This window comes from Paraburkholderia sediminicola (genome assembly GCF_046026895.1).
Lineage (GTDB): Bacteria > Pseudomonadota > Gammaproteobacteria > Burkholderiales > Burkholderiaceae > Paraburkholderia > Paraburkholderia sediminicola_C.
The window spans coordinates 57,531-106,281 of record NZ_JAQQEU010000025.1 but is presented as its reverse complement, the minus strand read 5'-3'; the positions used below and the strand labels follow the sequence as shown (position 1 = coordinate 106,281).

General features: G+C 64.2%; 38 protein-coding genes (1 of these 38 running past the window's edge). 27 read left to right on the top strand and 11 right to left on the bottom strand.

Annotated features, from left to right (window positions below; genetic code table 11):
- Positions 1 to 91 precede the first annotated feature (91 nt).
- Together PQR02_RS19165 and PQR02_RS19160 are read right to left on the bottom strand one after the other, a co-directional pair.
- On the bottom strand, positions 92 to 1,105 hold the full coding sequence (locus PQR02_RS19165) for an HpcH/HpaI aldolase/citrate lyase family protein (RefSeq protein WP_408234170.1): 1,014 nt from the start codon (positions 1,103 to 1,105) through the stop codon (positions 92 to 94).
- A gap of 181 nt (positions 1,106 to 1,286) precedes the next feature.
- A complete protein-coding gene (locus PQR02_RS19160; protein ID WP_408234167.1) occupies positions 1,287 to 2,270 on the bottom strand; it encodes a malate dehydrogenase in 984 nt (327 codons plus the stop codon).
- Between the two features lie 580 nt (positions 2,271 to 2,850).
- On the opposite strand from PQR02_RS19160, the gene PQR02_RS19155 reads away from it, so the two are divergent.
- From PQR02_RS19155 to gltA, 7 genes are all read left to right on the top strand, one after another.
- A complete protein-coding gene (locus tag PQR02_RS19155; RefSeq protein WP_408234164.1) occupies positions 2,851 to 3,654 on the top strand; it encodes a GntR family transcriptional regulator in 804 nt (267 codons plus the stop codon).
- Positions 3,655 to 3,810: 156 nt separating this feature from the next.
- The gene (gene sdhC / locus PQR02_RS19150) at positions 3,811 to 4,227 is read left to right on the top strand and encodes a succinate dehydrogenase, cytochrome b556 subunit (protein WP_408234161.1); all 417 of its coding nucleotides are present in this window, start codon (positions 3,811 to 3,813) and stop codon (positions 4,225 to 4,227) included.
- Between the two features lie 3 nt (positions 4,228 to 4,230).
- The gene (gene sdhD / locus PQR02_RS19145; protein ID WP_408234158.1) at positions 4,231 to 4,599 is read left to right on the top strand and encodes a succinate dehydrogenase, hydrophobic membrane anchor protein; all 369 of its coding nucleotides are present in this window, start codon (positions 4,231 to 4,233) and stop codon (positions 4,597 to 4,599) included.
- 4 nt (positions 4,600 to 4,603) lie between these two features.
- Positions 4,604 to 6,379: a succinate dehydrogenase flavoprotein subunit gene (sdhA, locus tag PQR02_RS19140; RefSeq protein WP_408234155.1), complete on the top strand. Its 1,776-nt coding sequence runs from the start codon at positions 4,604 to 4,606 to the stop codon at positions 6,377 to 6,379.
- 24 nt (positions 6,380 to 6,403) lie between these two features.
- Positions 6,404 to 7,108: a succinate dehydrogenase iron-sulfur subunit gene (locus PQR02_RS19135; RefSeq protein WP_007178777.1), complete on the top strand. Its 705-nt coding sequence runs from the start codon at positions 6,404 to 6,406 to the stop codon at positions 7,106 to 7,108.
- A gap of 1 nt (position 7,109) precedes the next feature.
- Positions 7,110 to 7,382 (top strand): FAD assembly factor SdhE, encoded by a 273-nt coding sequence (locus PQR02_RS19130; RefSeq protein WP_042329019.1) that lies wholly within the window; start codon positions 7,110 to 7,112, stop codon positions 7,380 to 7,382.
- An 83-nt stretch (positions 7,383 to 7,465) separates the two neighbouring features.
- Complete coding sequence (gene gltA, locus PQR02_RS19125; RefSeq protein WP_408234150.1) at positions 7,466 to 8,767, top strand: citrate synthase; 1,302 nt, start codon at positions 7,466 to 7,468, stop codon at positions 8,765 to 8,767.
- A 149-nt stretch (positions 8,768 to 8,916) separates the two neighbouring features.
- On the opposite strand, the gene PQR02_RS19120 is transcribed toward gltA, so the two are convergent.
- Entirely contained in the window at positions 8,917 to 10,008 is a 1,092-nt protein-coding gene (locus tag PQR02_RS19120) for a helix-turn-helix domain-containing protein (RefSeq protein WP_408234147.1), read from the bottom strand.
- Between the two features lie 144 nt (positions 10,009 to 10,152).
- On the opposite strand from PQR02_RS19120, the gene PQR02_RS19115 reads away from it, so the two are divergent.
- From PQR02_RS19115 to PQR02_RS19030, 18 genes are all read left to right on the top strand, one after another.
- Positions 10,153 to 11,403, top strand: coding sequence for a DUF1479 domain-containing protein (locus PQR02_RS19115; RefSeq protein WP_408234144.1), 1,251 nt, complete (start codon positions 10,153 to 10,155; stop codon positions 11,401 to 11,403).
- A gap of 197 nt (positions 11,404 to 11,600) precedes the next feature.
- Positions 11,601 to 13,010: a 3-isopropylmalate dehydratase large subunit gene (leuC, locus tag PQR02_RS19110; RefSeq protein ID WP_408234141.1), complete on the top strand. Its 1,410-nt coding sequence runs from the start codon at positions 11,601 to 11,603 to the stop codon at positions 13,008 to 13,010.
- Between the two features lie 5 nt (positions 13,011 to 13,015).
- The gene (locus PQR02_RS19105) at positions 13,016 to 13,174 is read left to right on the top strand and encodes an entericidin A/B family lipoprotein (protein WP_006047595.1); all 159 of its coding nucleotides are present in this window, start codon (positions 13,016 to 13,018) and stop codon (positions 13,172 to 13,174) included.
- An 86-nt stretch (positions 13,175 to 13,260) separates the two neighbouring features.
- Positions 13,261 to 13,914, top strand: a complete 654-nt coding sequence (gene leuD, locus PQR02_RS19100; RefSeq protein ID WP_408234137.1) for a 3-isopropylmalate dehydratase small subunit — start codon at positions 13,261 to 13,263, stop codon at positions 13,912 to 13,914.
- Between the two features lie 72 nt (positions 13,915 to 13,986).
- A complete protein-coding gene (leuB, locus tag PQR02_RS19095) occupies positions 13,987 to 15,054 on the top strand; it encodes a 3-isopropylmalate dehydrogenase (protein WP_408234135.1) in 1,068 nt (355 codons plus the stop codon).
- A gap of 358 nt (positions 15,055 to 15,412) precedes the next feature.
- The gene (asd, locus tag PQR02_RS19090) at positions 15,413 to 16,534 is read left to right on the top strand and encodes an aspartate-semialdehyde dehydrogenase (RefSeq protein WP_408234132.1); all 1,122 of its coding nucleotides are present in this window, start codon (positions 15,413 to 15,415) and stop codon (positions 16,532 to 16,534) included.
- Between the two features lie 139 nt (positions 16,535 to 16,673).
- A complete protein-coding gene (locus PQR02_RS19085; protein ID WP_408234129.1) occupies positions 16,674 to 19,217 on the top strand; it encodes a FimV/HubP family polar landmark protein in 2,544 nt (847 codons plus the stop codon).
- Complete coding sequence (truA, locus tag PQR02_RS19080) at positions 19,214 to 20,026, top strand: tRNA pseudouridine(38-40) synthase TruA (RefSeq protein WP_408234126.1); 813 nt, start codon at positions 19,214 to 19,216, stop codon at positions 20,024 to 20,026. The genes PQR02_RS19085 and truA overlap by 4 nt, the downstream gene beginning before the upstream one ends.
- Positions 20,023 to 20,736 (top strand): phosphoribosylanthranilate isomerase, encoded by a 714-nt coding sequence (locus tag PQR02_RS19075; protein ID WP_408234176.1) that lies wholly within the window; start codon positions 20,023 to 20,025, stop codon positions 20,734 to 20,736. Before truA ends, PQR02_RS19075 begins: the two co-directional genes overlap by 4 nt.
- A gap of 58 nt (positions 20,737 to 20,794) precedes the next feature.
- Positions 20,795 to 21,988: a tryptophan synthase subunit beta gene (gene trpB / locus PQR02_RS19070; protein WP_408234123.1), complete on the top strand. Its 1,194-nt coding sequence runs from the start codon at positions 20,795 to 20,797 to the stop codon at positions 21,986 to 21,988.
- Between the two features lie 11 nt (positions 21,989 to 21,999).
- Positions 22,000 to 22,908 (top strand): DNA-methyltransferase, encoded by a 909-nt coding sequence (locus tag PQR02_RS19065; RefSeq protein WP_408234120.1) that lies wholly within the window; start codon positions 22,000 to 22,002, stop codon positions 22,906 to 22,908.
- Positions 22,909 to 22,954: 46 nt separating this feature from the next.
- The gene (gene trpA, locus PQR02_RS19060) at positions 22,955 to 23,767 is read left to right on the top strand and encodes a tryptophan synthase subunit alpha (protein ID WP_408234117.1); all 813 of its coding nucleotides are present in this window, start codon (positions 22,955 to 22,957) and stop codon (positions 23,765 to 23,767) included.
- A gap of 78 nt (positions 23,768 to 23,845) precedes the next feature.
- On the top strand, positions 23,846 to 24,718 hold the full coding sequence (accD, locus tag PQR02_RS19055; RefSeq protein ID WP_408234114.1) for an acetyl-CoA carboxylase, carboxyltransferase subunit beta: 873 nt from the start codon (positions 23,846 to 23,848) through the stop codon (positions 24,716 to 24,718).
- A 280-nt stretch (positions 24,719 to 24,998) separates the two neighbouring features.
- The gene (gene folC, locus PQR02_RS19050) at positions 24,999 to 26,309 is read left to right on the top strand and encodes a bifunctional tetrahydrofolate synthase/dihydrofolate synthase (RefSeq protein ID WP_408234111.1); all 1,311 of its coding nucleotides are present in this window, start codon (positions 24,999 to 25,001) and stop codon (positions 26,307 to 26,309) included.
- 29 nt (positions 26,310 to 26,338) lie between these two features.
- The gene (locus tag PQR02_RS19045) at positions 26,339 to 27,247 is read left to right on the top strand and encodes an SPOR domain-containing protein (protein WP_408234108.1); all 909 of its coding nucleotides are present in this window, start codon (positions 26,339 to 26,341) and stop codon (positions 27,245 to 27,247) included.
- Positions 27,248 to 27,254: 7 nt separating this feature from the next.
- Entirely contained in the window at positions 27,255 to 27,749 is a 495-nt protein-coding gene (locus tag PQR02_RS19040; RefSeq protein ID WP_408234105.1) for a CvpA family protein, read from the top strand.
- A 176-nt stretch (positions 27,750 to 27,925) separates the two neighbouring features.
- A complete protein-coding gene (purF, locus tag PQR02_RS19035) occupies positions 27,926 to 29,476 on the top strand; it encodes an amidophosphoribosyltransferase (RefSeq protein ID WP_408234102.1) in 1,551 nt (516 codons plus the stop codon).
- A gap of 296 nt (positions 29,477 to 29,772) precedes the next feature.
- Entirely contained in the window at positions 29,773 to 30,963 is a 1,191-nt protein-coding gene (locus PQR02_RS19030) for an O-succinylhomoserine sulfhydrylase (RefSeq protein ID WP_408234099.1), read from the top strand.
- 98 nt (positions 30,964 to 31,061) lie between these two features.
- Here the strand turns inward: PQR02_RS19030 and PQR02_RS19025 are convergent, their stop codons facing one another.
- Both PQR02_RS19025 and PQR02_RS19020 read right to left on the bottom strand, forming a co-directional pair.
- On the bottom strand, positions 31,062 to 31,841 hold the full coding sequence (locus PQR02_RS19025; protein ID WP_408234096.1) for an AraC family transcriptional regulator: 780 nt from the start codon (positions 31,839 to 31,841) through the stop codon (positions 31,062 to 31,064).
- Between the two features lie 45 nt (positions 31,842 to 31,886).
- The gene (locus PQR02_RS19020) at positions 31,887 to 32,228 is read right to left on the bottom strand and encodes an FKBP-type peptidyl-prolyl cis-trans isomerase (RefSeq protein WP_408234093.1); all 342 of its coding nucleotides are present in this window, start codon (positions 32,226 to 32,228) and stop codon (positions 31,887 to 31,889) included.
- Positions 32,229 to 32,414: 186 nt separating this feature from the next.
- Here PQR02_RS19020 and PQR02_RS19015 point away from each other — a divergent pair, with 186 nt between their 5' ends.
- Together PQR02_RS19015 and PQR02_RS19010 are read left to right on the top strand one after the other, a co-directional pair.
- Positions 32,415 to 33,221 carry a sensor histidine kinase gene (locus PQR02_RS19015; RefSeq protein WP_408234090.1) on the top strand — a complete coding sequence of 269 codons (807 nt, stop codon included), beginning with the start codon at positions 32,415 to 32,417 and terminating at the stop codon, positions 33,219 to 33,221.
- Positions 33,222 to 33,317: 96 nt separating this feature from the next.
- Positions 33,318 to 34,661, top strand: coding sequence for a hemolysin family protein (locus tag PQR02_RS19010; protein WP_408234087.1), 1,344 nt, complete (start codon positions 33,318 to 33,320; stop codon positions 34,659 to 34,661).
- 46 nt (positions 34,662 to 34,707) lie between these two features.
- Here the strand turns inward: PQR02_RS19010 and treY are convergent, their stop codons facing one another.
- The 6 genes from treY to treS all read right to left on the bottom strand — a co-directional run.
- A complete protein-coding gene (treY, locus tag PQR02_RS19005) occupies positions 34,708 to 37,569 on the bottom strand; it encodes a malto-oligosyltrehalose synthase (RefSeq protein ID WP_408234084.1) in 2,862 nt (953 codons plus the stop codon).
- The gene (gene malQ, locus PQR02_RS19000) at positions 37,566 to 39,779 is read right to left on the bottom strand and encodes a 4-alpha-glucanotransferase (RefSeq protein WP_408234081.1); all 2,214 of its coding nucleotides are present in this window, start codon (positions 39,777 to 39,779) and stop codon (positions 37,566 to 37,568) included. The genes treY and malQ overlap by 4 nt, the downstream gene beginning before the upstream one ends.
- Positions 39,776 to 41,698, bottom strand: coding sequence for a malto-oligosyltrehalose trehalohydrolase (treZ, locus tag PQR02_RS18995; protein WP_408234078.1), 1,923 nt, complete (start codon positions 41,696 to 41,698; stop codon positions 39,776 to 39,778). Before treZ ends, malQ begins: the two co-directional genes overlap by 4 nt.
- A gap of 193 nt (positions 41,699 to 41,891) precedes the next feature.
- Positions 41,892 to 44,111, bottom strand: a complete 2,220-nt coding sequence (gene glgX / locus PQR02_RS18990; RefSeq protein WP_408234075.1) for a glycogen debranching protein GlgX — start codon at positions 44,109 to 44,111, stop codon at positions 41,892 to 41,894.
- A 109-nt stretch (positions 44,112 to 44,220) separates the two neighbouring features.
- Complete coding sequence (gene glgB, locus PQR02_RS18985) at positions 44,221 to 46,431, bottom strand: 1,4-alpha-glucan branching protein GlgB (RefSeq protein WP_408234072.1); 2,211 nt, start codon at positions 46,429 to 46,431, stop codon at positions 44,221 to 44,223.
- On the bottom strand, positions 46,424 to 48,751 hold the 3' portion of the coding sequence (treS, locus tag PQR02_RS18980; protein WP_408234069.1) for a maltose alpha-D-glucosyltransferase. 1,146 nt of this gene lie beyond the right edge of the window; only the last 2,328 of its 3,474 coding nucleotides appear in the window; its start codon lies off the right edge, out of view; it ends in the stop codon at positions 46,424 to 46,426. The genes glgB and treS overlap by 8 nt, the downstream gene beginning before the upstream one ends.

The window sequence follows — 48,751 nt, the reverse complement described above, 5'->3', positions numbered from 1 at the left end:
GCCGCCTTCTGCACCTGCGGCTTGGGTCGTCTCGCTCATCTCCCGCCTTCTCCTGTGTGCCTGCTCATTGCTGCTGCGTGGACCGTCGCGCTCAAGATCCCGACTGTCCGTTAGCGCCCTCCGCGAACAGCGGCGCGGCCTCTTGGGGAACGGCGCGGCCGGTGGTTTGCGCGCGGCGCAGCACCGACCAGTAATAGCGGTAGCTCGCGCGGTCGTGCAATGTGTCGCGATGGCGCGTCGGTCCCCAGTGCGCGGACTGCGCAGCCAGCAGGATTTCGGTCGCCGTGGCGATTTCTTCGTCGCGCGGCGCGAACGCGGCGACGATCGCCTCGATCTGCGCCGGGTGAATGCTCCACATCCGCGTGTAGCCGAATTCGTTGCGGGCGCGCGCGGCGTCGTTCGCGACCACGCTCATGTCGCGCACTTCCGTGCTGACGTTGTGCGACGGCACTTTGCCGTGCGCGTGGCAGGCCGCCGAGATTTCCAGCTTCGCGCGCCGCACCAGCGGATGATCGAACTGGCCCGGCGAGCGCATCGCGGTATCGGGGATCGCGCCGTCGTGCGCGGAGACGAAATCCATCAGGCCGAAGCTCAGTGCTTCGACGCCCGGCAGCGCGGCCAGGTCGAACACGCGCGTGAGCGCGCCGTGAGTTTCGACCAGCAGTTGCACCGGCACCGGTTGCGCGATGCCCAGCTCGCGCCGCGTCGCCTCGATGAACGCGACCATTTTGGCGGCGTCGGGGACGTTGCGGATTTTCGGCAGTGTGATGTAAGCAGGTGCTCGCTTCGCGGCGCGCAGGATCAGGCGCACGTCATCACGCCAAAGCGCGTGGTCGAAGTCGTGAATGCGCACGCCGACGCGGCCAAAGCGGTCATGCTCGCTGCCGAGCAGCGACGCGACCAGCTCCGCATGTTCCGCCTCGCGGCCGACTTGCGCGCCGTCTTCGCAATCGAGCGTGATGTCGAATACCGGCCCCAGTTGCTGCTGCAACGCGAGCGATTTGAGCATCAGTTTTTCGCTGCCGGCGTAGTGATCGCAGGCAGGCAGCACAGCGGGCGGCACTTCGCCGTCAAACAGCACTTCGGCGGGTGTGAGGGCGCGCATCTTCGGCGTCAGGGACGTGGGTGATGATTAGAGAAAATCTGATTCGGTCGCGTTCTGTCCAGCCACCATCTGGTGGTCGCAAAACGCGTTGGGATCAGCTGCGAAACACCGCATTCGAACGAAAAAAACCGGAACCCGCCGCGGTGACGCTACGGAGTTCCGGTTCATCGGCATCTAGTGCTTAGCCGAGCAGGTGCTGAACGCCTTCGCGCTCTTCCAGCAATTCCTGCAGCGTGCCGTCCATCTTTTCGCGCGAGAACGCGTCGATTGGCAGACCTTCGACGCGCTTGTACTCGCCGTTTTCGCACGTGACCGGCACACCGTAGATGATGTCTTCCGGAATGCCATACGAGCCGTCCGACGGAATGCCCATCGTGACCCACTTGCCGTTCGTGCCGAGGACCCAGTCACGCACGTGGTCGATTGCAGCGTTAGCCGCCGACGCCGCCGACGACAGGCCGCGCGCTTCGATAATCGCCGCGCCGCGCTTACCGACGGTCGGGATGAACGTGTTGCGGTTCCATTCGTCGTCGTTGATCAACTTGGTCAGGTCCTGACCTTCTGCCGTCGCGAAACGGAAGTCCGGGTACATGGTCGGCGAATGGTTGCCCCACACAGCCAGCTTTTCGATCGACGCGACCGGCTTGCCCGACTTGGCCGCCAGTTGCGACAGCGCGCGGTTGTGGTCCAGGCGCAGCATCGCGGTGAAGTTCTTCTTCGGCAGATCCGGCGCCGACTTCATGGCGATGTAGGCGTTCGTGTTAGCCGGGTTGCCGACCACCAGCACCTTCACGTCACGGCTTGCGACTTCGTTCAGCGCCTTGCCCTGAACCGTGAAGATTTCAGCGTTGGCCGACAGCAGATCCTTACGCTCCATGCCTTTCGAACGCGGACGCGCGCCGACCAGCAGGGCCACGTCTGCATCCTTGAATGCGACCTTCGGGTCGTCGGTGATCACGACGCCCGACAGCAGCGGGAATGCGCAATCATCCAGTTCCATCACGACGCCTTTGACGGCGCCTTGCGCTTGCGGCAGGTCGAGCAGTTGCAGGATGACCGGTTGATCCTTGCCGAGCAGGTCGCCATTGGCGATGCGGAACAGCAGGGAATAAGCGATTTGACCTGCGGCGCCGGTGACGGCAACGCGCTTTGCGGGCTTAGCCATTGAGAAATCTCCAGGACGATGCGTTAGACGCTAAGGAAAACGCCATTCTATATGCGCGTTCAGCGAAGCGTGATGAAACACGGCGGAATTCACTTTTCGCGCGCGGACTCGCAATGTGCCGAGGCCGGGTGGCGCTGCGGCAAGACCGCCATGCCGGAACCTGTACTGCCGAGCGTCCTCGACCGGTGCTTCACGTCAGCCCCCGAGGGGACTTCCCGCGCAGCGGAAAACGCTGGGCGGCCCGGTGTTTTCGCGAGAGTACGGGGGCGGGACTCTGAAACGCCGGGTAGCCGCTGCACGGTGCGGGCTCCTGCAAACAGCGCGTTTCGGCAAGCGTCTGACCAACGGATGGCGGCGAATCGAAACCTGAACTGCGAGGGAACAGCATGGTGCAGAGTGGCTGCCGGCGCGTCGCGGCGCTGCATTGAACAGCCGCGCAAAAAACCCGCAAACCCTTGCTCGACAAGGAGTGTAGGAGTCGTCAGACACAAAGTCAACATTATCTTATGTCTTATATAAGACACATCTATTGCGGGGAAAACCCTAGACGCACCCCAGCCCTTTATGATGAAATGCGCGGATGAATTCGAACCCGGCGAACACCACCAACCCGAGCGGCCAAGGGGCTGCGGGAGAAGGTGTATCCACCTCTGCCGCTCCCGCTGCGTCACCTACTTTCAGCCCGTTGTACCAGCAGATCAAGGGGCTGATTACGCAGAGTCTGGAAGGCGGCGAATGGAAGCCGGGCGAGATCATTCCTAGTGAAGTCGAATTAGCGGCAAGATACAAGGTCAGCCAGGGCACGGTGCGCAAAGCGATCGATGAGCTTGCCGCGGACAACCTGCTGGTGCGCCGCCAAGGCAAAGGCACGTTTGTCGCAACGCACAACGAGGACCGCGCCCAGTTTCGTTTCCTGAGATTGCTGGCCGATGACGGCGCGGAACATCCGCACGTCAGCCGTCTGCTCGAATGCCGGCGTTTGCGCGCGTCAGCGGACATCGCCCGGCAACTCGATCTGAAGCCGGCCGATCCGGTCGTGCTGATCAAGCGCTTGCTGCAGTTCGACGGTGAAGTCACCGTGCTCGACGAAATCTGGCTGCCCGGCGCCGTGTTCCGCGGGCTCACGCTCGAGCGCCTGTCGGAGTACAAGGGTCCCCTCTACGCGATGTTCGAGACGGAATTCGGCACCCGCATGATCCGCGCCACGGAGAAGATCCGCGCGGTAGCGGCCGAGCCGTCCGTGGCCGACCTGCTGCGCGTGCCGGCGGGTTTTCCGCTGCTGTCGGTCGAGCGCGTGTCCTATACATACGGGGACCGGCCGGTTGAAGTCCGGCGCGGTTGGTATGTCACAACCGGGTATTACTATCAGAACGATCTGAGCTGAATCGGGCTGACACAAGGCGCGCATCCCACACGCGCGCCTGTTTGACGGCGCCTTTATCGCGCGCACTGTAACGGACCTCTAGTGGTTTTCGCTGCAGCGCGATATGAAAAAGCGCTAAAATCGCGGATTGGTGTGACTAACGAGTAGGGGTCTAGCATGGCTGAAGCCGTAAAAAAACCGAGGCCGGAATTCCGGAACATCGGTATTGGGCAAATATTGACGGCATACCGTCTCCCGCTAGCGGGGCGAGTGTCGATCCTGCACCGTCTCAGCGGCGGTCTGTTGTTTGTTTTTCTTCCGTTCCTGCTGTACCTCTTTGATCAGAGCCTGACTTCCGAATTGAGTTTCGAAGTCTTCAAAGGTTTCCTCTCCAACATCATCGTCAAGCTCATCACGCTCGTTCTCGCGTGGGCTTTCCTGTTTCACTTCTGCGCCGGTGTCCGCCACCTCGTGATGGATACCAACCACAACGCGGTGACGAAGGAAAAAGGCAAGCAGACCTCTATCGTGGTCATCGTCGTGTCGTCGCTGCTCACCATTGCATTCGCGGCAAAACTGTTCGGAGCATTCTAAAAAATGTCAGCTAATAACCGAATCGGTTCGAAGCGTCTCGTCGTCGGCGCGCATTACGGTCTGCGCGACTGGCTCGCACAGCGCATCACCGCCGCCGTGATGGCGGTCTACACGGTGATCCTGCTCGCGTGGTTCTTCGGCGCACACGATTTCTCGTACGAAGGCTGGGCGTCGATCTTCGCGACGCAATGGATGAAGCTCGCCACGTTTGTCACGCTGCTTTCGCTGTTCTATCACGCGTGGGTGGGTATCCGCGACATCTGGATGGACTATGTGAAGCCCGTTGGCGTGCGCCTGTTGCTTCAGGCGCTGACGATCGTCTGGCTGCTCGCCTGTGCGGGCTACGCTGCGCAGATTCTCTGGAGAGTGTAAAAGAATGGCTGCAATCAAGAATTCTCTGCCGCGTCGTAAGTTTGACGTGGTTATCGTCGGCGCAGGCGGCTCGGGGATGCGCGCTTCGCTGCAACTCGCGCGCGCCGGTCTGTCGGTCTGCGTGCTGTCCAAGGTGTTCCCGACGCGTTCACACACGGTCGCGGCTCAAGGCGGCATCGGTGCATCGCTCGGCAACATGAGCGAAGACAACTGGCACTATCACTTCTACGACACGATCAAGGGTTCCGACTGGCTCGGCGACCAGGACGCGATCGAGTTCATGTGCCGTGAAGCGCCGAATGCAGTCTACGAACTCGAGCACTTCGGCATGCCGTTCGACCGTAACGCGGACGGCACGATTTATCAGCGCCCGTTCGGCGGCCACACTGCGAACTACGGCGAAAAGCCGGTGCAACGCGCTTGCGCGGCGGCTGACCGTACCGGTCACGCGCTGCTGCATACGCTGTATCAGCAAAACGTCGCGGCCAAGACGCAATTCTTCGTCGAATGGATGGCGCTGGACCTGATCCGCGACGCCGACGGCGACGTGCTCGGCGTGACCGCGCTCGAAATGGAAACCGGCGACGTCTACATTCTCGAAGGCAAGACCACGCTGTTCGCTACGGGCGGCGCGGGCCGGATCTTCGCGGCATCGACCAACGCGTTCATCAATACCGGTGACGGCCTGGGCATGGCCGCGCGTTCGGGCATCGCGCTGCAAGACATGGAATTCTGGCAATTCCACCCCACCGGCGTGGCCGGCGCGGGCGTGCTGATTACCGAAGGCGTGCGTGGCGAAGGCGGCATTCTGCGCAACTCGAACGGCGAGCGTTTCATGGAACGCTACGCGCCGACGCTGAAGGATCTGGCGCCACGCGACTTCGTCTCGCGTTCGATGGACCAGGAAATCAAGGAAGGCCGCGGCGTGGGTCCGAACAAGGATCACGTGTTGCTCGACCTGTCGCACATCGGCGCCGAGACGATCATGAAGCGTCTGCCGTCGATCCGTGAAATCGCGATGAAGTTCGCGAACGTCGATTGCATTAAAGAACCGATCCCGGTCGTGCCGACCATCCACTATCAGATGGGTGGTATCCCGACGAACATCAACGGTCAGGTCGTCGGCACGGCGAAGGGCTACGAAGAGGTCGTCAACGGTTTCTACGCCGTGGGCGAATGCTCGTGCGTGTCGGTGCACGGCGCCAACCGCCTGGGCACGAACTCGCTGCTCGACCTGGTGGTGTTCGGCCGCGCGGCCGGCAATCACATCGTCAAGCACGTGAAGGACATGAAGGAGCACAAGCCGCTGCCGGCCGACGCCGCCGACTTCGCGCTGTCGCGTCTGGACAAGCTCGAGAAGTCGTCGTCGGGCGAGTATGCGCAGTCGGTCGCGAACGACATCCGCGGCACGATGCAGGCCCACGCCGGCGTGTTCCGCACGTCGAAGCTGCTGGCTGAAGGCGTCGAGCGCATCCGCGAAGTGGCTGAACGTGTCGACAACATCCATCTGAAGGACAAGTCGAAGGTCTTCAACACGGCCCGTATCGAAGCACTGGAAGTGGCGAACCTGATCGAAGTGGCACGCGCCACGATGGTCTCCGCCGAAGCGCGCAAGGAAAGCCGTGGCGCGCACGCGCAGAACGACTTCGAACATCGCGACGACGAAAACTGGCTGCGCCATACGCTGTGGTTCAGCGAAGGCGATCGCCTCGACTACAAGCCGGTTCACATGCAACCGCTGACCGTCGAATCGGTGCCGCCGAAAGCGCGTACCTTCTAAGGCACAAGTCAAAGGAATTCAGAAATGGCAAAGCGTACATTTGAAATTTACCGCTACGACCCGGACAAGGACGCAGCGCCGCGCATGCAAACGTATGAGATCGAAATCGACTCGCACGAACGCATGCTGCTCGACGCGCTGCTCAAGCTGAAGGCAGTGGACGAGACCCTGTCGTTCCGCCGTTCGTGCCGTGAAGGCGTGTGCGGTTCGGACGCGATGAACATCAACGGCAAGAACGGTCTGGCCTGCCTGCAGAACATGAACGACCTGCCGCAAAAGATCGTGTTGCGTCCGCTGCCGGGCCTGCCGGTCGTGCGCGACCTGATCTGTGACTTCACGCAGTTCTTCAACCAGTATCACTCGATCAAGCCGTACCTGATCAACGATACGCCGCCGCCGGAAAAGGAACGCCTGCAGTCGCCGGAAGAACGCGACGAGCTGGATGGCCTGTACGAATGTATTCTGTGCGCTAGCTGCTCGACCTCGTGCCCGAGCTTCTGGTGGAATCCGGATAAGTTCGTCGGCCCGGCTGGTCTGTTGCAAGCCTACCGTTTCATCGCGGACAGCCGCGACGAAGCGACGGGTGAACGCCTCGACAACCTGGAAGATCCGTACCGTCTGTTCCGTTGCCACACCATCATGAATTGCGTCGACGTTTGCCCGAAGGGCCTGAACCCGACCAAGGCGATTGGCAAGATCAAGGAATTGATGGTTCGCCGCGCTGTCTGAGATGGACGAAACATCGCATCAGTCCGACCCTCTCCGCCGCGCGCGCCTTCGCTGGCGTGCGCGGCGGGGCCTGCTGGAAAACGATCTGATCTTTGAACGTTTTTTCGGCCGATATGAGCATGACCTCAGCGATGCCGATGTGGGCGCACTCACGCGCCTGCTCGAACTGAGCGATAACGACCTGATGGACTTGCTGCTGGTGCGCAAGGAACCGGAAGGCGAGCTTGCCGACCCGGATGTGATCCGGGTGCTGGAGCTGCTGCGCAACGCTTGAGCGCCGCCAGTCCGCGGCCAGTTCGTTGTCCAGGCGTGCGATTATCGAAAACCTGTATTCCATACTTCGATTGAGGATGTGCTATGACCCCGTCAGATGTTAAAGCCACGCTATCGTTCAGCGACAATTCGCCGAGCGTTGAAATGCCGATTTACAAGGGCACGCTCGGCCCGGATGTGATCGACATTCGTAAACTTTACGGCCAGACCGGCAAGTTCACGTACGACCCGGGCTTCATGTCGACGGCGGCGTGCAATTCGGCGATCACCTACATTGACGGCGACAAGGGCGAGCTGCTGTATCGCGGCTACCCGATCGACAACCTCGCGGAAAACGCCGACTTCCTCGAAACCTGCTATCTGCTGCTGAAGGGCGAACTGCCCAACGCAAAGCAGAAAGACGAGTTCGTCAACACCGTCACGAAGCACACGATGGTGCACGAGCAGATGCAGTTCTTCTTCCGCGGCTTCCGTCGCGACGCGCACCCGATGGCGATTCTGGTCGCCGCAGTCGGCGCGCTGTCGGCGTTCTATCACGACTCGCTCGACATCAACAATCCGCGTCACCGCGAAGTGTCAGCGATCCGCATGATCGCGAAGCTGCCGACGCTGGTCGCCATGGCGTACAAGTACAGCATCGGCCAGCCGTTCGTTTATCCGAAGAACGACCTGTCGTACAGCGCGAACTTCATGCGCATGATGTTCTCGAACCCGTGCGAAGAATATCAAGTCAACGACGTGCTGGTGCGCGCGCTCGACCGGATCCTGATCCTGCATGCGGACCACGAGCAGAACGCGTCGACCTCGACGGTGCGTCTCGCGGGTTCGTCGGGTGCGAATCCGTTCGCGTGTATCGCAGCGGGTATCGCATGTCTGTGGGGCCCGGCGCACGGCGGCGCGAACGAAGCCGCGCTGAACATGCTGGAAGAAATCGGCTCGGTCGACAACATTGCTGAGTTCATCAAGCAGGTGAAGGACAAGAACTCGGGCGTGAAGCTGATGGGCTTCGGCCACCGCGTGTACAAGAACTACGATCCGCGTGCGAAGCTGATGCGCGAAACCTGCCACGAAGTGCTGGAAGAACTGGGCCTGCACGACGACCCGCTGTTCAAGCTGGCAATGGCATTGGAAAAGATCGCACTCGAAGACGAATACTTCGTGTCGCGCAAGCTGTACCCGAACGTCGACTTTTACTCGGGCATCGTGCAGCGCGCGCTGGGCATCCCGACGTCGATGTTCACGTGTATTTTCGCGATGGCGCGTACGGTCGGCTGGATTGCGCAGTGGAACGAAATGATCGCCGATCCTGAACAGAAGATTGGCCGTCCGCGTCAGCTGTTCATTGGCGAGACGCAACGTGAAGCGAAGCCGATCGCGCAACGTTGATTGGTTTTGAGTCTGCGCGGTTCGTAGCGGTTGGTTTGTTGCGAGCGAGTCCGCGCTGACCGGAAAACGCCTCAACGGATTTTACCGTTGGGGCGTTTTGTTTTTGCGACGCGACGGGTCATGTGTCGTGGCGATGCAGCGTCCACGCGTCAGCCCGGCGTGCGCGCCTGGCGCGTTCGCCGTCGCGGCCGTTCGAGCGAGGGCGGGCGCGTCTCCAGATTGGGCGGCGCGGCGGCCGCATCCTTCGGCGCGTGGCCGTGTGTTTCGAAAAAGCGCCGGTAGGCACTCGGCGTCATGCCACGCGCAGACAGGAACTGTCGATTGAAATTGGCGAGATTCGGAAAGCCGGCCTTCGTGGCGATCAGTGCGATGGGCCAGGCTGTGTCCGTCAATTGCCGCGTCGCATAGCCGATGCGCAGCCGGTTCAGATAGCGTCCGACGCTTTCGCCCACATGCCGCAAGAAGTAGCGGTGCAAGGAGCGCTCCGAGAGGTTAGCCACGGCACATAGTTCGGCGACGCGCAGCGGTTCGTGGAATCGCCGGTCGAGCAGATCGAGCACGCGATTCAGCCGCTCGGCTTCCGATGCGCTGCCGCCTTGCGCGATAGCCGGCGCACCAACGGCTCGTTGCGCTGACGGCGCTGAAAGCGTAGACGACGCGCCAGGCATCGCCTGCACCGCCCCACCTTGCCGAGTATCAGCAGCACCTGTGCGGCGCGCCCCGCGCCGATGCGCAGCCGGCGACGCCAACGGCTCAGCGTCCGCTTCCGCCAGATACGCGAGCATTTCGAGCACCGCGCGCAGCCGCATACGCGGCGACCCGTCCAGCAACGCATCCTTCTGCCCGCGCATCATCATCGCGGCTTCGTTCGCAAACCGGAGCCCCGGCGCGCCACGCCTGAGCAGCGTGCGCAGCGCGGCGTACTCCGGGCAGCAATCCGCCATCCGTCGCGCCCAATCGCCACTGAACCAGACCACGATCGCCACCTGCGGCTCGCGCGCGTCGATCGGCTCCGTGGACGCCCAGGTGTGCGGCATGTCCGGCGGCACGAGCACGAGATCGTCGCCGCTGTAATCGGCGATGTGGTCGCCAGTGAAGCGGCGGCCGCGGCTGTTCAGCGTCAGCGTGAGTTCGTATTCGGGATGGTGGTGCCATTCGAACGGGATCTGCGCGAGCTGGCGATGGTAGACGCGAATCGAACAGCCATCGGGGATGGTGACGCGTTCGTATTGGGGTTTCACGGGACGCCCCTTGCCGCGTGGAAGGAGTGGCGGCGAATGTCAGGATTGTATCGGTAATTGGCCGGGAAAGATGCGTTGAGCCCGTCGAAGCGCCGTACTCTGAACGCAGGTCAGGCCCATACAGAATTCACAGGAGACAGCATCATGCCGCTCGTCATCGACAATATTCCCGCAGCAATCCGCGCCACCAAACGCGCATTGCGTGCCGCATTGCCCAACTACGCGCAAGTCTTCAACGAAGTCGAAGACGCGATCCGGCAGCAGGTCGACGCGATTCGCCGCGACCGTGAGCAAGGACGCGATGCGATTCCCGTGCTCGACTACGCGTCGATCGTTTCCGGCGAGGTCGATCCGCGGACGATCGCCGGCGTCAAAACGCGCGGCGCATGCGTGGTGCGCGGCGTCTTCGACCGGCAGCAGGCGAGCGACTGGAACGACGAAATCGCCGACTACGTGCAGCGCAACAACCTCGACGACAAGCTCGCGCATCGCGCCGAGGACAAATACTTCGGCAACCTGTCGTCGAGCAAGCCGCAGATATACGGCGTCTACTGGTCGAAGCCGCAGACGGCCGCGCGCCAGTCCGAGCAACTGACGAACACGCGCGTGTTCCTGAACCGCCTGTGGACCTCGCAGAGCGACGGCAGGCAGCACTTCGACCCCGAGCGCGTGCCGGTCTACGCGGACCGGATTCGTCGCCGGCCGCCGGGCTCGGAGTCGTTGGGCCTGTCGCCGCATGTCGACGGCGGCTCCGTCGAGCGCTGGCTCGATCCGAATTTCCAGAAGGTCTACCGGCATGTGCTGTCGGGCAACTGGCGCGCGTACGACCCGTTCGATGCTGCTCACCGCCCTGAGGTGCAGGAGATTCCATCGCCGGCGGTGTGTTCGATGTTCCGCACCTTCCAGGGCTGGACCGCGCTGACCCCGCAAGGGCCGGGCGACGGCACCTTGCAGTTGATCCCGATCGCCAACGCAATGGCCTACGTGATTCTGCGCGCCCTCCAGGACGACGTTCCCGACGAGGACCTCTGCGGGGCGCAACCAGCGCGCGCACTGTCGATCCAGCCGGCCTGGCACAGCCTGCTGCTCGAAGCGGTCACGCCGATCCCGCACATGCAGCCGGGTGACGCCGTGTTCTGGCACTGCGACGTCGTGCATTCGGTTGAGGACGCGCATCGTGGCAGCGGCTACAGCAACGTGATGTACATCTCGTCCGCGCCGTGGTGCGCGAAAAACGACGCGTATCTGAAGCGCCAGTTGCCGAGCTTCCTGCGCGGCGAAAGCCCGCCGGATTTCCCTGCCGATCACTTCGAGACGGACTTCATCGGCCGCGCTCAGGAGAGCGACTTGACGCCGCTGGGACGTGCGCAACTCGGCTTCGATCTGTCACGTTGAACATGCGTGCGCGTGACGGCGCATGACGCCGCCGTCACGCGCACAGTTTCCGGGTAACCTCGATACAGGTATCGACACTACCACCCAACTCCATGTTTTTTATCGCTTTTTTAGCGGATTGAAGGGCCCAGGGCGGTGCGCCGCGTGGCATAATCGACCGACACAGTCAGCCCGCAGTCATTACTACCCCGCATACCATGGCACAGACTCTCTACGACAAATTGTGGAACACGCACGTGGTCCACACGGAAGAAGACGGCACGACGATTCTCTATATCGACCGTCACCTGCTGCACGAAGTGACCAGCCCGCAGGCGTTCGAAGGCCTGAAGCTGGCCGAGCGGCCGGTATGGCGCATCAGCGCGAACCTTGCAGTGTCGGATCACAACGTTCCGACCACGGACCGCACCCACGGCATCGCCGACCCGGTGTCCAAGCTGCAAGTCGACACGCTCGATTCGAACTGCGACGCGTACGGCATCACGCAGTTCAAGATGAACGACATGCGCCAGGGCATCGTGCACATCATCGGGCCGGAACAGGGCGCCACACTGCCGGGCATGACGATCGTCTGCGGCGACTCGCACACGTCCACGCACGGCGCGTTCGGCGCGCTGGCGCATGGCATCGGCACGTCGGAAGTGGAGCACGTGCTGGCCACGCAAACGCTCTTGCAGAAGAAAAGCAAGAACATGCTGATCAAGGTCGAAGGCCAACTGCCGCGCGGCTGCACCGCGAAAGACATCGTGCTGGCGATCATCGGCAAGATCGGCACGGCGGGCGGTACCGGCTACGCAATCGAATTCGGCGGTTCGACGATCCGCGCGTTGTCGATGGAAGGCCGCATGACGGTCTGCAACATGGCGATCGAAGCCGGCGCGCGCGCCGGCATGGTCGCAGTCGACGACACCACCATCGAATACCTGAAGGGCCGCCCGTTCTCGCCGCAGGGTGTGGAGTGGGATCACGCGGTCGAGTACTGGAAGCAGTTCGAGTCGGACGACGGCGCGCATTTCGATCGCGTGGTCGAACTGAACGCTGCGGAAATCGTGCCGCAAGTCACGTGGGGCACGTCGCCGGAAATGGTCACGGCCGTGGACGGCCGCGTGCCGGACCCGGAACGCGAAAAGGACCCGGTCAAGCGCGACGCGATGGAACGCGCGCTGAAGTACATGGCGCTCGAACCGAATGCGCCGATCGAATCGATCAAGCCGGATAAAATCTTCATCGGGTCGTGCACCAACGCGCGCATTGAAGACATTCGCGCCGCGGCTTACGTCGTGAAGAAACTGGGCCGCCGCGTCGCGCCGACCATCCGTCTGGCGATGGTCGTGCCGGGTTCGGGGCTCGTGAAGGCGCAGGCCGAGCGCGAAGGCCTCGACAAGGTCTTTACCGACGCGGGTTTCGAATGGCGCGAGCCGGGCTGCTCGATGTGTCTCGCAATGAACGCCGACCGGTTGGATCCGGGCGAGCGTTGCGCCTCCACGTCGAATCGTAATTTTGAAGGTCGTCAGGGCGCCGGTGGCCGTACCCATCTCGTGAGCCCCGCGATGGCCGCGGCTGCGGCGATCGAAGGGCATTTCGTCGACATTCGCAAGCTTGGATAAATCGCATGATGAAGAACATGAATCGCACCACTCTCTTGCGCCGCTTCGCACTCGGTACGCTGGCCGGGCTATTGCTCGGTCTGGCCGGCTGCAACACGGTGCACGGATTCGGCCAGGACATGTCTCACCTCGGCAATTCGATCAGCAATCACGCTGAGAAATAAGCGGTTTTTGATTGTTGCCGGCGATGCGGCGAGCGGCTTTCCGGCCACCGCTCGCGTCGCCCGGTCTTGAAACAGGCGCAAGCGTCATGGATAAATTCATCGTACACACCGGCGTCGTGGCGCCGCTCGATCGCGAGAACGTCGACACGGACGCGATCATTCCGAAGCAATTCCTGAAGTCGATCAAGCGCACGGGCTTCGGTCCGAACGCGTTCGACGAATGGCGTTACCTCGATCACGGCGAACCGGGTCAGGACAACTCGAAGCGTCCGCTGAATCCGGATTTCGTGTTGAATCAGCCGCGTTATCAGGGCGCCTCGGTGTTGCTGGCGCGTAAGAACTTCGGCTGCGGCAGCTCGCGTGAGCACGCGCCGTGGGCGTTGCAGCAATACGGCTTTCGCGCGCTGATCGCGCCGAGCTTCGCGGATATCTTCTACAACAACTGCTTCAAGAACGGCCTGCTGCCGATCGTGCTGACCGACCAGCAGGTCGATCACCTGTTCAACGAAACGTATGCGTTCAACGGCTTCAAGCTGACTGTCGACCTCGACGCGCAAGTCGTGCGCACGGCGGACGGCAGCGTCGAATATCCGTTCGAAGTCGCGGGGTTTCGCAAGTATTGCCTGCTGAATGGTTTCGACGATATCGGCCTCACGCTGCGTCACGCGGACGAGATCCGCCAGTTCGAAACGGAGCGCATTGCGAAGCAGCCGTGGCTGAATCACCGCATCGTCGGATAAGTGCGTGAGGGCCTGCGGTCCGCGCGCTGATTCACGCTCAACAGTCTCGAAGAAAATCATCAAGGAATTCGCATGAAGATCGCAGTGTTGCCGGGCGACGGCATCGGTCCCGAAATCGTCAAGGAGGCCGTGAAGGTCCTGAACGTGCTCGGCGAAAAGTTCGAACTCGAAGAAGCGCCGGTTGGCGGCGCGGGCTACGAAGCGAAGGGCCACCCGTTGCCCGATTCGACGCTGGCGCTCGCGAAAGAAGCCGACGCGATCCTGTTCGGCGCCGTCGGTGACTGGAAGTACGACAAGCTCGAACGCGCGCTGCGTCCGGAGCAGGCGATTCTCGGCCTGCGCAAGCACCTGGAGCTGTTCGCGAACTTCCGTCCGGCAATCTGCTATCCGCAGCTCACCGGCGCGTCGTCGCTGAAGGAAGAGATCGTCTCGGGTCTGGACATCCTGATCGTGCGCGAACTGAATGGCGACATCTACTTCGGCGCGCCGCGCGGCGTGCGCTCAGCGCCGGACGGGCCGTTCGCCGGCGCGAAGGAAGGCTTCGACACGATGCGTTATTCGGAACCCGAAGTGCGCCGCATCGCGCACGTCGCATTCCAGGCAGCGCAAAAGCGCGGCAAGAAGCTGACTTCGGTGGATAAAGCCAACGTGCTCGAAACGTCGCAGCTCTGGAAAGACGTGATGATCGACGTGTCGAAGGAATACGCGGACGTCGAGCTGTCGCACATGTACGTCGACAACGCCGCAATGCAACTGGTCAAGGCGCCGAAGTCGTTCGACGTGATCGTCACCGGCAATATGTTCGGCGACATTCTGTCCGATGAGGCGGCCATGCTGACGGGCTCGATCGGCATGCTGCCGTCGGCGTCGCTCGACAAGAACAACAAGGGCTTGTACGAGCCGTCGCACGGCTCCGCGCCGGATATCGCCGGCAAGGGCGTGGCCAATCCGTTAGCCACCATCCTGTCGGCGGCGATGATGCTGCGTTATTCGCTGAACAAGGCGGAGCAGGCCGATCGCATTGAAAGCGCGGTGAAAAAGGTGCTCGAGCAGGGTTACCGCACGGGCGACATTCTCACACCGGGTTGCAAGCAGGTGGGTACCGCCGCGATGGGCGACGCCGTCGTCGCAGCGCTGTAAAGGGCGTTGGACTGAACTCGGTAAAGAGGTCGTCAAACGGTCTTTAAAACGCAGATCGGCCCCGAAACAGGTCGATTTGCGCGCAATACGGACGGCAGCGGCGAATGACGTCGCCGGATTCCGGTTTTCGTGTATATTGTAGCGATGGCGCAGATCTCCCCAATCTCCTCGATTTCGAAACTGCACGGCAAAACGGCCCGTGCGGTCGAGCTCGCCATTACCACCAAAGCGCTCATTAAAGCGATTACCCCGAAAACGATCACGAAACGCTGATCGTCCGTCGTGCCCGCTCATCTTCCCCGCGCGGTCACTGCGCGGCAAAGATGCGGGGAAGATTCCACTCGAAGGGTATGAAGTCATGAACGTAGGTCTCGTAGGTTGGCGCGGCATGGTCGGCAGCGTCCTGATGCAGCGCATGCAGCAGGAAGGCGATTTCGACTTGATCGAACCCATGTTTTTCAGCACCAGCAACGCGGGCGGCAACGCGCCGTCGTTCGCCAAAAACGAGACCAAGCTCAAAGATGCGACAAGCATCGAAGACCTGAAGAAGTGCGAAGCGATCATCTCCTGCCAGGGTGGTGACTACACGAACGAAGTATTCCCGAAGCTGCGCGCGGCGGGCTGGAACGGCTACTGGATCGACGCGGCTTCGTCGCTGCGCATGAAGGATGACGCGGTCATCATTCTCGATCCGGTCAACCTCGACGTGATCAAGAACGCGCTGGTCAAGGGCCAGAAGAACTTCATCGGCGGCAACTGCACGGTCAGCCTGATGCTGATGGCGCTCGGCGGCCTGTTCCGCGAAAACCTCGTCGACTGGATGACGGCCATGACGTACCAGGCCGCTTCGGGCGCGGGCGCGCAGAACATGCGCGAACTGCTGCAACAAATGGGCACGCTGTACGGTGCGGCCAAGGAAGACCTCGCCGATCCGTCGTCGGCGATTCTCGACATCGACCGCCGCGTGTTGAGCGCGATGAACAGCGACCGCATGCCGACCGACCACTTCGGCGTGCCGCTCGCCGGCTCGCTGATCCCGTGGATCGACAAGGACCTCGGCAACGGCATGTCGAAGGAAGAGTGGAAGGGCGGGGCCGAAACCAACAAGATTCTCGGCAAGCCGGCCATGGGCACGCCGGGTTCGATCCCGGTCGACGGTCTGTGCGTGCGCATCGGCGCGATGCGCTGCCACTCGCAGGCGCTGACCATCAAGCTGAACAAGGACGTGCCGCTCGACGAGGTGAACAGCATCCTCGCGTCGGGCAACGAGTGGGTCAAGGTCGTGCCGAACGAGCGCGAAGCGTCGATGCGCGATTTGTCCCCGGCGGTAGTGACGGGCACGCTGACGGTGCCGGTCGGCCGGGTGCGCAAGCTCGCGATGGGTGGCGAATATCTGTCGGCCTTCACGGTCGGCGATCAGCTGTTGTGGGGCGCGGCCGAACCGCTGCGTCGCATGCTTCGCATTGTGCTCGACAAGTAAAGTAAACTACGCGCTCACGACGCGTAGAAAACTCAAAAAGCGTCGCGCTTGCGCGGCGCTTTTTTCATTGTGTGCTCCGATTATCTTGTCTCTTTCAAACCGCAAAAAAGGGCTGCGCGCTGACGCGCCAGGAGTCCCGATGAACCTTCGACTCTCATCCCTTCGGGCTATGTCCAATCATCAAGATAAGGGCCGATTGACGGGCCATCCGGTGGCCGCGGCCGCTTTGGCCTTCGCTCTGGCCGGCGCTGGCATGGGTAGCGCGCTAGCCGCGCCCGGCGATGCCGCGAGCGCGCCGGACGCCGCGTCCGTTTCGTATGCGGCCGGCAGTCAATACACGGTGCGGCCTGGGCAATCGTTGAACGACGTGGCGATTGCGGTCACGCAGTCGCACGACCGGGCGACGCTCGCCCGCGCGACGCGCGCATTGTTCGATACGAATCCGAACGCGTTCATGAGCCATGATCCGAGCCGGCTGCGCGTGGGAGCGCTGTTGACGGTGCCGGCGCTGGATGCGTCCGGGGCGTTGGCCGCTTCTTCGGCGGCCGCGCAGGCGGCTGTGGGCGCGTCTGCGCCGAGTACGGCGGTGGCGGCTGAGGCGGCGAGCAGCGCCGCGCAGGTCAATGCGGCGGCGGCGAGTGCCGCCAGCGCGGCTAGCGCGGCGGCCCATGCTGCTGCGCCTGCTGTTTTGGGGACGGCCAGCACGTCGGCTGAGGCAAACTCAACACCGGCCGGCGCGGCTGCAGGCGGCGCGGTTTCGTCGGCGCCGGCAGCGGGCTCGCAGGCGGCCGCATCGTCTTCGGCCAGTGACGTGCACGAGTGGTCGGGTGCGATTCAATCGACGGCGAGCGAGCCTGCCGCTGGCACTCAGCCGCAAGCCCCCGGAACGGCTCCGGCGACGGCGGGTGTACAGCCGGCATCGCAGCCGCGTGCACAGGTCTCCAGCTTGCAGCAATTGCTCGCGCTGAAGAACCGCGTGCTGATGGAGTTGCAGAAGCATGGAATCGGTGGTGCGCCGGTGACGACCAGCGGCACTGCGTCTACGGGCGCGGCCAAGCCGGCGGCGGGTGCGTCGTCGGCGGGGCCGGCTGGGACGGGGCAGGGTGCTGCGGCGGTGGTTCCCGCGCCGAATAGTGGCGGCATGTCGCAAGTAGAGTTGAGCATCGCTGCGGCGGTTGGCGCGGCGTTGGTCGTGCTGCTCGCGGCTTTGCGCATGCGTCGGCGCAAGCGTGAGGCGGGTGCGGCGGCGGACGCTGCGTCCGCGGATCGCGATATGGCTGCATCGGCGCGGGCAAGCGAGCCGCAGGGCGGCGTCGCGACACACGGACAGACGCTGGCGAGTGAGGTAGCGGGCGCGGATGACGATCAGTCGGTGCGCGATGCTGCTGCGGTGGCAGCGGCGGAGCGTCCGGCAGCCGAGGAGGCTGCAAGAGAACGCGCGGCAGCCGAACGTGAAGCGGGGGAACGTGAAGCAGCAGAACGCGCAGCAGCAGAACGCGCAGCAGCCGAACGCGCAGCAGCCGAACGCGCAGCAGCCGAACGCGCAGCAGCCGAACGCGCAGCAGCCGAACGCGCAGCAGCCGAACGCGCAGCAGCCGAACAAGCCGCAGCGGATCGCACGGCAACAGAAGCGGCAGCGCAACAAGCAATGTCCGAGCCAGCCGCAGAACACCAAGCTCGCCCAGACTCTTTCACCCAAGACCACGCTTCACCCGAACAAAGCGGGCAAGAACTTCCCACGTCGCCCGCACACGTCGAATCAGCGCAACCAACCGCGAACGCCCCCGAGCCCGCCGACAGCGCTTTCCCGTCAGAGCCTCTTCCCGCAGCTCATCAAGAGAGCATCCACGGCGCGACCACGGCGGCAAGCCTCGCCGCCGCCGCGGAACTCGGCGCCGAAGCGTTGCCGCTGGCTCCGCTCGAACCGGTCGACGAAACCTCGCAGCAGGACGACCCCGCTCGCCCCCCGCAATCGAATGACGGGCCGGCGCCTGGCGCGTCGGCCGCGCAACAAGAACCGGCAACCGAGCTGCAGAGTCGTCCGAATACCCCAGTACCCGTGATCAATTTCACGCAGCAAAACACCGAGCCGCGCACGGTTCCCCCGTTCGTCCCGCCGTCCGACGAGGCGTTGTCGAGCAAGTTCCCCGAGAGGCAGACGCAAGCTCAGCCTGCTTCCGCCGTCCCAAGCGAATTCCCGCGCGATGCCGTCGACGCGTTCGGCAGTCTCGACATGCCGCTGCCGCCGCGAATCGAGTTACCTGCCGGCACCGAGCATGCCCCGACCTCTCTGGCGACGCAGCCGGTCGCATCGCCGGAAACCACTGCTCAGCAAGCGTTCGCGCCGCACGAATCGGAAGACGCCCCGCATATCGCCGATGAAATCGCCGCCGGCACGGCCGGCCACGCGGCCGTTGCGGGCCTGGGCGCGGCTGGCTTCGGCTCGTTGAACCTCGACTTCGACCTCGAACTGCCGCCGAGCCCGGCCCAGCCGCTGCCGGCGTTTACGCAGACCGATCTGATCCGTATCGCCCGCAACAAGCTCGATCTGGCCTCCGAGTACATCGAACTGGGCGATCTGTCCGGCGCGCGCGCGCTCATCAACGAAGTGATCGAAGCGGACGATCCGGCCACGCGCACCGAGGCCCGCGCGTTGCTCTCGACGCTGGCGCCGTTGTCGTGAAGCGGATTGCATTAGGCGTCCAGTACGACGGCGCGGCATTCGGCGGTTGGCAGACGCAACCGCACGGTAAGACGGTGCAGAACGAACTCGAACGGGTACTGCGCGAATTCGCGCAGATGCCCGTGCACACCGTGGTGGCGGGCCGCACGGATGCGGGTGTGCATGGGCTCGGCCAAGTCGTGCATTTCGACACCGAACTCGACCGTCTGGATATTTCCTGGGTGCGCGGCCCCAACTCTTTTCTGCCAAAGACGATCGGCGTGCAGTGGGCCAAGCCGATGCCCGACGACTTTCACGCGCGCTTTTCGGCGTTCGAGCGGACCTACTACTACGTGCTGTACGTCAGTCCGGTGCGCTCGCCGATGCTGGCGACGCGAGCTGGCTGGGTCCATACGCCGCTCGATGTCGACGCGATGCGAGCCTGCGTCGTCCATCTGCTCGGCGAGCGCGACTTTTCGGCGTTCCGCTCGTCGCAATGCCAGTCGAAAACGCCAGTGAAGCACCTGTACCAGATCGACATTCGGCCGCAGGGCGATTTCATTCATTTCCGCTTCCGGGCGAATGCGTTCCTGCATCACATGGTGCGCAACCTGATGGGCTGTCTGATCGAAGTGGGACGTGGCCGCCGGCCACCCGAATGGTTGGCCGAGGTGCTCGCGAGCCGCCGCCGCGACTGCGCCGCGCCCACTTTCATGCCGGACGGCTTGTATCTGGCGCAAGTGGGCTATCCTGAGAAATTCGCGGTGCCCGTGCCGCAAACGGGCAGCGTGCCGTGGAGTACCGTATGGACCGATCAACCGGAAACATGAAAGCAAGCGAAGACCCGGCCCACCCAGCCGATGCCGCCACGCAGCAGAGCGCCGTGCCGCATCGCACGCGCATCAAACTGTGCGGACTGTCGAAACCGGGGGACGTCGCCCATGCGATCGACCTCGGCGCCGACGCAATCGGCCTCGTGTTCTATCCACCGAGCCCGCGCTCGGTCAGCGTCGCCCAAGCGGTCGAACTGGTACACGATGTGCCGCCTTTCGTGTCGGTGGTCGGTCTGTTCGTCAACGCGACATCGGACTGGGTCCGCGAAGTGGCGAGCAATGTCGGGCTCACGCTGCTTCAATTTCACGGCGACGAGACCGCCGATCAGTGCGAATCGCTCGCGGGTGTTGCGGGTTTGCCTTGGTTGCGAGCGTTGCGCGTCGCGGCGGACACTCGACCGGCCGATTTGGTAAAATCGGCTCTTAACTATTCAGCGGCCAGTGCTCTTCTGTTCGACACCCATGTCGAAGGCTATGGCGGCGGCGGGAAGGTTTTCGATTGGTCACTTATTCCAGCAGAGCTCGCGCGTCGGGCCGTTTTGAGTGGTGGGTTGAACGCGCAAAACGTCAGTGACGCGATCCATCGCGTGCGCCCGTACGCGGTCGATGTCTCGAGCGGCATCGAAGTCACGGGCGCCAAGGGCGTGAAGGATCACGCCCGGATGGCGGCATTCGTGCGCGCGGTGCGCGCAGCAGATGCCGAATGATTCAGGCCAGCGGCTTTCTCCCAGGAGAGCCGTTCGCCACACTGAGAAGAGTGATCACATGTATAACTTGCCTGACGAAAGAGGCCATTTCGGCCAGTTTGGCGGCGTGTTCGTCGCAGAAACGCTGGTTCATGCGCTCGACGAGTTGCGTGACGCATACGAGAAATATCAGAAAGATCCCGACTTCGTCGCCGAATACGAGCGCGAGTTGAAGCATTTTGTCGGCCGCCCGTCGCCGATTTATCATGCGCAACGCTGGAGCGAACTGCTCGGCGGCGCGCAGGTTTTCCTCAAGCGGGAAGACCTCAACCACACTGGCGCGCACAAGATCAACAACGTGATCGGCCAGGCGTTGCTCGCCAAGCGCATGGGCAAACCGCGCGTGATCGCGGAAACTGGCGCCGGTCAGCACGGCGTAGCCACGGCGACCATCGCGGCACGTTTCGGGATGGAATGCGTGGTCTACATGGGCGCAGAGGACGTACGGCGCCAAGCCGCCAATGTCTACCGCATGAAGCTGCTCGGCGCCACCGTGGTGCCGGTGGAATCGGGCTCGCGCACCTTGAAGGACGCGCTGAACGAAGCCATGCGCGATTGGGTGACCAACGTCGAAAGTACGTTCTACATCATCGGCACGGTGGCGGGTCCGCACCCTTACCCCATGATGGTCCGCGATTTCCAGCGCGTGATCGGCGATGAATGCAAGGTGCAAATGCCGGAACTGGTCGGACGCCAGCCGGATGTTGTGATCGCGTGCGTCGGCGGCGGTTCGAACGCAATGGGCATCTTTTATCCGTACATCGACGACAGTTCCGTGAAATTGGTCGGCGTCGAAGCGGCTGGCGACGGCATCGAAACCGGCCGTCACGCGGCTTCGCTGATCGGCGGCAGCCCGGGCGTTCTGCATGGCAACCGCACGTACCTGCTTCAGGACGAAAACGGACAGATTATCGAGACGCATTCGGTATCGGCAGGTCTCGACTATCCGGGCGTCGGTCCCGAGCACGCATGGCTAAAAGAGAGCAATCGCGCTCAATATGTCGGTATCACCGACGAAGAGGCGCTCAAGGCATTCCACGATTGCTGCCGAATCGAGGGCATCATTCCTGCGCTCGAGTCCAGCCACGCGCTGGCCTACGCCACGAAGCTCGCGCCCACGCTGCCGAAGGACAAGGTCTTGTTGGTCAATCTGTCGGGCCGAGGCGACAAGGACATGCACACGGTCGCCGAGCGATCGGGTATCCAGTTCTGAGCGCCCCGACGATGCGCGACGAGTTCGACGAGCCGCAGCCGGCGAGTGAAATCCAGAATCGGGCCGCTGAGGTAGCGGCGGCCGCGTCACCTGCCCTGTTGCTGCCGCAAGTGCCGGCCGACATTCGGCTGTTGAACCGCGATTTTCTGACCGATGTAGCGAACATTCCCGACGCGTCGATCGACCTGATCGTATGCGATCCGCCTTACGGGCTCGGCAAGGACTACGGTAACGACTCCGATATGCGCACAGGCGAGGGTTTTCTCGTCTGGACGCGGAGCTGGTTGGAGTTGGCTATTCCGAAGCTCAAGCCGTCGGGTTCGCTCTATATTTTCTGCACTTGGCAGTATTCGCCGGAAATCTTCAGCTTCCTGAAGACAAAACTCACGATGATCAACGAAATCATCTGGGACCGGCGCGTACCGAGCATGGGCGGCACCGTGCGCCGATTCACCTCGGTGCACGACAACATCGGTTTTTTCGCGGTGTCGAAGGATTACTTTTTCGATCTCGATCCCGTCCGCATCCCGTACGATGCCGTCACGAAGAAGGCGCGTTCGCGCAAGCTGTTCGAAGGCAGCAAGTGGTTGGAGCTTGGCTATAATCCCAAGGATGTCTGGTCGGTATCGCGGCTGCATCGGCAACACGCCGAACGCGTCGCTCACCCCACCCAGAAACCGCTTGAGATCGTCGAGCGGATGGTGCTGGCCAGTTGTCCGAAGGGCGGCCGCGTGCTCGACCCGTTCATGGGCAGCGGTACAACCGCAGTCGCTTGCGCCCGTCAGCAGCGCGAATTCGTCGGCTATGAGATCAATGAGAGTTACTGCGCGATAGCGCGCGAGCGCGTCAGTGCCGCCGCTTCTCATCCCGTGCCTCGCCGTGCCAAAGCCAAGCCGCAACGGCAGATTGAAGTGCAATGAGCGACGTGCGATAAGCGCGCAGTAGCCAAAATTCCGAGAATATTCCATGTCCCGTATCAAGAACACGTTTGCCGCGCTGTCCGCCGAGGGTAAGAAAGGCCTCATTCCGTTCATGACGGCTGGCGATCCGGACCCCGCCCGCACGGTCGAATTCATGCACGCGCTCGCCGCCGGCGGCGCGGATGTGATCGAACTCGGCGTGCCGTTTTCGGACCCGATGGCCGACGGTCCGGTGATCCAGCAGTCGTCCGAACGGGCGCTGGCGCAGGGTGTGTCGCTGCGCCACGTGCTCGCCGACGTCAAGCGTTTTCGCGAAACCAACGACAAAACGCCCGTGGTGTTGATGGGCTATGCCAATCCGATCGAACGGATGGGTACCGAAGCTTTCGCGAAAGCGGCCAATGAAGCCGGCGTCGATGGCGTGCTGGTTGTCGACTACCCGCCGGAAGAGTGTGCGAATTTCGCCGAACAGATGCGAACTGCCGGCATCGATCCGATCTTTCTGCTCGCGCCCACCTCGACGGACGAGCGCATCGCGGAAGTCGGCAAGATTGCCAGCGGTTACGTCTACTATGTGTCGTTGAAAGGCGTGACCGGAGCGGCAAATCTGGACGTTTCCAGCATCGCGAGTAAAATCCCGGCCATCAAGTCGCGAGTTCCCCTGCCGGTGGGCGTCGGTTTCGGCATCCGTGACGCGCAAACCGCGCGTTCGGTGGCCGAAGTGTCGGATGCCGTCGTGATCGGCAGCCGTATCGTCCAATTGCTCGAACAGGCAGCACCCGATACCGCTGCTGAGACGCTTACACGTTTCGTTGCGGAAGTGCGCGAGGCGCTCGATAGCGTCGCGTCTGCCCGATAACAGTTATTTTTGTCGCTGTAGTGTGAACGGCGGGCTCGTCCCGCCGTTCGCGCGACCGTGACCCCAGAAGGATTCAATATGAGCTGGCTCGACAAGCTGCTGCCGCCGAAAATCAAACAAACCGACCCGAAGAACCGCAAGGGGATTCCGGAAGGCCTGTGGATCAAGTGCCCGTCGTGCGAAGCCGTGCTGTACCGCAACGACGTCGAGGCCAATCTGCATGTTTGCCCGAAGTGCGACCATCACATGCGCATCGGCGCGCGTGAGCGGCTCGATGGCCTGCTCGATCCGGAAGGCCGTTACGAGATCGGCCAGGAAATCGTCCCGGTCGACGCGCTGAAGTTCAAGGACAGCCGCAAGTATCCGGATCGCCTGAAAGAGGCGATGGACGATACCGACGAAACCGACGCCATGGTCGTGATGGGCGGCGCAATCCATACGTTGCCGGTGGTGGTCGCGTGCTTCGAGTTCTCGTTCATGGGCGGCTCGATGGGTTCGGTAGTCGGTGAGCGCTTCGCGCGCGGCGCGCAGAACGCGCTCGAACAGAAGGTGCCGTTTATCTGCTTCACCGCTTCGGGCGGCGCGCGGATGCAGGAAAGTCTGCTGTCGCTGATGCAAATGGCGAAGACCACGGCCATGCTGACCAGGCTCGCCGAAGCCAAGCTGCCGTTCATCTCCGTGTTGACCGATCCGACCATGGGCGGCGTGTCCGCGAGTTTCGCCTTTCTCGGCGACGTGGTGATCGCCGAGCCGAAGGCGCTGATCGGCTTCGCCGGCCCGCGCGTGATCGAACAGACCGTGCGCGAAAAGCTGCCGGAAGGCTTCCAGCGCGCCGAGTTCCTGCTGACGAAGGGCGCGATCGACATGATCGTCGACCGTCGCAAGCTGCGCGAAGAACTGGCTCAATTGATGGCGCTGTTGAGCCATCAGCCGGCGGACGCCGTCGCGTAAGCAGACGCCATACAGAGCGATAGACTGCCGCGTCGCCGTTCGTAGGACGGGCGTTGCGGTCGGAACAGCAGTAAAAAGCAGCGCGCCGCGTGAGGGATCAAGCGGCGCGCTGTCATTTCCGGGATAATCACGATCTCGCCACGCAGCGGCGTTAGCCTTGCTGCGCCGCGCGGCTTTCTGCGCATAAAGTGCCCGCCGCGCTGCGTTTTGCCAGCCGCAGTGGCGCAGCCCGCGCACTTTCGCCAGACTGCCTAAAACCGATTCACTCGCGATTCACCCCATGACCACATTCCCCACCCTCGACGCGTGGCTCACGCACCTTGAATCCGCGCATCCGGTCGGCATCGACATGGGTTTGGGCCGTATCTCCCAAGTGCGCGACGCGATGCAACTGTCGTTTGCCTGCCCGGTCATTACGGTCGGCGGCACGAACGGCAAGGGCTCGACGTGCGCGATCCTTGAATCCATCTTGCTGCGCGCCGGTTTCACGGTCGGCTGCCACACGTCGCCGCACCTGCTCTCGTTCAACGAGCGTGCACGCGTGAACGGCGAAATGGCGAGCGACGCGGATCTGCTGCCGCATTTCGAGGCCGTCGAAGCTGCACGTCTTAGCCTCGCGGAGCCGGTCACGCTGACCTACTTCGAATTCACGACGCTGGCGATCATGAGCCTGTTCGCATCGCGGGGACTCGACGCGGTGATTTTCGAAGTCGGCTTGGGCGGCCGCCTCGACGCGGTCAACATCCTCGATGCGGACTGCGCCATCGTCACCAGCATCGATCTCGACCATACGGACTATCTCGGCGACACGCGCGAGAAGATCGCCTTCGAAAAAGCCGGCATTTTCCGTCCGGGCAAGCCGGCGATCTGCGCGGACCCGGTACCTCCACAATCGCTGATCGATCATGCTGAGAAGATCGGCGCCGAACTGTGGCTATTCGGCCGCGATTTCCGTTACGAAGGCCAGGCGGGCAGCGAGCGCCAGCAATGGAGCTACGTCGGTCCGACAATGCGGCGTTCGGCGCTCGCCTATCCCGCGCTGCGCGGCGCGAATCAGTTGATCAACACGTCGGCGGCACTGGCCGGTCTCGAAGCGTTGCGCGACCGGTTGCCGGTATCGGCGCAGGACATCCGGCTCGGGCTCGCCAACGTGGAACTGCCGGGGCGTTTCCAGGTGTTGCCCGGCAAACCGGCCATCGTTTTGGATGTCGGTCACAATCCGCATGCGGCCGCGGTGCTGACGCAAAACCTCGGCAACATGGGCTTTTTCCCATACACCTACGCGGTGTTCGGCGCGATGCGCGACAAGGACATTGCGGGCGTATTGGCGCATCTCAAAGGCGAGATCGACCATTGGTGCGTGACCGATTTGCCGACCCCGCGCGCGGCGTCGGCGGAAGAGCTCGAAACGGCGTTGCGCGAGCAGGGCGTGGGCGAGAGCGCTGATAGCAGCGTGACGCGCTACGCAACACCCGCAGAGGCTTTCCAAGACGCGCTAAAACGTGCGTCAGAGAATGATAGAATCGTGGTTTTTGGCAGTTTCTATACGGTAGCAGGCGTCATGGCCTACCGGAAATCGCAGCAACACTGAACGGGCGCCAGGCTCGAACCAAGCGATTCATGGGAATTTTCTCGTTCGGCAAGAAAGACGACGCGCCCACCCGGCGCGGCGCAAACACCAGTTCCAATCGGGCCGCCCGCGGTGAGCGAGTGGAGCGGCGCACCCGCCGCACGGAGCGCACGGTCGATGCCGACGCGATGCTGCTCGACCCTACGTTGCCGGAAAAGCAGCGCGCGCGGCGCCGGCTGGTCGGCGCGATCGCGCTGGTCGTGGCTGCGGTGATCATCCTGCCAATGGTGCTGGACTCGCATCCCAAGCCCGTCACCGACGACATTTCGATCGACATTCCGAGTCGGCCCGCGCCGAAGGTCGCCCACAAGACCACCGAAGACGCCCAGGCCGGTGTAGCACCCGACAATCCGACGCCCGACGCGGGTCTTGCCGCGTCCAGCCTTGCGGCGACGCCGGCAGACAAGCCGGCCCAGTCCGGTGCGGCAAAGCTGAGCGCGGACACGAACGCTACGCCCGCGCCCGCTGCCAAGCCGGCGCCGAAGCCGCCCGCCGTCGCGGCCAATACCCCACCGGCTGCGCCCGCCGCATCGACCAGACCGGTCCGCACGCCGGCCACGCATAGCGCAGAAAGCGCGCCGGCCCCGAGCGACGACGAAATAAACAGCGCCGCCGCCCGCGCCGACGCGAATTCCGGCACGCCGGCATCGCCGCCTGGCAGCCGTTTCGCGGTGCAGCTCGGCGCGTTTTCGAACGACGCTTACGCGCGCACCTGGGCGACCAAGTTGAAAGCCGCGGGGGTGCCCGCATATACCGAACATCGTAAGCAGGCAGACGGCTCGACGCTCACGCTGTTGCGCGCCGGTCCGTTTGCTGATCGTGCAGCGGCAACCGCCGCGATCGCGAAGGTTCGCGAGGCCGGCTTGACGTCGGGCGCGACCAACGGCGCTGCACAGTAAGCGAGCGATGTTCACGGCCTTCGACTACGCTGTAATGGCGGTAATCGGTTTGTCGGCGTTGCGCGGCACGTGGCGTGGATTTTTGTCGGAGATATTTGGACTGATCGGCTGGATCGCGGCGTTCATCATTGCCTGCGAATTCGTCAGTTACGTCGTGCCGTATATCCCGTCCCATTGGCCGGGCGGCGCGTTGACCCAGTGGCTGCTGGCGTTCGCGCTGCTGGTGATCGGCGTGGTGCTGGTGGCGAGCGTGGTGAGCGCGCTCCTCAGCCGCGTCGTGCAGGCAACCGGGCTGGGCGGCGTGGACCGCTCGCTCGGACTGATGTTCGGCCTCGTTCGCGGGGTCATTCTGGTGCTGATTCTGGTCGCCCTCGCAGGCTTGACCGAACTGCCCCAACAGGAATTCTGGCGCAACGCCCTGCTAAGGCCCTATGCGGTCGAGGGCGTGCACGTAATGAAACCGCTGCTTCCCGAGACGCTTGCTGCCTACGTCCACGTGTGACGACGATCAGGCAAGCGGTTCGAGGGACGCAGCAGGACTCCGGCGCAAACCGGCTGCCTTGACGTGACAACGCGTTCCGTCGCGTAGGATCGCGAACTCCCTGAAGGAAGCCTTCCTGGGGACGCCACGCAGGCACCGGCCGCCACGACGAATTTCGTACCTTTGAAGGACATGCCATGTGCGGCATCGTAGGCGTAGTTTCCCATTCTCCGGTCAATCAGCTGATCTATGACAGCCTGCTGCTCCTGCAGCACCGCGGTCAGGACGCCGCCGGCATCGCGACAGCGAACGGCAGCAATTTCCACATGCACAAGGCCAACGGCATGGTGCGCGACGTGTTCCGCACGCGCAACATGCGCAGCCTGCCCGGCACAACCGGTATCGGCCAGGTCCGTTACCCGACCGCTGGTTCCGCGTCGAGCGAAGAAGAAGCCCAGCCGTTCTACGTGAACGCGCCGTTCGGCATCATCCTCGCGCACAACGGCAACCTCACCAACTGGCGGCAGTTGAAAGACGAGATGTTCCGCATCGATCGCCGCCACATCAACACCAATTCCGACACGGAAGTCATGCTCAACGTGCTCGCGCACGAATTGCAGCTGGCCAGTTCCGGCCTGCAACTCGATCCGGCCGCGCTGTTCAACGCCGTGTCGGGCGTCCATCGCCGGGTGCGGGGTTCGTACGCGATCGTGTCGCTGATCGCCGGTTATGGTCTGCTGGGCTTCCGTGACCCGTTCGGCATTCGCCCGCTATGCCTCGGCAAACTGGAAACGGCTGAAGGCGTCGAGTGGATGCTGGCGTCGGAATCGGTGGCGATCGAAGGCATCGGCTTCGAGTTCGTGCGCGACGTTGCACCGGGCGAGGCGGTGTTCATCGACATCGACGGCCAGCTGCATTCGCAGCAATGCGCGACTAGCCCGAGCCTGAACCCCTGCATTTTCGAGCTCGTGTATCTCGCGCGTCCGGACTCGGTGCTCGACGGCGTGCCGGTTTACAACGTGCGTCTGCGCATGGGCGATTACCTTGCCGAAAAGATCAAGCGCGAACTGCCCGACGTCGCGATCGACGTCGTGATGCCGATTCCCGATTCGTCCCGTCCGGCCGCGATGCAGGTCGCGAAGAAGCTGGGCGTCGAATATCGCGAAGGCTTCTTCAAGAACCGTTACGTGGGCCGCACCTTCATCATGCCGGGCCAGGCGGTGCGCAAGAAGTCGGTGCGTCAGAAGCTGAACGCGATGGGCATCGAGTTCAAGGGCAAGAACGTGTTGATCGTGGACGACTCGATCGTGCGCGGCACCACCTCGCACGAAATCGTGCAGATGGCGCGCGACGCGGGTGCGAACAAGGTGATTTTCGCGTCGGCGGCGCCGCCGGTGAAATTCCCGAACGTGTACGGCATTGACATGCCGACGCGCGGTGAACTCGTCGCTCACGGCCGCACGGACGAAGAAGTCGCGCGCATGATCGGCGCGGATCATCTCGTGTATCAGGACGTCGAAGCGCTGAAGCAGGCTGTGCGCGACATCAACCCGGCGCTGAAGGAGTTCGAAGCATCGTGCTTCGACGGCAACTACGTGACCGGCGATGTCACCACCGAGTACCTCGATCGCATCGAAACCGCGCGTCTCGCCCCGTCGTCGCAATCGGATCGCGACGCCGCGAGCGAAGCGATCGACGGCGGCGGCCCGGCGCGTTCGCAATTGCATCTGCAACTGTCGGTAGGCTGAGCGAGATCTGCTCGACCGGCTCATGGCGTGGCACGCGGCACCCCCGCGCCATCAGCGTGTTAGCATGTCGGCTTGCGTCGATTTGATCTCAGCTTGCGGACGCGGGGTAACCCGAAACAGCTAAAGCGAAGGGTGGAAAAGCCGCACTCATCCGCCTCCGCTCCAGCTTTCCCCGCACATGAAGCCCGCTTATGCCGACGCAAAGCGGGCTTTTTTGTTGCTGCTGTCCGGCGTTGCGCTTCGTCACGGGCGAGCGCGCCGAACGCAGCCATCGAACATTGGAAACCAGAACCAACATGGACGACTCCCTGAACTTCGATACGCTGGCAGTCCGCTCGGGCACGCTGCGCAGCGACTTCAACGAGCATTCGGAAGCCATCTTCCTGACCTCGAGCTTCGTGTTCAAGAGTGCCGCGGACGCCGCCGAGCGCTTCAAGAACTCTGAAGACAACTACACCTACTCGCGTTTCACGAACCCGACCGTGTCGATGTTCCAGGATCGCCTTGCCGCGCTCGAAGGCGGCGAAGCGTGCATGGCGACGGCGTCGGGGATGGCTGCGATCATGTCCGTGGTGATGTCCACGCTGCAAGCGGGCGATCATCTGGTGAGCTCGCAGGCGCTGTTCGGTTCGACGCTCGGCATGTTCTCGCAGATCTTCAGCAAGTTCGGCATCACGACCACCTTCGTCGATCCGACCGACGTGGACGCGTGGAAAAACGCGGTGCGTCCGGAGACGAAGATGTTCTTCCTCGAAACGCCGTCGAACCCGCTGACCGAGGTCGCCGATATCGAAGCGATCAGCAAGGTCGCGAAGGCGGTGAACGCACTGTTCGTGGTCGATAACTGTTTCTGCAGCCCGGCCTTGCAGCAGCCGCTGAAGTTCGGCGCGGACGTCGTGATGCATTCGGCGACCAAGTTCATCGACGGCCAGGGCCGGGTGCTTGGCGGCGCGCTGGTCGGCTCGAAGAAATTCATCATGGAGAAGGTGTTTCCGTTCGTGCGCAGCGCGGGGCCGACGCTTTCAGCGTTCAACGCATGGGTGCTCCTCAAGGGCATGGAAACACTGTCGCTGCGAGTCGAGAAGCAGTCGGCGAATGCGCTCGAAATCGCGCGCTGGCTGGAAACGCATCCGGCGGTGAATCGCGTGTTCTATCCCGGGCTGGAGTCGCATCCGCAGCATGCGCTGGCCATGCGTCAGCAGAAGGCGGGCGGCGCGATCCTGTCGTTCGAACTGAAGGGCGACACGCCCGAGCACATGCGTGAGAACGCCTGGCGCGTGATCGACAGCACGAAGCTGTGCTCGATCACCGGCAACCTCGGCGATACGCGCACGACGATCACGCACCCGGCGACCACCACGCACGGTCGCGTGACGCCGGAGGCGCGCGCGGCGGCGGGCATCAGCGAAGGTTTGATCCGTCTTGCCGTGGGTCTGGAGAACGCCGGCGATATTCGCGCCGATCTGCAGCGCGGGCTGGCCGGCTGAGTTGTGACTGATGCTGCGAGGGCGCCGGCTTGAGCGGCGCTCCCGGCAGCGAAAAGCGGGCCATCGCTTCAGGCGGCTCGCGCAATGAACTGAGTGGATCAGTGGCGCAGCGCGCGCCACTGACCGGGCGCCAGCCCGAAGCGTCGCGTGAACGCGTGCGTGTACGCGCTCTGATCGCCGAAGCCGATTTCCAGCGCGATATCGGTCAATGAAAGACGCGGGTCCGCGAGCAACGTGATCGACGTATCGAGCCGCAGCCGCTGCAAATAGCGATGCGGCGTTTCGCCGAACGCGTCGATAAAAAGCTGGTGAAAGCGCCGCATGCCGAAACCGCAATGTGCGGCGAGATCGGCGATACGCAACGGCTCCGACAAATGCGCGCGCAGCCAGCGGTCGATGCGCGCGAAGTCGAGACCGCCGCCGCCGCCCAGCGCGCCGGCCGTCGTGCCGGCGTCGGCCACGAGTGCGGCGCCCAGCCGCGCCGCGGCGTCCCAATGGAAACGCCGGCTATCCAGATCGTCGCCTAGCGCGCCACCCGTGGCGTGCGCCGCGATCCGGTGCACGAGCTGCGTGAGCGACGCATCGATCGTCACGGCGCGCGCGCGGTCGAACAAACGTTCCGGCACGGCCAGCGACGCGGCCGGCAAATCCAGCACCAACTGCCGGTTCTCGCCGACCCCGGCGTAGTCGTGCCGCGCACCGGCCGGAATGAGCCACGCGGAGCCGGCGTCGATCTGCTGCGCGACACCGTCGACCGCCATCACCATCGCGCCGTCGAGCCCGAGCACGACCTGGTGGAAGTCGTGCACGTCCGACGCTTCGAACGCGCCGTAGCGGCGCAACGAAACGCTAGGTGCGGTGACGGCGGCGTGGCTCATGGCTGTGACTCAGCGACGATGCGCAATGACAAAGCGGCGAATCGCTCAAACGTCGAGCAATTCGACTTCGAACACGAGCGTCGCATTCGGCGGAATCACGCCGCCCGCGCCGCGCACGCCGTAGCCGAGTTGCGGCGGAATGGTCAGCTTGCGCGTGCCGCCGACCTTCATGCCCTGCACGCCTTCGTCCCAGCCCTTGATGACCATGCCGCCGCCCAGCACGAACGCGAACGGGTCGTTGCGGTCCTTGCTCGAATCGAACTTCTGGCCGTCGGTCAGCCAGCCGGTGTAATGCACGCTGACGGTTTTGCCTACCACCGCTTCGGCGCCGGTGCCTTCGACGATGTCCTCGTACTTCAGGCCGGATTCGGTTGTCACAGTCGACATAAATCGCTCCTCAATGAAATCGTATAAACCGACATTGTAGGCGGGTTGACGCCGCATCGCCGAGGAATGCCGCGTGGCACGCGGATTGCGTCCGCGTTGGCTGTCCGGCCACGCTGGCCGCGCCGGACAGCTTGCCTATAATGGGGCTTCTTTCAATTATCCAGCACTGCGTAAGAGGGCTCGATCGTGACAACGTCTTCAAGCGGGACTGGAGGTGCACAGCCGGTTCCTTCCGGCTTCGCCGTCTCCGAACGCACCGCGCATCTGCGCGCTGAAACCGCGCTGTTCATGCGCGATCATGTGCTGTCGCTGGTGTCGCACGATCTTCGCGGTCCGCTGAACGCCATTCATAGCTGGGCTTACGTGCTCGAGCGCAAGCTCGACGCAAACGACCCGAACGCGCAGCGCGCCGTCACCGGCATTCGCAGCGGCGTCGATCAGCAGGTCAAGCTGCTCGAAACGATCGTCGATGCGACGCGCGCCGAGACAAGGTCGCTGGCGCTCGCGTATGCGCCGTTTCCGCTGCATCCGCTACTCGACGAAACCACCGAGGAAGTCCGCTCCGGTCTCGCCCGCTTGCGCAGCGTGAACATCACGATCGACTCGCAGCTCGCTACCGAGCAGCTCAACGGCGACCGCGAGCGTCTCGCCGCCGCGCTGTGGGTGATGCTCGCGTTCGCCGTCGAAGCGAGCGCCGAAGGCGCGGCGGTCACACTGTCGGCGCGCGCCGACACGGGCACGTGGCACGCCGCCGTCACGTACCAGTCGAACGAAACCGCATTGAACGATCCGGCCTTGCCGCATGTGCTGGAAGCATTTGCCCGCAAGCAGGCCGGCGAGCCGCGTGAAGCGAAGCGGATCGCGTGGGTGTTCGCGCTGTGCAAGCGCGTCGCGGAAGCGCACGGCGGCAGCTTCGAACAAAGCGACGCGATCGGCGACGCCGCCGCCACGCTTGCCCTGCGCGTGCCGTTGAGCGCGACGGCGCCGAAGTAAGCGCTTCTGCTTCATCCCAGCGACTTCTGATTGATTCACTTTTCATTGAGCTTTCAGCCTCTATACTGACTACTTTTGTCGCCGGAGCCCCTCGTTTTGATTCAGCTCGTCGCCCTGATCGGTGCGTTGCTTCTCGTTGCCCTCAATGGTTTTTTCGTCGCCGCCGAATTCGGTCTGGTCAAACTCCGGCAGACCCGCGTGCAAAGCCTCGCCACGCGGCACGGCCTGCGCGGACGTTTGCTCGCCAAGGTGCACGGCCGGCTCGACGCGTATCTGTCCGCCTGCCAGCTCGGTATCACGCTCGCGTCGCTCGGGCTTGGCTGGATCGGCGAGCCCGCATTCGCACAACTGCTGGCGCCGCTCCTCAACCTGATCGGCGTGCAATCGGAGCAGCTGATCCACGCCATTTCGCTGTTCTTTGCGTTCTCGTGCATTTCGTTCCTGCATATCGTGGTGGGCGAACTCGCGCCGAAATCGCTGGCGATCCGCGAGGCGGAAAAAGTCTCGTTGTGGGCCGCCATGCCGCTATACGCCTTTTATTGGGCGATGTATCCGGCGATCTGGGTGCTCAATTCGAGCGCCAACGCAGTGCTCAAACTCGCGGGACTCGACGCCGACCACGGCCACGACTCGCATTACTCGACCGACGAACTCAAACTGATCCTGCGCGGCCGCCGCACCAATCTCGCGAGCGAGCTGGGCTCGCCTGACGGTGCCTACAGTCAGGACGAGTGGAACACGATCGCGCACTCGCTCGACTTCTCACGCATGACCGTGTCGGACCTGATGCGGCCGGCCTATGAAATGATCGGCTTGCGGCGCGACCTGCCGTTGCGCGAAAACATGCAGATGGTCGCGCAGCACCGCTTCAGCCGCTATCCGTTGTTCGAGGACGCGTCCGGCGAGCGCGTGGCCGGCATGATCCATTTGAAGGACCTGCTGCTGGCGCGCCAGGCGGGCAGCACGCTCGACGACTTGTCGCGCTACGCGCGCCCCGTGCAGTACGTGAAGCCGGAAATGCCGGCGCTCGAACTGTTTCGCCGCTTCCGCAAAGGTGCGCCGCATTTCGCGCTGGTGGGCCACAAGAACTCGAAGCCGATCGGCTTTCTCACGCTCGACAATCTGCTCGGCGCGCTGGTCGGCCAGATTCACGACGAATTCCGTCAAGGCGACGCCGACTGGACGCGCATGGACGACGGCACGCTGATGGGCAAGGGCAGCTTGCCGGTGGTTTCGCTGGAGCGCGCGTTGGGGATCGACATTGACGAGGGCAACGCGGAATCGGTTGGCGGCCTCGTGATCCAGGCGCTGAACGATCTGCCCAGCGAAGGGCAGCGCGTGGAATTCGACCGCTTCGACGTGGTCGTCAAGAAGATGAAGGGGCCGCGCATCGTGCTGGTGCGCGTGTACCCGAAGCTATTCGACGACGAAGGCGGCTGAGCCGCAGGCGCAACCGCCTGCGGCCAGGTCAAGCAAACGCGCGCCATCAACTGCGCGGCACGCCATCCTCGACCAGCACCGCAATCGGCATTGCTGCCAACGCATCGCGCAGATACAGCAGGCCGTTTTCATCGACCTTCGGCGCCGCCGGACTCAGCCAGTCGAACAATGCGCGTGCGGACAGATCGGACGGCATTTCCACCGCCGTGTCCGCCCACTTCTCCGGATCGACCAGCGGCATGTCGCCGTCGTCGTCGAGCAGGCCGGCCGCGAGCCGGCTCGCCACCACCACGGCCCATGCGTTGCCATGCCGCCGCGCAAACGCAATCACGTTCGACGCGTGCGCACCATGCACTGTGAGCGGCAGATACGTGCTCTGACTCAGCAACTCCGGCAAGTGCGCGCGTAGCGCCAGCACACGCTGCACCACCGCGAGTTTCACACGACCGTCGCGCCAGTCCGGCAGGAATTCCGACGGCGGCGCTTCCGCAAGATACGCTGCGCGTTTGCCGAAATCGACGGGCCGGCGATTGTCCGGATCGACCAGGCTGAAGTCCCACAATTCGGTGCCTTGATAAAGATCGGGAATCCCAGGCGATGCCAGCCGCAACACGGTCTGCTGCAAGCTGTTCAGCGCGCCTGCGCGGCCGATCCGCGCGACGAACGCGGACAGCTCCTGGAGAAAGCCGTCGCGCCGCTGTGGCGAGAGGATGTCGAACAGGAAGTCGCGGCAACCGGCTTCGTAGGCTTCGTCCGGGGCGAGCCAGTTGGTTTGCAGCTTCGCTTCGCGCAGCGCCTTCAATTGCCATTGCGCGACGCGCTCGGCCAGTTCCTTGACGCCTGCTTCGTCGTCGGGCTGTAAATGGGGCGGCCAGCAGCCCACCAGCGTCTGATACAGCATCGCTTCGGCGGCGGGGCCGGGCGCCCATGCGTCGCTCTTGTCCTGGCCGACGCTGCTGATCGGCTTGCCGTCGAGCGCACGGCGATGCGGTGCGTTCAACGTGGACCACGCGCGCAGCGTCGCGCCCCATTCGTCGGCGATCTCACTGAGCACCGCGAGCCGCGCGCGCACGTCCTCGCCGCGCTTGTGATCGTGCGTGGCCGTGGCGAGCAGCGTGTGCGGAAAGCGTTGCGAGCGCTCCAGATTGCTCGCCTGAAAACGCTCGACCGATAAAGCAAATTCGCCGGGGTCAGAGCCGACTTCGTTGCGCGACAGCAAGCGGCCATAGCGATAGCACGCCGTATCCTCGACCGCCTTCGCGGCGACCGGCGCGGTGAGTTGCGAGAACAGCGTCTGCGCGGCGCGCCGCGCGGAGCCTGCATGCGTGGGCGGCATGCCATTCTGAGCTTGCGACTGCTGCGGCGCGCTCGGCCGCGCCGCGGGCGCGTCTTCGGCACCGCCGCCGAGCCACGCATTCACGCGATCGAGCACTCCATGGTCTGCGCGCGACAGCGCCGCTCTCGCGCCAGCCAGCGCTTGCTCGAAATAGACGTTGTCGGCGGCGCTGCGCAAACCGTTCTGCGGATAGATCCGATACACGGGGAAATGCACGACCAGTTCGGACAGCACGCGATGCAGTGTCGTGAACGTGAAGTCGCGCGTGGTCAGCGAATCGCGCGCGATACGATGCAGGGCCCGCGCCGCACGGTCCAGTTCCGCCGCGAGGTTCTCCGCGAGAATCTTGCGGCGCGCGGCCAGCGCTTCGTCGGCGAAAGACGGGCTGCGGCCGGTGAGTTCGGTCCACGTTCGCGCGAGCGGCTCGGCGCCGGCCGGATCGTGCAGCAGCGCGCCCACGTCGTTCATGAAATCGTAGCCCGTCGTGCCGTCAACCGGCCAGTCGTCGCGCAGCGGTTCGCCACGTCCAAGAATCTTTTCTACCACCACGTATGGCGCGCTATCGCGCAGTTCCGTGAGCCGCTGCCGCAAACGCTGGCAATATTCGCGCGGCTCGGCAAGACCGTCGATATGGTCGATCCGCAAACCGTCCACCACGCCTTCCTGGTACAGACGGAAAACTAGCGCATGCACGGCCTCGAACACTTCGGGCCGCTCCACGCGTACGCCGGCCAGCGTCGAGATGTCGAAGAAGCGCCGCCAGTTCACTTCATCCGACGCGGTGCGCCACCACGCGAGGCGAAAGTGCTGCCGCTCGATCAGCCGATGCAGCCGGTCGCGCGTGACCGGATCGTCGGGTGCATACGCCTGCAACACGAATTCGAGCGCCGAAGCGCCGTTTTGCGCGACGAATTCCCGCAACGCGTCGCGCGCTTCGGCGGCGCGCGGCTGGTCGGTGGGCTGTGTCGTCAGTCCCTGGAAGCGCTCGGCGAGCGCGCTGAGATCCGCGCGGTCGGCGCTTTGCAGGATCGCCGCGTAATCGATCGGGCACACGGGAAAAACGTGCGGACCGTAGCCGATATAAAAACGCCCGCTGTCGGCCGCGAAATGCAGCGCGATGCGGCCCGCCGCGAGTTCTTCGCCGTAGGGCGCGCCGAGCGTCGGCAGCAGCACCTTGCCGCGGAGGGCAGGATCGGGCGAATGCCAGTCGACGTCGAAATGGCGCGCATACGCGCTATGGCGGCCCCATTCGAGAATGTCGAGCCACCACGCGTTGCTCGATCCGCCGACGCCCATATGATTCGGCACCATGTCGACGATCAGCCCCATGCCGTGCGCGCGCAGCTTGTCGACGAGACGCTTGAGGCCCACCTCGCCGCCGCATTCGGCGCTGACCTGCGTGTAGTCGACGGTGTCGTAGCCGTGCATCGAGCCCGGCTCGGCGGTCGTGACCGGCGACGCGTACAGGTGGCTGATGCCGAGCGCGGCGAAATAGTCGACGTGCTTCGCGGCATCGTCGAACGTGAAGCCTCGATGAAACTGGAGGCGCAGCGTGGAGCGCGGGACGGTCATGGCGTATCAGGCTCCGAAGAAGCGGTGGAAGGAGCGGCAGGGGGAACGGAAGCGGCCGCCGCGCGGCGCGCGCGATCGACCGCCAGCAGACGGTCGCTGAAGTTGTCGTCGTCGAACAATTCGTCGATCGGCAAGCTCAGGCGGCGGCGCCAGTTTGGATGCTCGTCGGTCGAGCCGGGCAGATTCGGCTGCTCCTCGAGCGCCAGCAGATCTTCGAGCGGAAACGTGACGAGCGGTCCGGGCGTGGCCGCGACGAAGGCGAGCGCTTCGTCGACGGGCGCGCTTTCGGGCGGCGGCGCGGCCACCTCGGGCGCGGCCACGCCGGCTTGCTGGAACGCGCGCCACAACGCGGCGCGATCGCGCGCGCGCTGCTCCTGCGCGGCTTCCTCGGGGTCGCGGCCGTCGGCGCGCGCGCTCGTCTGGCCGATCCGGTTGCGCCACGCAATGTCGCTGCCGCGCCACCAGCCGGCCACGGTCGGCAGATCGTGCGTGGTGGTGGTGCCGACCGCATTGCGATCCCACTGCTGCGGTAGCTTGAAACCGTCGCCATCGTGCGCGCCTTCGAACCACAGCACGCGAATTCCGGCGATGCCGTGCTCATCGAGCCGCTCGCGGAAACCGGGCGGCACGGTGCCGAGATCCTCGCCGATCACGATCGCGCGATGCCGCCACGATTCGAGCGCGATCAGCCGCAGCAGGTCTTCGAGCGGATAGCGCAGATACGCGCCGTTGCGCGCGCTTTCGCCTTCTGGCACGAGCCACAGGCGGCGCAAGCCGAGAACGTGATCGATGCGGATGCCGCCCGCATGCGCGAACGCGGCGCGCAGCATGTCGATGAACGCGGAGAAGCCCTGCGTGCGCATCGCGCGGGGCGAGAAGGTGGTGAGGCCCCATGCCTGCCCGGCCTGGTTGAACAGGTCCGGCGGTGCGCCGACCGACACGCGTTGCAGCATGTCGTCGCGATACGACCACGCATGACTGCCCGCGCTGTCGCAGCCCACCGCGAGATCGGCGATCAGGCCGACGGCCATGCCGGCTTCGTGCGCCGCGTGCTGCGCGTGCGACAGACCCTTCGCGGCGAGCCATTGCAGAAACAGATGGAAGGTGACCTCGTGACGATGGGCGTTGGCGAAGGCCTCCACTTCCGGGCTGCGCGGATCGCGCAACGCCTCGGGCCAGTCGCGCCAATGTCCGTTGCCGCCTTGCGCGAGTTGCGCGGCTTGCAGCGCTTCGAAGCGCGCGTGATCTTCGAGCGCGCGGCCGGCGCGCTCGCAGAAACCGTGGAATTCGAGCGCGCGCGGCGTGTCCTGCCCCCGTTCGTGCGCGCTGAACTGCTCGTATATAGCGCGCAGGACCTTCAGTTTCAGCTTGACCGCGTTCGGCCAATCGATCAGCGGTAGGGCTTCCAATGCCGACCACGCGCCGGTGGCCTGCGTGGCTTCGAGTGCGGCGGGTGCCGCGTGCGCGCCGAATACGGCGGCGGGATCGATATGCGAGACATTCAGCCACAAACGCGACGACGGCGAATACGGGCTGAAGCGATGCGGCTCCGCGCTGAACATCGCGTGCGTCGGACTGACGGCGAGCGCATGCGCGCCGCGCCGCGCGCTTTCGACAGCGATTTGCGCGAGCGCCGAGTAGTCGCCGATGCCGCCGTCGCCGCTGCGCCGCAAGCCGTACAGTTGCGCGGCCATGCCCCACAGCGGCGGCCTCGGCGCGGGGTCGGCGTCGTCGCGATGCAGCGTGCGCCACGCGTCGTCGACGGTGTAGCAGCGCGCCGGCGCGACGGCCAGCATCACGCGCTGATCGTTGATGACGAGCGCGTGATAGCCGGCCTCGTCGATTGGCGCGAGCAACGCCTCTTCGCCCTTGGGCGCCGTGAAGCGGCCATCGATGATCGAGCCGCTTTCGAGTTCGATCCGATAGTGGCTGCCGGACTTGACCGCCGCGACCGGCAGCGCGATGCCGCGCCCGATCTCGGCGGTCATCAGCGGCGGCATTTTGCGGCCCGACAGTTCGGCCTCCAAAACAGCGGCGCTGTGGCGGATCTGCGTGGCGTTGCCGCACGGCAGACCCATTTGTTCGAGCAGCATCGCAAGTGTGCTCTCCGGCACGTGCTGGGTCGTGTGGTGCGCGTCCTGCCACTCCACTTCGAAGCCGGCGCGGCGGGCGAGCGTGGCGATCGAGTCGCCGGGGCGTCGGGTAGTCACGCGTGGCGCTCCTGTTGGCCCGCGATGCGGGCGTCGTGGCTGATCGCATAGTCGCTGACGTCGCCGGTCAGCCACGCGACGAACGTGTTCGGCGGCAGCGTGCCGGCGTCGATCTGCTCGCGCACCCGCGGCGGCGTTTCGAAAATCACCTTGCCGGCGGGGACGTTGTCGAACGCGACGCTTTGCTTCGACAGGTTCAGCGCGATCGACAGCGTTTCGCCGTCGCAAAGCTTCCAGCGGGCGACCAGCGCGTTTGCATCGCCGCCGCCGGCCGCGCCTAGCACGCTCGCGCCGAGCGCCTTGCTGTGTTGCAGACGCGGGGTGACGAGCTTGGCGCGCACGGCGAGCGCTGACTTGTAGAAGTGCATCCAGTCGAGCCGGTCTTTCGCGTCGGCGTTGTCTTGCGCGGACGGCTGGTCCGGTGCCGGCGGCGACGAGGCGGCGAACGTTTTCACGTCGTTCGGATCGGGAATCTGCGCACGCCGCTTCTCATCGCTGAACGACGAAAAGCGCGCGAATTCGCGGCGCCGTCCTTCGCGTACGGCGTCGGCGAGTTCGCCGGTGTAGTCGGTAAAGAACAGGAACGGCTGCGTCGAGCCGTATTCCTCGTCCATGAACAGCAGCGGGATCTGCGGCGACAGCAGGAGCAGGCCCGTGGCGGCGCGCAACGCGTCATCCGAGGTGAGCTTGCGAAGCCGCTCGCCGAACGCGCGGTTGCCGATCTGATCGTGGTTCTGTAAAAACATCACGAACGAAGTGGGCGGCAGATGCCCGCTCGATTCGCCGCGCGGCTTGCCGTCGTGGATCGGCGACGGATCGCCCTGATACGCGAAGCCCTCCGACAACACGCGCGCGAGACGGCGGATCGGCTGGTCCGCGTACGCCTGGTAGTAGCCTTCCGTTTCGCCGGTCAGCAGCACGTGCAGCGTGTTGTGCGCGTCGTCGTTCCATTGCGCGTCGAAATGCGTTTCCAGCAGGCTCGCCGTGTTGTGCTCGTTTTCCAGCACCAGATGCACATGCCGGCCGTGCTGCACTTTCGCGCGGATGTGGTCGGACAGCTCGCGCAGCCACGCGGGATCGTCGATTGCATGCACCGCGTCGAAACGCAGCCCGTCGATGCGATATTCGTTGATCCAATACACGGCGTTGTCCGTGAAGAACTCGCTCACTTCACTGCGGCTGAAGTCGATGGCGGGACCCCACGGCGTATGCGTGCCTTCGCGGAAAAACGAGCGGGCATACGCGTGCAGATAATTGCCGTCCGGGCCGAAGTGGTTGTAGACCACGTCGAGAAACACCATCAGGCCGAGACCGTGCGCGGCGTCGATCAGTGCCTTCAGTTCGTCGGGTCGGCCGTAAGCGGAGTCGGGGGCATAGGGCAGCACGCCGTCATAGCCCCAGTTGCGCCGGCCGGGAAAGTCGTTCAACGGCATCAATTCGATCGCGGTGACGCCGAGCGCGGCGAGCGCCGGCAAGCGCTTCTGGACGCCCGCGTAGCCGCCCATCGCACCCACGTGCAGTTCGTACAGCACCGTCTCTTCCCACGGCCGGCCATGCCAGTTCGTGTGTTCCCAACGGTACGCGCGCGGGTCGATGACTTCGCTCGGCCCGTGCACGTCCTGCGGCTGAAAGCGCGACGCCGGATCGGGCACCAGCTGCCCGCCGTCGAGCCGGAACCGGTACAGCGTGCCCGCGCCGCCATCCACGGTTGCTTCGAACCAGCCGTTGCCGGCGTGCGTCATGTCGTGCATGCCTTGCGCCGGCCCGTTTTCGATCGCGACTTGCACCGTCTTGCACGAAGGTGCCCAGAAACGGAACCGCGTGCGCGGTTTCGTGCCTGCGGCGCCGAGCAGTTGCGCGCTGAACGGCAGGCAATGCGCGTGATGATGCGCGTGAGGATCAATCGGACTTTCGGACATGATTCTTCACCATTCGAATGTGCTGTCGAGCCGCGTTCTGCGTTCTGCGTGCGACGCGCGTTTTGCGCAAGCGCACGCGCGAGAACCCGGCCGCGGTGCATGTGTGTTCGTGCCCCTATCCGGCCGCGATCCGGCTGCCAGGCCGCCATCGCGCCATCGCCTCGCGGCTACTTCGCGCTTACGTCGCCCACGCCTACGTGCTGGGCGACACGTCGCTGCCCGGCGGGTGCGCGCCCGGATCGGGCGGCAGCGCCGTCAGGAGCCGCGGCCCGTGCTGCGCGCCGGCCTTCCAGCCCGCTTGCCAGTCCGCTTCGCCCATCGGCTGCGCGGCCAGCATCACGAGACTATGCGCGGCCACCTCGACCTCGGCTACCGCCAGCCGATGCGGCGCGCTGTCCGGTTCCGCAGTGTCTAACAGCACATGCCATTCCAGGTGCGGCGCGGGCGGTGTAAAGCGCAATGTTTCCTCGTTTGCGTTGAGCATCATCAACAATACTTCGGTTTCGCCATTCAAACCTGGTCCCGCGCGACGCAAGGTGAACGCGCGGCCTTCGGGGTCCTGCCAGGCTTCGATGGTGAGCGGGTCGCCGTGTTCGTCGAACCAGCCGACATCGAACAGGCCCGGCAGCACTTCACGGTCGCCGAACAGAAAACGCGTTTCGCGCAGCAGCGGATGATGTTTGCGCAGCGCGATCACGCGCGCGACGAAGTCGATCATCTGCTGGCCGTCCGTGGAGGTTGCACGCTCCCAGTCGAGCCAGGATATTTCGTTGTCCTGGCAGTACGCATTGTTGTTGCCGTTCTGCGTGCGCAGCATTTCGTCGCCGGCCAGCACCATCGGTGTGCCGAGCGCGATCAGCAGCGTCGTGATCAGCGAACGGGCCACGCGTTTGCGCGTGTCGAGAATCGCGGGATCGTCAGTCGGACCTTCCGCGCCCCAGTTGCGGCTCCAGTTCTCGTTGTGGCCGTCCTTGTTGTCCTCGCGATTCGCTTCGTTGTGCTTCTGCTCGTAAGCCGTGACATCGGCCAACGTAAAGCCGTCGTGTGACGTGATGAAGTTGATCGACGCCCACGGCTTCCTGAAGCGACGGTTGAACAGATCGGCAGAGCCGGTCAGGCGCGCGGCGAGATCGGGCCGCAAGCCGGCGTCGCCGCGCCAGAAACGGCGCACCGTGTCGCGGAAACGGTCGTTCCATTCGGCGAACCCCGGTGGATGGTTGCCCAGCTGATAGCCGCCCGGGCCGATGTCCCACGGCTCGGAGATCAGCTTGCGTTGCGACAGGATCGGGTCCTGACGCAATGCGTCGAAGAAGCCCGAGCCCGGATCGAAGCCGTGCTGCTCGCGGCCGAGCGTCACGCCGAGATCGAAGCGGAAGCCGTCGATATTGAACGCCGTCGACCAGTAGCGCAGCGAATCCATCACCATCTGCAGCACGCGCGGATGCGGCATATTCAGCGTATTGCCGCAGCCGGTGTCGTTGATGTGGTGGCGTTCGTCGCCGGGAATCAGGCGGTAGTAGCTCGCGTTGTCGAGACCGCGCCACGAGACGGTCGGGCCCATCTCGTTGCCTTCGCAGGTGTGGTTGTAGACCACGTCGAGAAAGACCTCGATGCCGGCCGCGTGCAACTGGCGCACGGCAATGCGCATTTCGTCGAGCCGGTGCGTGCTCAGATACGACGGCTCGGGCGCGAAGAACGCGGCGCTGTTGTAGCCCCAGTAGTTGCGCAGGCCGCGTTCCACCAGGAAGCGGTCGTTGAGAAACGCATGGACCGGCAGCAACTCGACCGCGGTCACGCCGAGCTTCAGCAAATGCTCGATGAACTCCGGCGACGCCAGCGCCGCAAACGTGCCGCGTTCGTGCTGGCGCAAATCGGCGCGCAGCATCGACGCCCCGCGCACGTGCGTTTCGAAGATGATGGTCTCGCCCCACGGCACGTTCGGGCGCTTGTCGTGCGACCAGTCGAACGCTTCGTCGATCACCACGCACTTCGGCATGGCCGGCGCCGAATCACGCCGGTCGATGGAAAGGTCGGCGCGATTCGAATGCACGCGATAGCCGAACAGCGCATCCGACCAGCGAAACTGCCCGACCAGTTTGCGCGCGTACGGATCGAGCAACAGCTTGTGCGGATTGAAGCGATGCCCCTGGTGCGGCTGATACGGTCCATGCGCTCGAAAGCCGTAAGCGGTGCCGGGATGCGCATTCGGCAAGTAGCCATGCCAGACCTCGTCGGTGCATTCGGGCAGCGTGAAGCGGCGCAATTCCTTGCGCCCGGTGGGATCGAACAGGCAAAGCTCGATTTTTTGCGCATTCGCCGAGAACACCGCAAAGTTGACGCCGAGGCCGTCCCAGCTGGCGCCGAGCGGATAGGGCGAACCGGGCAGCAGCCGGTCGGGCATTGCATGCGACATGATTCCCCTTCCCAGTTCTCATTTATTGAATGCCAGCTTGGGTCTTCATGCAACGAGCGCACGGCGCCAATACCCCGCTGCGCCGCGCGCTCGCGTTACAGCATGTCGATCATTCCGCACGCAACACGATGGTCGCGAGCGGCGGCAATACCAGTGAAGCGGAATGCGGCCAGCCGTGGCTAGGCGTCGCGTCGGTATGAATCAGACCGCCGTTGCCCATGTTCGAGCCGCCGTACACGCCGGCGTCCGTGTTCAGCACTTCCGCCCAGCGACCGCTCGCCGGCATGCCGATCCGATAGCCGACGCGCGGCACCGGCGTCATGTTGCAGACCACGACCAGCTCACGGCCAGCGCCGTCGGTGCGCCGATACGCGAACACGCTGTTGGCGCTATCGTCGCCGATCAGCCATCCGAAGCCGCCCGGCTCGCTGTCGAGCAGATACAGCGCAGGCTCCTTGCAATACAGATGGTTCAGGTCGCGCACCAGTAACTGCACGCCGTGATGATGCGGATCGTCGAGCAGATGCCAATGCGGCGAAGTGTCGTGATCGAATTCGGCCATCTGCCCGAATTCACCGCCCATGAACAGCAGCTTCTTGCCCGGATGCGTCCACATGAAGCCGAAGTACGCGCGCAGGTTGGCGAACTTCTGCCACCGGTCTCCGGGCATCTTGCCGAGCAGCGAGCCTTTGCCGTGCACCACTTCGTCGTGCGACAGCGGCAGCACGAAGCGCTCCGAGTACGCGTACACCATGCCGAATGTCATGTTGTGGTGATGGTACTGGCGATAAACCGGATCTTCCTCCATGTAGTGCAGCGTGTCGTGCATCCAGCCCATGTTCCATTTGAACTGGAAACCGAGACCGCCGTCTTCGACGCGTGCGGTCACGCCCGGCCACGCGGTCGATTCTTCGGCGATGGTGATGGCACCGGGCACGCCCGGCACGTAGCCGACTTCGTGATTGAGGCGCTTCAGAAACGCAATCGATTCGAGATTCTCGCGGCCGCCGTAAATGTTCGGCACCCATTGATCAGCGGCGCGCGAATAGTCGCGATACAGCATCGACGCGACCGCATCGACGCGCAAGCCATCGACGTGATAGCGCTTGAGCCACGCGAGGCCCGATGCGACCAGGAACGCGCTCACCTCGTGGCGGCCGAGGTTGTAGATCATCGTGTTCCAGTCCTGGTGATAGCCTTCGCGCGGGTCGGCGTGCTCGTACAGCGGCGTGCCGTCGAAGTCGACGAGACCATGCGCGTCGTTCGGAAAGTGCGCGGGCACCCAGTCGAGAATCACGCCGAGCCCGGCTTCGTGTGCCTTGTCGACGAAGCGCGCGAACTGTTCCGGCTTGCCGAAGCGCGCGGACGGCGCGAACTGCCCGAGCGGCTGATAACCCCACGAGCCGCCGAACGGATGTTCCGCGATCGGCATGAACTCGACGTGCGTGAAGCCCATGCTCTTCACGTACGGCAGCAGGCGCTCCGCGAGTTCCTCCCAGTCGAGGCCGCGCTGACCTTCTTCGGCGATGCGCAGCCACGATTCGGCATGCACTTCGTAGATCGAGATCGGCGCACGCGCGGTCTGCCTGGCGGCGCGCGACTGAATCCAGTCGTGATCGGTCCACGGAAACTGCTCGATCTCGTCGACATGCGCGACCACCGACGCGGTGCCCGGCGGCTTTTCCGTTTGCATCGCGCAAGGATCGGCCTTCAGCGGCAGCGGATGGCCGTCGCGCGACAGTAGCTCGTATTTGTACCGCGTGCCCGGCCCCACGCGCGGCACGAACAGCTCCCACACACCGGCCTGATGACGCAGCCGCATCGGATGACGGCGGCCGTCCCACGCGTTGAAGTCGCCGACCACCGACACGCGCCGCGCATTCGGCGCCCACACCGCGAAGAGCACGCCGGGCACGCCGTCCACTTCCATCGGATGCGCGCCGAGACATTCGAGCACCGCGTACGGATCGCCGCGCGCGAGGCGGCCGAGCGGTTCGTCGCCGAGCACCGGGCCGAACGAATAGGTGTCCTCGATTTCCTGCACCACGCCATGCCAATCGATCCGCAAGCGATACGGCGCCGCGGACGTGACGCGGCCGGCGAACAGCCCAGGGCGCAACTGTTCGAGTTCACCGAGCGTGGCGCCGTCGGCGCGCGCAATCACGGTGACGTGCGCGGCGTTCGGCAACAGCGCGCGCACCACCGGACCCGCGTCCGTCCAGTGCAGCCCGAGCTGCGAGAAGGGATCGGGGTGACGCGCTTCCAGGAGCGCGTCGATATCGAGCGGTTGGAGGCCAGCGGCCGGATCGTGCTCACTCATAGTCGCCCTCGGCCGGATTAGGCGGGGTGGCGGCGCCTGGCGCCTGGGTTGATGAATCGGCAGCATGCGCGGGGGGGGTGCCCGTGTCGCCCAGCAAGCGGCTTGTGAGCGCGGCGAGGCCGCGCACCGGCAAGCTGAGCCATGTCGGACGGTTGGCCGCTTCGTAGCGGATTTCGTAGGCGGCCTTTTCGATCAGGAACAGGTCGAGCAGCGCCTGTTCCGCCTCGGGCGCCACCAGCGGCGCCGGCGCGTCCGCGACCGCGGCGCGGTATTGGGCGAGGAAAGCTTCGGTGGCATGCGCGCGGAACCGGTCGAACAACGTACGCTTGCGATCGGCGGTCTGCTGCGGCGCGTTTTCCATCGTGGATTGCGCGGCCGCGCTCGCATACGACAACGAACGCATCAGCCCGGCCACGTCACGCAGCGGGCTCGATTTCAGCCGACGCTCTTCGAGCGAGCGCGCCGGCTCGCCTTCGAAGTCGATCAGATACGCGTCGCCTTGCGCGACCAGCACCTGACCCAGGTGGAAGTCGCCGTGGATGCGGATGCGCAACGCGCCTGCATCGGCGGAGACCAGTTTGTCGACCGCGGCGACGAGCGCGGCGCGGCGGTCGATCAGGCTTTGCGCCAATGCTTTGGTATCCGGATCGCTCATCTGTTCGATGCGCGGCGCGAGCAGGTCGAGCGCGGCGGCGAGCATCGACTGCGTGCCGTCGACCCACGCCTTTACCTGGGCGGCGTCGGCGGGTTCCGGCGCGAACGCCGGGTCGTCGGTCGGCGACGCGAGCGCCACGTGCAGTTCGCCCAGCCGCCTGCCGATGATGCCGGCCAGCTCGCTATAGCCTTCCTTCAGAATCGCTTCGTTGTCGCGGTCCGGCGCCGTCGAGGTTTCCGGATCGACGGCAATCGCGAGCTCGTCCACCGAGCGGCGCAGATAGTCGAGCGACCAGTTCCACGCGTCGCCCTGGTTGTCGATAAAGCCCTGCAGGATCGCCAGCGTATGCGGCACGCCTTCGGGATCGACGCGCACCACTTCGCCATACAGCGGCGCGGTGTTCGCGTAGCCGAGCTGGGTCAGGTAGCGGCTGATTTCCGCTTCCGGATGAATGCCGCTGACGAGGCGGCGCACCAGCTTCAGCACGGCGGCGTCGGCGATGATCAGCGAGCTGTTGCTCTGCTCGGCCGCGAGCCAGCGAATCTCCGGCCGATCGCCTAGGTTGTCCAGTTCGGCGAAACGCTCGGTCGGCAGGAACTTGATTTCGCTTTTCTGCACGGTCGGCACCACCGCGCGTTCGCGCAGCTTGCGCAATACGTTGTGCGCGAAGATCGGCAGCGCGAACGCGTCCGTCAGATGACCGACATTGCGGCCGCGCCGCACGCGCGCCAACGCGAGTTGCATGAAGAGCGGCGTGGTGGTTTCGCCACCCCACGTGATCGCGATCGGCACCACGTAGCGTTCGGTGTGGTTGCCTACGTCCGCTTCGATTTCGGTGAACGCGAAGCCGCCGTTCGGGATCGTGGTCAACGCGGCGAGCCGCACCGCGTGCATCTTCTGATCCTTCGACGCGAACCAGCGGCGCCGGCTCAGCCACGAAGGCAGCACTTCCGATTCGAGCAGACGCACGTTCTCCGGCGTCGGGCCGGCTTGCCCTTCGCGGATCACGATCGTGACGAATTCCGGCAACGGCTCCGAATGCGCCTGCGCCCAGGCGGGACGCTGACTGCCCTCGCACAGCATGAACCACAGGAAGCCGTAGGGCGGGAACGTCAGCAGATAGGTCAGTTGACCGATCGCGGGGAACACGGAGTCGGCGGTCATTTCGATCGGCACCGCGCCGTTGAACTCGGACAGATCGAGTTCGACCGCTTGCGGCGCGCGCGACAGATTCGCCACGCAGAGGATCGGCGGCTGGTCCGGCATTTCCCGCAGATACGCGAGAATCTTGCGGTTCTCCGGCTTCAGGAAGCGAATCGTGCCGCGCCCGAAGGTCTGCTTCGCGCGGCGCGTGGAGAGCATGCGCCGGGTCCAGTTCAGCAGCGAATGCGGATCGCGGCTTTGCGCTTCGACGTTGATCGCGTCGAAGCCGTAGAGCGAACCCATCACCGGCGGCAGCACCAGCTGCTCGGGATCGGCTCGCGAGAAACCGCCGTTGCGGTCCGACGACCACTGCATCGGCGTGCGCACGCCGTCGCGGTCGCCGAGGTGAATGTTGTCGCCCATGCCGAGCTCGTCGCCGTAATAGATCACGGGCGTGCCGGGCATGGACAGCAGCAGCGAATTGATCAATTCGATACGGCGGCGGTCGCGCTCCATCAGCGG

Excerpts from the sequence above, each read along its gene's own strand:
- PQR02_RS19165 (WP_408234170.1), bottom strand. The coding sequence starts at position 1,105 with ATGCGCGCCCTCACACCCGCCGAAGTGCTGTTTGACGGCGAAGTGCCG.
- PQR02_RS19160 (WP_408234167.1), bottom strand. The coding sequence starts at position 2,270 with ATGGCTAAGCCCGCAAAGCGCGTTGCCGTCACCGGCGCCGCAGGTCAA.
- PQR02_RS19155 (WP_408234164.1), top strand. The coding sequence starts at position 2,851 with ATGAATTCGAACCCGGCGAACACCACCAACCCGAGCGGCCAAGGGGCT.
- sdhC (WP_408234161.1), top strand. The coding sequence starts at position 3,811 with ATGGCTGAAGCCGTAAAAAAACCGAGGCCGGAATTCCGGAACATCGGT.
- sdhD (WP_408234158.1), top strand. The coding sequence starts at position 4,231 with ATGTCAGCTAATAACCGAATCGGTTCGAAGCGTCTCGTCGTCGGCGCG.
- sdhA (WP_408234155.1), top strand. The coding sequence starts at position 4,604 with ATGGCTGCAATCAAGAATTCTCTGCCGCGTCGTAAGTTTGACGTGGTT.
- PQR02_RS19135 (WP_007178777.1), top strand. The coding sequence starts at position 6,404 with ATGGCAAAGCGTACATTTGAAATTTACCGCTACGACCCGGACAAGGAC.
- PQR02_RS19130 (WP_042329019.1), top strand. The coding sequence starts at position 7,110 with ATGGACGAAACATCGCATCAGTCCGACCCTCTCCGCCGCGCGCGCCTT.
- gltA (WP_408234150.1), top strand. The coding sequence starts at position 7,466 with ATGACCCCGTCAGATGTTAAAGCCACGCTATCGTTCAGCGACAATTCG.
- PQR02_RS19115 (WP_408234144.1), top strand. The coding sequence starts at position 10,153 with ATGCCGCTCGTCATCGACAATATTCCCGCAGCAATCCGCGCCACCAAA.
- leuC (WP_408234141.1), top strand. The coding sequence starts at position 11,601 with ATGGCACAGACTCTCTACGACAAATTGTGGAACACGCACGTGGTCCAC.
- PQR02_RS19105 (WP_006047595.1), top strand. The coding sequence starts at position 13,016 with ATGATGAAGAACATGAATCGCACCACTCTCTTGCGCCGCTTCGCACTC.
- leuD (WP_408234137.1), top strand. The coding sequence starts at position 13,261 with ATGGATAAATTCATCGTACACACCGGCGTCGTGGCGCCGCTCGATCGC.
- leuB (WP_408234135.1), top strand. The coding sequence starts at position 13,987 with ATGAAGATCGCAGTGTTGCCGGGCGACGGCATCGGTCCCGAAATCGTC.
- asd (WP_408234132.1), top strand. The coding sequence starts at position 15,413 with ATGAACGTAGGTCTCGTAGGTTGGCGCGGCATGGTCGGCAGCGTCCTG.
- PQR02_RS19085 (WP_408234129.1), top strand. The coding sequence starts at position 16,674 with ATGAACCTTCGACTCTCATCCCTTCGGGCTATGTCCAATCATCAAGAT.
- PQR02_RS19075 (WP_408234176.1), top strand. The coding sequence starts at position 20,023 with ATGAAAGCAAGCGAAGACCCGGCCCACCCAGCCGATGCCGCCACGCAG.
- trpB (WP_408234123.1), top strand. The coding sequence starts at position 20,795 with ATGTATAACTTGCCTGACGAAAGAGGCCATTTCGGCCAGTTTGGCGGC.
- PQR02_RS19065 (WP_408234120.1), top strand. The coding sequence starts at position 22,000 with ATGCGCGACGAGTTCGACGAGCCGCAGCCGGCGAGTGAAATCCAGAAT.
- trpA (WP_408234117.1), top strand. The coding sequence starts at position 22,955 with ATGTCCCGTATCAAGAACACGTTTGCCGCGCTGTCCGCCGAGGGTAAG.
- accD (WP_408234114.1), top strand. The coding sequence starts at position 23,846 with ATGAGCTGGCTCGACAAGCTGCTGCCGCCGAAAATCAAACAAACCGAC.
- folC (WP_408234111.1), top strand. The coding sequence starts at position 24,999 with ATGACCACATTCCCCACCCTCGACGCGTGGCTCACGCACCTTGAATCC.
- PQR02_RS19045 (WP_408234108.1), top strand. The coding sequence starts at position 26,339 with ATGGGAATTTTCTCGTTCGGCAAGAAAGACGACGCGCCCACCCGGCGC.
- PQR02_RS19040 (WP_408234105.1), top strand. The coding sequence starts at position 27,255 with ATGTTCACGGCCTTCGACTACGCTGTAATGGCGGTAATCGGTTTGTCG.
- purF (WP_408234102.1), top strand. The coding sequence starts at position 27,926 with ATGTGCGGCATCGTAGGCGTAGTTTCCCATTCTCCGGTCAATCAGCTG.
- PQR02_RS19030 (WP_408234099.1), top strand. The coding sequence starts at position 29,773 with ATGGACGACTCCCTGAACTTCGATACGCTGGCAGTCCGCTCGGGCACG.
- PQR02_RS19025 (WP_408234096.1), bottom strand. The coding sequence starts at position 31,841 with ATGAGCCACGCCGCCGTCACCGCACCTAGCGTTTCGTTGCGCCGCTAC.
- PQR02_RS19020 (WP_408234093.1), bottom strand. The coding sequence starts at position 32,228 with ATGTCGACTGTGACAACCGAATCCGGCCTGAAGTACGAGGACATCGTC.
- treY (WP_408234084.1), bottom strand. The coding sequence starts at position 37,569 with ATGACCGTCCCGCGCTCCACGCTGCGCCTCCAGTTTCATCGAGGCTTC.
- treZ (WP_408234078.1), bottom strand. The coding sequence starts at position 41,698 with ATGTCCGAAAGTCCGATTGATCCTCACGCGCATCATCACGCGCATTGC.
- glgX (WP_408234075.1), bottom strand. The coding sequence starts at position 44,111 with ATGTCGCATGCAATGCCCGACCGGCTGCTGCCCGGTTCGCCCTATCCG.
- glgB (WP_408234072.1), bottom strand. The coding sequence starts at position 46,431 with ATGAGTGAGCACGATCCGGCCGCTGGCCTCCAACCGCTCGATATCGAC.